Annotated in this window: 48 protein-coding genes, 1 tRNA gene and 2 pseudogenes (2 of these 51 only partly in view); 17 read left to right on the top strand and 34 right to left on the bottom strand. The window is 60.6% G+C overall.

What is annotated here, in order from left to right; all coding sequences use genetic code 11:
- The 5 genes from rarD to ACWHXD_RS28650 all read right to left on the bottom strand — a co-directional run.
- Positions 1-865: the 5' portion of an EamA family transporter RarD gene (gene rarD / locus ACWHXD_RS28670; RefSeq protein WP_098950177.1), read on the bottom strand. 20 nt of this gene lie to the left of the window's left edge; 865 of the gene's 885 nt are visible here — the first part of the coding sequence; the start codon lies at positions 863-865; its stop codon lies beyond the left edge, outside the window.
- A 183-nt stretch (positions 866-1,048) separates the two neighbouring features.
- Positions 1,049-2,023, bottom strand: a complete 975-nt coding sequence (locus tag ACWHXD_RS28665) for a serine/threonine protein kinase (RefSeq protein WP_098950178.1) — start codon at positions 2,021-2,023, stop codon at positions 1,049-1,051.
- Positions 2,024-2,188: 165 nt separating this feature from the next.
- Positions 2,189-4,087 (bottom strand): PhoX family protein, encoded by a 1,899-nt coding sequence (locus ACWHXD_RS28660; RefSeq protein WP_138762857.1) that lies wholly within the window; start codon positions 4,085-4,087, stop codon positions 2,189-2,191.
- A gap of 80 nt (positions 4,088-4,167) precedes the next feature.
- Positions 4,168-4,932 carry a TOBE domain-containing protein gene (locus ACWHXD_RS28655; RefSeq protein WP_138762856.1) on the bottom strand — a complete coding sequence of 255 codons (765 nt, stop codon included), beginning with the start codon at positions 4,930-4,932 and terminating at the stop codon, positions 4,168-4,170.
- Between the two features lie 58 nt (positions 4,933-4,990).
- Positions 4,991-5,728 (bottom strand): ComFC family protein, encoded by a 738-nt coding sequence (locus ACWHXD_RS28650; RefSeq protein ID WP_138762855.1) that lies wholly within the window; start codon positions 5,726-5,728, stop codon positions 4,991-4,993.
- Between the two features lie 92 nt (positions 5,729-5,820).
- Here ACWHXD_RS28650 and bioB point away from each other — a divergent pair, with 92 nt between their 5' ends.
- The 10 genes from bioB to ACWHXD_RS28600 all read left to right on the top strand — a co-directional run bounded on the left by bioB (position 5,821) and on the right by ACWHXD_RS28600 (position 18,307).
- The gene (gene bioB, locus ACWHXD_RS28645) at positions 5,821-6,876 is read left to right on the top strand and encodes a biotin synthase BioB (RefSeq protein WP_032894995.1); all 1,056 of its coding nucleotides are present in this window, start codon (positions 5,821-5,823) and stop codon (positions 6,874-6,876) included.
- A gap of 65 nt (positions 6,877-6,941) precedes the next feature.
- Entirely contained in the window at positions 6,942-8,123 is a 1,182-nt protein-coding gene (gene bioF, locus ACWHXD_RS28640; RefSeq protein ID WP_138762854.1) for an 8-amino-7-oxononanoate synthase, read from the top strand.
- Positions 8,116-8,847, top strand: a complete 732-nt coding sequence (locus ACWHXD_RS28635; protein ID WP_138762853.1) for an alpha/beta fold hydrolase — start codon at positions 8,116-8,118, stop codon at positions 8,845-8,847. Before bioF ends, ACWHXD_RS28635 begins: the two co-directional genes overlap by 8 nt.
- Positions 8,840-9,652 (top strand): malonyl-ACP O-methyltransferase BioC, encoded by an 813-nt coding sequence (gene bioC / locus ACWHXD_RS28630; RefSeq protein WP_138762852.1) that lies wholly within the window; start codon positions 8,840-8,842, stop codon positions 9,650-9,652. Before ACWHXD_RS28635 ends, bioC begins: the two co-directional genes overlap by 8 nt.
- Positions 9,649-10,329, top strand: a complete 681-nt coding sequence (gene bioD / locus ACWHXD_RS28625; protein WP_032895002.1) for a dethiobiotin synthase — start codon at positions 9,649-9,651, stop codon at positions 10,327-10,329. The genes bioC and bioD overlap by 4 nt, the downstream gene beginning before the upstream one ends.
- A gap of 107 nt (positions 10,330-10,436) precedes the next feature.
- The gene (locus ACWHXD_RS28620) at positions 10,437-10,718 is read left to right on the top strand and encodes a hypothetical protein (RefSeq protein WP_020302162.1); all 282 of its coding nucleotides are present in this window, start codon (positions 10,437-10,439) and stop codon (positions 10,716-10,718) included.
- Positions 10,719-11,036: 318 nt separating this feature from the next.
- Positions 11,037-12,842 (top strand): phenylacyl-CoA dehydrogenase, encoded by a 1,806-nt coding sequence (locus ACWHXD_RS28615; protein ID WP_138762851.1) that lies wholly within the window; start codon positions 11,037-11,039, stop codon positions 12,840-12,842.
- A 318-nt stretch (positions 12,843-13,160) separates the two neighbouring features.
- Positions 13,161-14,450, top strand: coding sequence for a GGDEF domain-containing protein (locus ACWHXD_RS28610; RefSeq protein ID WP_003194787.1), 1,290 nt, complete (start codon positions 13,161-13,163; stop codon positions 14,448-14,450).
- A 90-nt stretch (positions 14,451-14,540) separates the two neighbouring features.
- Positions 14,541-16,310, top strand: coding sequence for an acyl-CoA dehydrogenase C-terminal domain-containing protein (locus ACWHXD_RS28605; RefSeq protein WP_138762850.1), 1,770 nt, complete (start codon positions 14,541-14,543; stop codon positions 16,308-16,310).
- Between the two features lie 218 nt (positions 16,311-16,528).
- Positions 16,529-18,307, top strand: a complete 1,779-nt coding sequence (locus tag ACWHXD_RS28600; RefSeq protein ID WP_138762849.1) for an acyl-CoA dehydrogenase C-terminal domain-containing protein — start codon at positions 16,529-16,531, stop codon at positions 18,305-18,307.
- A 226-nt stretch (positions 18,308-18,533) separates the two neighbouring features.
- Here the strand turns inward: ACWHXD_RS28600 and ACWHXD_RS28595 are convergent, their stop codons facing one another.
- On the bottom strand, positions 18,534-19,433 hold the full coding sequence (locus tag ACWHXD_RS28595; RefSeq protein ID WP_098950187.1) for a LysR family transcriptional regulator: 900 nt from the start codon (positions 19,431-19,433) through the stop codon (positions 18,534-18,536).
- Between the two features lie 209 nt (positions 19,434-19,642).
- Here ACWHXD_RS28595 and ACWHXD_RS28590 point away from each other — a divergent pair, with 209 nt between their 5' ends.
- Entirely contained in the window at positions 19,643-20,905 is a 1,263-nt protein-coding gene (locus tag ACWHXD_RS28590; protein ID WP_138762848.1) for an aspartate aminotransferase family protein, read from the top strand.
- Between the two features lie 242 nt (positions 20,906-21,147).
- Positions 21,148-21,345 (top strand): annotated as a pseudogene (locus tag ACWHXD_RS28585) (helix-turn-helix domain-containing protein); the annotation flags it as partial.
- A gap of 61 nt (positions 21,346-21,406) precedes the next feature.
- Here the strand turns inward: ACWHXD_RS28585 and istB are convergent.
- On the bottom strand, positions 21,407-22,147 hold the full coding sequence (gene istB / locus ACWHXD_RS28580; RefSeq protein WP_064491510.1) for an IS21-like element helper ATPase IstB: 741 nt from the start codon (positions 22,145-22,147) through the stop codon (positions 21,407-21,409).
- Positions 22,144-23,664: an IS21 family transposase gene (istA, locus tag ACWHXD_RS28575; protein WP_081273177.1), complete on the bottom strand. Its 1,521-nt coding sequence runs from the start codon at positions 23,662-23,664 to the stop codon at positions 22,144-22,146. Before istA ends, istB begins: the two co-directional genes overlap by 4 nt.
- Before the next feature lie 134 nt (positions 23,665-23,798).
- Here istA and ACWHXD_RS28570 point away from each other — a divergent pair.
- Both ACWHXD_RS28570 and ACWHXD_RS28565 read left to right on the top strand, forming a co-directional pair.
- Positions 23,799-23,921 (top strand): annotated as a pseudogene (locus ACWHXD_RS28570) (helix-turn-helix domain-containing protein); the annotation flags it as partial.
- 93 nt (positions 23,922-24,014) lie between these two features.
- On the top strand, positions 24,015-24,173 hold the full coding sequence (locus ACWHXD_RS28565) for a YqaE/Pmp3 family membrane protein (RefSeq protein ID WP_003194776.1): 159 nt from the start codon (positions 24,015-24,017) through the stop codon (positions 24,171-24,173).
- A gap of 5 nt (positions 24,174-24,178) precedes the next feature.
- Here the strand turns inward: ACWHXD_RS28565 and pqqE are convergent, their stop codons facing one another.
- From pqqE to rpsU, 14 genes are all read right to left on the bottom strand, one after another.
- On the bottom strand, positions 24,179-25,309 hold the full coding sequence (gene pqqE, locus ACWHXD_RS28560) for a pyrroloquinoline quinone biosynthesis protein PqqE (RefSeq protein WP_019817403.1): 1,131 nt from the start codon (positions 25,307-25,309) through the stop codon (positions 24,179-24,181).
- Positions 25,302-25,577: a pyrroloquinoline quinone biosynthesis peptide chaperone PqqD gene (gene pqqD / locus ACWHXD_RS28555; RefSeq protein ID WP_003194772.1), complete on the bottom strand. Its 276-nt coding sequence runs from the start codon at positions 25,575-25,577 to the stop codon at positions 25,302-25,304. The genes pqqE and pqqD overlap by 8 nt, the downstream gene beginning before the upstream one ends.
- The gene (gene pqqC, locus ACWHXD_RS28550) at positions 25,574-26,326 is read right to left on the bottom strand and encodes a pyrroloquinoline-quinone synthase PqqC (RefSeq protein ID WP_003194770.1); all 753 of its coding nucleotides are present in this window, start codon (positions 26,324-26,326) and stop codon (positions 25,574-25,576) included. The genes pqqD and pqqC overlap by 4 nt, the downstream gene beginning before the upstream one ends.
- 11 nt (positions 26,327-26,337) lie before the next feature.
- Positions 26,338-27,249 carry a pyrroloquinoline quinone biosynthesis protein PqqB gene (gene pqqB, locus ACWHXD_RS28545; protein ID WP_138762846.1) on the bottom strand — a complete coding sequence of 304 codons (912 nt, stop codon included), beginning with the start codon at positions 27,247-27,249 and terminating at the stop codon, positions 26,338-26,340.
- Positions 27,250-27,320: 71 nt separating this feature from the next.
- Complete coding sequence (gene pqqA / locus ACWHXD_RS28540; RefSeq protein ID WP_003194766.1) at positions 27,321-27,395, bottom strand: pyrroloquinoline quinone precursor peptide PqqA; 75 nt, start codon at positions 27,393-27,395, stop codon at positions 27,321-27,323.
- Between the two features lie 158 nt (positions 27,396-27,553).
- Positions 27,554-29,923, bottom strand: coding sequence for a pyrroloquinoline quinone biosynthesis protein PqqF (gene pqqF, locus ACWHXD_RS28535; RefSeq protein WP_138762845.1), 2,370 nt, complete (start codon positions 29,921-29,923; stop codon positions 27,554-27,556).
- A 48-nt stretch (positions 29,924-29,971) separates the two neighbouring features.
- Positions 29,972-30,766 (bottom strand): carbon-nitrogen hydrolase family protein, encoded by a 795-nt coding sequence (locus tag ACWHXD_RS28530; RefSeq protein WP_138762844.1) that lies wholly within the window; start codon positions 30,764-30,766, stop codon positions 29,972-29,974.
- A gap of 10 nt (positions 30,767-30,776) precedes the next feature.
- Positions 30,777-32,480, bottom strand: coding sequence for a flavin monoamine oxidase family protein (locus ACWHXD_RS28525; protein ID WP_138762843.1), 1,704 nt, complete (start codon positions 32,478-32,480; stop codon positions 30,777-30,779).
- A 147-nt stretch (positions 32,481-32,627) separates the two neighbouring features.
- The gene (locus tag ACWHXD_RS28520; protein ID WP_003194755.1) at positions 32,628-33,074 is read right to left on the bottom strand and encodes an Lrp/AsnC family transcriptional regulator; all 447 of its coding nucleotides are present in this window, start codon (positions 33,072-33,074) and stop codon (positions 32,628-32,630) included.
- Between the two features lie 113 nt (positions 33,075-33,187).
- Positions 33,188-33,264, bottom strand: a tRNA-Ile gene (locus ACWHXD_RS28515).
- 15 nt (positions 33,265-33,279) lie between these two features.
- On the bottom strand, positions 33,280-37,023 hold the full coding sequence (locus tag ACWHXD_RS28510) for a bifunctional diguanylate cyclase/phosphodiesterase (protein ID WP_138762842.1): 3,744 nt from the start codon (positions 37,021-37,023) through the stop codon (positions 33,280-33,282).
- Between the two features lie 135 nt (positions 37,024-37,158).
- Positions 37,159-39,006 carry an RNA polymerase sigma factor RpoD gene (gene rpoD, locus ACWHXD_RS28505; protein ID WP_003194751.1) on the bottom strand — a complete coding sequence of 616 codons (1,848 nt, stop codon included), beginning with the start codon at positions 39,004-39,006 and terminating at the stop codon, positions 37,159-37,161.
- A 67-nt stretch (positions 39,007-39,073) separates the two neighbouring features.
- Positions 39,074-41,044, bottom strand: a complete 1,971-nt coding sequence (gene dnaG, locus ACWHXD_RS28500) for a DNA primase (RefSeq protein ID WP_138762841.1) — start codon at positions 41,042-41,044, stop codon at positions 39,074-39,076.
- A gap of 442 nt (positions 41,045-41,486) precedes the next feature.
- Positions 41,487-41,702, bottom strand: coding sequence for a 30S ribosomal protein S21 (gene rpsU, locus ACWHXD_RS28495; RefSeq protein ID WP_002551877.1), 216 nt, complete (start codon positions 41,700-41,702; stop codon positions 41,487-41,489).
- Positions 41,703-41,905: 203 nt separating this feature from the next.
- Here rpsU and tsaD point away from each other — a divergent pair, with 203 nt between their 5' ends.
- Complete coding sequence (gene tsaD, locus ACWHXD_RS28490; protein ID WP_138762840.1) at positions 41,906-42,931, top strand: tRNA (adenosine(37)-N6)-threonylcarbamoyltransferase complex transferase subunit TsaD; 1,026 nt, start codon at positions 41,906-41,908, stop codon at positions 42,929-42,931.
- A 30-nt stretch (positions 42,932-42,961) separates the two neighbouring features.
- On the opposite strand, the gene plsY is transcribed toward tsaD, so the two are convergent.
- A complete protein-coding gene (gene plsY, locus ACWHXD_RS28485; RefSeq protein WP_032895027.1) occupies positions 42,962-43,531 on the bottom strand; it encodes a glycerol-3-phosphate 1-O-acyltransferase PlsY in 570 nt (189 codons plus the stop codon).
- A 74-nt stretch (positions 43,532-43,605) separates the two neighbouring features.
- Between plsY and folB the strand changes: the two genes are divergently transcribed.
- Together folB and folK are read left to right on the top strand one after the other, a co-directional pair.
- Positions 43,606-43,959, top strand: coding sequence for a dihydroneopterin aldolase (gene folB, locus ACWHXD_RS28480; protein WP_138762839.1), 354 nt, complete (start codon positions 43,606-43,608; stop codon positions 43,957-43,959).
- Positions 43,950-44,468, top strand: coding sequence for a 2-amino-4-hydroxy-6-hydroxymethyldihydropteridine diphosphokinase (folK, locus tag ACWHXD_RS28475; RefSeq protein ID WP_138762838.1), 519 nt, complete (start codon positions 43,950-43,952; stop codon positions 44,466-44,468). The genes folB and folK overlap by 10 nt, the downstream gene beginning before the upstream one ends.
- Before the next feature lie 72 nt (positions 44,469-44,540).
- Here the strand turns inward: folK and ACWHXD_RS28470 are convergent, their stop codons facing one another.
- The 11 genes from ACWHXD_RS28470 to ACWHXD_RS28420 all read right to left on the bottom strand — a co-directional run.
- On the bottom strand, positions 44,541-45,773 hold the full coding sequence (locus ACWHXD_RS28470) for a multifunctional CCA addition/repair protein (protein ID WP_138762837.1): 1,233 nt from the start codon (positions 45,771-45,773) through the stop codon (positions 44,541-44,543).
- Positions 45,774-45,836: 63 nt separating this feature from the next.
- Complete coding sequence (locus ACWHXD_RS28465) at positions 45,837-47,402, bottom strand: SpoVR family protein (RefSeq protein ID WP_003194736.1); 1,566 nt, start codon at positions 47,400-47,402, stop codon at positions 45,837-45,839.
- A complete protein-coding gene (locus tag ACWHXD_RS28460) occupies positions 47,399-48,670 on the bottom strand; it encodes a YeaH/YhbH family protein (RefSeq protein ID WP_098950197.1) in 1,272 nt (423 codons plus the stop codon). Before ACWHXD_RS28460 ends, ACWHXD_RS28465 begins: the two co-directional genes overlap by 4 nt.
- 113 nt (positions 48,671-48,783) lie before the next feature.
- Positions 48,784-50,706, bottom strand: a complete 1,923-nt coding sequence (locus tag ACWHXD_RS28455; protein WP_003194732.1) for a PrkA family serine protein kinase — start codon at positions 50,704-50,706, stop codon at positions 48,784-48,786.
- Positions 50,707-50,991: 285 nt separating this feature from the next.
- Complete coding sequence (glpE, locus tag ACWHXD_RS28450; RefSeq protein ID WP_032895035.1) at positions 50,992-51,321, bottom strand: thiosulfate sulfurtransferase GlpE; 330 nt, start codon at positions 51,319-51,321, stop codon at positions 50,992-50,994.
- 9 nt (positions 51,322-51,330) lie between these two features.
- Complete coding sequence (locus ACWHXD_RS28445; protein ID WP_032895036.1) at positions 51,331-52,182, bottom strand: symmetrical bis(5'-nucleosyl)-tetraphosphatase; 852 nt, start codon at positions 52,180-52,182, stop codon at positions 51,331-51,333.
- Positions 52,182-52,562, bottom strand: coding sequence for a Co2+/Mg2+ efflux facilitator ApaG/CorD (gene apaG / locus ACWHXD_RS28440; RefSeq protein ID WP_003194726.1), 381 nt, complete (start codon positions 52,560-52,562; stop codon positions 52,182-52,184). Before apaG ends, ACWHXD_RS28445 begins: the two co-directional genes overlap by 1 nt.
- A gap of 212 nt (positions 52,563-52,774) precedes the next feature.
- Entirely contained in the window at positions 52,775-53,587 is an 813-nt protein-coding gene (gene rsmA, locus ACWHXD_RS28435; protein WP_032895038.1) for a 16S rRNA (adenine(1518)-N(6)/adenine(1519)-N(6))-dimethyltransferase RsmA, read from the bottom strand.
- Positions 53,584-54,573 carry a 4-hydroxythreonine-4-phosphate dehydrogenase PdxA gene (pdxA, locus tag ACWHXD_RS28430; protein ID WP_003194722.1) on the bottom strand — a complete coding sequence of 330 codons (990 nt, stop codon included), beginning with the start codon at positions 54,571-54,573 and terminating at the stop codon, positions 53,584-53,586. The genes rsmA and pdxA overlap by 4 nt, the downstream gene beginning before the upstream one ends.
- Positions 54,570-55,904, bottom strand: a complete 1,335-nt coding sequence (locus ACWHXD_RS28425) for a peptidylprolyl isomerase (protein WP_138762894.1) — start codon at positions 55,902-55,904, stop codon at positions 54,570-54,572. The genes pdxA and ACWHXD_RS28425 overlap by 4 nt, the downstream gene beginning before the upstream one ends.
- On the bottom strand, positions 55,885-57,671 hold the 3' portion of the coding sequence (locus ACWHXD_RS28420) for an LPS-assembly protein LptD (RefSeq protein WP_032895043.1). It continues 991 nt past the right edge of the window; only the last 1,787 of its 2,778 coding nucleotides appear in the window; the start codon falls outside the window, past its right edge; the stop codon is at positions 55,885-55,887. Before ACWHXD_RS28420 ends, ACWHXD_RS28425 begins: the two co-directional genes overlap by 20 nt.

Genomic DNA, 57,671 nt, shown 5'->3' with positions numbered 1-57,671 from the left:
GCCAGGCATCCAGGCTGTACACCACCAGCCCGGCCCAGATAAAGGCGAAGGCAATCAGCGTGCTCGGTGCCAGGTGTTCACCGAACAACAGCACGGCTTCGAGCAACACCAGCGTCGGCGCCACATACTGCAAAAAGCCCAGGGCGGTGTAGGGCAAATGCCGTGCAGCGGCGTTGAAGCACACCAGGGGGATCAGCGTGACCGGGCCTGCGGCCACCAGCCACCAGGCCTCGGAGGTGCTCCAGAACGCCAGTTGCGCGCTGTGGGCGGTGGGGTTGAACAGCAACCAGGCGATGGCAATGGGTACCAGCATCCAGGTTTCCACCACCAGCCCTGGCAGCGCCTTGACCGGCGCCTGCTTGCGGATCAAACCGTAGAAGCCGAACGTCAGCGCCAGCGCCAGCGACACCCACGGCAGGCTACCGACCTGCCACACCTGCTGCGCCACACCCGCCGCTGCCAACCCCACAGCCACCCACTGCAAACGGCGCAGGCGCTCGCCGAGGATCAGCATGCCCAGCAGCACATTTACCAGCGGGTTGATGTAGTAACCCAGGCTCGCTTCGAGCATGCGCCCGGTGTTCACCGACCACACATAGGTCAGCCAGTTAGCGGCGATCAACGAACCACTGAGGGCCAGGATCGCCAGACGCTTGGGGTTGTCGCGCAGCTCGCGGAACCAGCCAGGGTGTTTCCACACCAGCAGCAACAGCCCACCGAACAGCGCCGACCACAACACGCGGTGCACGATGATCTCGGCGGCGGGCACGCTGGCGATGGCTTTGAAGTAGAGCGGGAACAGACCCCAGATGACATAGGCGCTCAGGCCCAGGATGTACCCCTTGCGAGGGTTGGCGGCTTGCATTGCAGAATCCTTGCTTAGGCAGCTAACAAAGCGCAATTGTAAGGATATTTGTCAGACAACGCTCGTTCCCACGCTCTGCGTGGTAACGCCGCCTTGGACGCTCTGTGTCTGCTCTTAAATCGTGACGCGGAGCGTCACAGGATGCGCGCCCACGCAGAGCGTGGGCGCGATCATGGAACGCGTTCAGAAGAGCTTCAGCGGTTCTTCATTGAGCGCCGACAGTTGCTCGCGCAATGCCAGCACCTGGTCGCCCCAATATCGCTCGCTGCCAAACCACGGAAAGCTATGGGGGAATGCGGGGTCGTCCCAGCGTCGCGCCAGCCAGGCACTGTAGTGCATCAGGCGCAGGGCGCGCAGCGGTTCGATCAGCGCCAGTTCGCGGGGGTCGAAGTCGTGGAATTCCTGGTAGCCATCCATCAGCTCCGAGAGCTGGCCCAGGCATTCCTGGCGGTCGCCCGCCAGCATCATCCACAGGTCTTGCACCGCCGGGCCCATGCGGCAGTCGTCCAGGTCGACGATATGGAACATCTCGTCGCGGCACATCATGTTGCCGGGGTGGCAGTCGCCGTGCATGCGGATGTTCTTGTGCGGGGTGGCCTTGTAAACCTCTTCCACACGCTTGAGCAGGTCGCGGGCCACGGACTCGTAGGCCGGCAACAGGCTTTTGGGAATGAAGTTGCCTTCAAGCAGGGTGGTGAGGGAGTCGTGACCGAAATTCTTCACCCCCAGGGCTTCGCGGTGTTCGAACGGGCGGGTGGAGCCCACCGCGTGCAAACGCCCGAGCAGTTGCCCAAGCCGATAAAGCTGATCGAGGTTGCCAGGCTCCGGCGCGCGGCCGCCACGGCGGGGGAACAGGGTGAAGCGGAAACCTGCATGTTCGAACAGGCTCTCGCCGTTGTGGACCATGGGGGCGACCACCGGTACGTCGCATTCGGCCAGTTCGAAGGTGAAGCGGTGTTCTTCCAGGATCGCCTCGTTGGTCCAGCGCTGGGGGCGATAGAACTTGGCAATCAGCGGTTCGGCGTCTTCGATGCCCACTTGGTACACGCGGTTTTCGTAGCTGTTGAGCGCCAGAACCCGCGCGTCGCTGAGGAAACCGATGCTTTCGACGGCGTCGAGCACCAGGTCTGGGGTGAGTGTTTCAAACGGGTGGGCCATGCGAACTCCTGCGCGCAGCAGGGCGCCGCGTCCGGCCGGGTATGGTAACGCTGTAGGAGCGAGCTTGCTCGCGAAAAACCAGAGAGCGGCGCGGGGAGTCAGGTTCCCCGCGTTATCGTTGACGGTCTTCGCGGGCAAGCCCGCTCCTACAGGGATAGCGGTGTGTCAGGCGCCTACGATCCCGCCGTCATCCCGCCGAATCGCCATCACCGAGGAGCGCGGCTTGCCGTTGGGCAGGTGTTCCGGCCAGGTCGAACCACCGGTTTCCCCTGGGTGTTGAATGCCCACGAACAGCGTCTTCTGGTCCGGCGAAAAACTGATCCCCGTCACCTCACACGCCACCGGCCCCACCATGAAGCGACGGATTTCACCGGTGCTCGGGTCGGCACACAGCATCTGGTTATTGCCCATGCCCGCAAAGTCGCCGGCGTTGCTGTAGTCGCCATCGGTGAGGATCCACAGGCGCCCGGCTTTGTCGAAGCCCAGGCCGTCGGGGCTGTTGAACATGTTTTGCGGGTTGATGTTGGACGAACCACCCTTGGGGTTGCCGGCATGTACGCCGGGGTTGCCGGCCACCACGAACAGATCCCAGGTGAAGTCCGTGGCACCGTGGTTATCGGCGTCGGCTTTCCAGCGCAGGATCTGGCCGTAGACGTTTTTCTCCCGTGGGTTGGGGCCGCCCACCGGCTGGCCCTCTTCGCCGCGCTTGGCGTTGTTGGTCAGGGTGCAATAGACCTGGCCGTCGGTGGGGCTGACCACGATCCATTCCGGGCGGTCCATGCGTGTGGCTTTCACCACACTGGCGGCCAGGCGCGCATGAATCAGTACCTCGGCCTGGTTGGCGAACCCGCTGCTGGCGTCGATGCCGTTTTTGCCATGGGTGAGTTCAACCCACTGGCCTTTGCCCTTGGGGTGGTCGGCGTTGCCGTCGCCCGCGTCGAAGATCGCCACGTACAAGGTGCCGTGGTCGAGCAGGTCTTTGTTGGCCTTCGGATTGTTGTGGTTGATCTGATCGCGGCTGACGAACTTGTAGATGAACTCACCGCGTTCATCGTCGCCCATGTACACCACGGCGCGGCCGTCACGGGTTTCGGCGAGGGCTGCGTTCTCGTGCTTGAAGCGCCCCAAGGCCGTGCGTTTGACCGGGGTGGATTGCGGATCGAACGGGTCGATTTCCACCACCCAGCCATGGCGATTGAGTTCGTTGGGGTTCTTGGCCATGTCAAAGCGCGGGTCGTGCGGATGCCAGTTGATGTCCTTGCTGGCGGCCACCACGCCGTAGCGCTTCTGCCCGGCGTCGAAGGTTTGCTGCGGGTTGCTGCTGCCAAAGCAATCGGTGAAGTTTTCTTCGCAGGTCAAGTAGGTGCCCCACGGAGTCTTGCCGTTAGCGCAGTTCTGGAACGTGCCGAGAACTTTTTTGCCGGTCTTGTCGGCGCTGGTTTTCAGCCAATCATGGCCGGCAGCAGGGCCGCTCAAGCGGAGCGGTGAATTGCCGTGGATGCGCCGGTTGTAGCGCGAGTCCTGGACGAACTGCCAGGTGTCACCCTGGCGCCGTACTTCGATCACCGACACGCCTTCGCTGGCCAGGGCCTTGCGCACGTCTTCGGCGGATTGCGGCGCGCCGCCGTGAGCGAAGAGGTAACGGTAGTTGGTGTATTCGTTGTTGATCGCCATCAGCGCGCGGTTGTCGTCGCCAGGGAATGGGAACAGGCTCATGCCGTCATTGTTGTCGCCGAACTGTTGTTCCTGGGCCTTGGCGGTGCCATGGCCGGTCGGGTCGAAGGCTGGGGCGTTCTTGTGCAGGGGCTGGCCCCAGCTGATCAGCACCGAAGCGCTGTAGCCCGGTGGCAGGGTGATGGTGTCACTGGTGGCGGCGGCAATGCTGGTGAATCCCAGCAGCGGGCTGGCGGAAGCAGCATTCACCGCCAGCGCGCTGCGGCTCAGCAGGTTACCGCCGAGGAACATCGCAGCGCCGCACAAGGCGCCTGCGCCGATAAAGCGACGGCGGGTCAGGCCCACCATCTGTTCAAGGTCGGTGGCTTGGTGTTCTTCTAATAGGCTCATCACAGGCTCCTTTAAGGTTTTTGCAGACACCTTAAGCAGCGCTTGTGACCGAATTGTTGCAGCTTGAAGACGCGGGCCCGTTACACCGGGGTGCCGAGCAACACATGGCTGGGTGCAAACTGCACGCGGATCGGCTGGCCCTGCGCTGCGTCGATGGCCTTGAGTGCGACGGGCTGCGCCAGTGCGCACAACACTTGGCCGTTGGGCAGGGCGATACGCACCTCGCTGGGGCCGTCTTCGGCGGCGAGAATGGTCTCGATCACTCCGCTCATGCAATTGTGTCCAAGTGTTTCAGCTTGCCCGTCCGCCAGTAATTCCAGCCATCCGGCCTTGATCAGCGCGACCACTTCCACGCCGGCCTGCAGTTCCAGGCGCAGGGTGCTGTCGTGGGTAATCTGTGCGTCGAGGTGCAGGCCGCCGGCCAGTTGCAGGCGGATCATGTCGTTGTGGCCATGGCTCTCTATGGCGCTGACCTGGCCGTGCAATTGGTTGCGCGCGCTGGTGCGCAGCATCAAGCGGCCCAGCAGGTTGAAGTCGCTGGCCGCTTCGTCCGAGCCAAGGATCTCGGCCTGTAGCAGTTGCAGGCGCTGATAAAGGCGCAGCACCCGCTCACCTTCTTGCGTCAGTTTGGCGCCGCCACCGCCCTTGCCGCCGACGCTGCGTTGCACCAGCGGTTTTTGCGCCAGGTTGTTCAGTTCATCAATGGCGTCCCAGGCGGCCTTGTAACTCAACCCGGCACTCTTGGCCGCACGGGTGATGGAACCTTGTTCAGCGATATGCCCCAGCAAGGCAATACGCTGGGGGCGGCGGATGATGTGTTGGTTGAGAGGGCTGGGCACAGACATGGCAGATACGCTTGGGTGAGATGCGCCGACGTTGCCGCGCTGGCGCGGGGGAGTCAAGTCAGCTGCCGGGTTTGGGCGTACGGGCCAGGCAATACACGTCCACCTGGCGGGCGCCGGCATTTATCAACAAGCGCGCCAGGCTGTGGGCCGTGGCGCCGGTGGTGAGGACGTCGTCTACCAGCGCCAGATGTTGCCCGGCAACCTGGATGCCGGGAGCCAGGGCGAAGGCGTTGAGCAGGTTGCGTTTGCGGGTCTTGGCATCGAGGTCTTGCTGCGCCACGGTTTCGTGGGGGCGCAGCAGCGCATGTTCATCAACGGGAATGTCGAGGGCGTGACTGAGCCAGCGGGCCAGCATCAACGCTTGATTAAAGCCGCGTTCGCGCAGGCGTTTACGCGCCATGGGCACGGGCAGCAGGCAGTCGGGGCGCTCCAGTTCGGCGTTATCGAGGCGATGTTGCAAGTGCTGCCCCAGCAGGCGCGCCAACAGGTGCCCCAGCGGCCAACGCGCCTGATGCTTGAAGCGGCTGATCAGGGTGTCTACAGGAAAGCTGTAGGTCCATGGCGCGACCACTTGGTGAAAGGCCGTAGGCTGTTTTTGGCACTGGCCGCAGATCAACCCATCCATGGGCAAGGGCAGGGCGCAGCGCTCGCATTGCTCCATCAGCCATGGCAGTTGCGTTTCGCAGGCGCTGCACACGGCCTCGGCCGATTCGGTGCACTCATCGCAAATCAAACAGGTTTGTATGTTTTTTAACCAGATGTAAACCTGGTGTTTGTACTTGGGTTGACAGTGCATGGATCTTCCTTAAATATGCCGAGCATCCGTGTCGTGCCTGTGGGTATTGCCCTTCCCACAGCGCTTGCCAAAGCATAATCAAGGAATCGCCCATGAGCGCCAGCACCTCTGCCACCCTGCGTCACGATTGGTCTTTAGCTGAAGTCAAAGCCCTGTTCGTGCAGCCCTTCAACGACCTGTTGTTCCAGGCGCAGACCGTGCACCGCGCGCATTTCGACGCCAACCGCGTGCAGGTGTCGACCCTGTTGTCGATCAAGACCGGCGCCTGCCCGGAAGATTGCAAATATTGTCCGCAGTCAGGCCACTACAACACTGGCCTGGAAAAAGAGAAGCTGATGGAGGTGCAGAAGGTCCTCGAGGAGGCCGCTCGCGCCAAGGCCATCGGTTCGACGCGTTTCTGCATGGGCGCGGCGTGGAAACATCCATCGGCCAAAGACATGCCCTATGTGCTGGAAATGGTCAAAGGCGTGAAGGCCATGGGCCTGGAAACCTGCATGACCCTTGGTCGCCTCGACCAGGACCAGACCGAAGCCCTGGCCCAGGCCGGCCTGGACTACTACAACCACAACCTCGATACGTCGCCTGAGTTCTACGGCTCGATCATCACCACCCGCACCTACAGCGAGCGCCTGCAAACCCTGGCGTACGTGCGTGAGTCGGGGATGAAGATCTGCTCGGGCGGCATCCTCGGCATGGGCGAGTCTCTCGACGACCGCGCCAACTTGCTGATCCAACTGGCCAACCTGCCGGAGCATCCGGAATCGGTGCCGATCAATATGCTGGTGAAGGTAGCGGGTACGCCGTTGGAAAACGCCGATGACATCGACCCCTTCGATTTCATCCGCATGCTGGCGGTGGCGCGCATCCTGATGCCGCAGTCCCACGTGCGCCTGTCGGCCGGCCGCGAAGCCATGAACGAGCAGATGCAGGCCCTGGCGTTTTTTGCCGGCGCCAACTCGATCTTCTACGGCGACAAGCTGCTGACCACCGCCAACCCCCAGGCTGACAAAGACATGCAACTGTTCGCACGCCTGGGCATCCTGCCCGAAGCCCGTGAAGAGCATGCCGACGAAGTGCACCAGGCGGCGATCGAGCAGGCGTTGGTGGAGCAAAAGAGTAGCGAGCAGTTCTACAACGCTGTGGTGTAACCACCTTTGGAATGCATTCCAGCTCCCCCATTGGACCCAGTTGAACCTGTTAAATCGAGGCCAGCATGTCTTTCGATCTCGCCGCGCGCCTCGCTGCCCGCCGTGCCGACCATCTTTACCGCCAGCGCCCCTTGCTGCAGAGCCCCCAAGGCCCGCAGGTGGTGGTGGACGGGCAACCGTTGTTGGCCTTCTGCAATAACGATTACCTGGGCCTTGCCAATCACCCGCAAGTGATCGAAGCCTGGCGCGCCGGTGCGTCCCGTTGGGGCGTTGGGGGCGGTGCTTCGCATTTGGTGGTGGGCCACGCCACGCCGCACCATGAGCTGGAAGAAGCCCTGGCTGACTTGACCGGTCGCCCGCGTGCCTTGCTGTTCACCACCGGTTACATGGCCAACCTCGGCGCGGTCACGGCGCTGGTGGGGCAGGGCGATACGGTATTGGAAGACCGGCTTAACCACGCGTCTTTGCTGGATGCCGGTTTGCTGTCCGGTGCGCGTTTCAACCGCTACCTGCATAACGACGCGGGCAGCCTGGCCAAGCGCTTGGAGAAAGCCACCGGCAATACCTTGGTGGTCACCGACGGTGTGTTCAGCATGGACGGCGACCTTGCCGACCTGCCCGCGCTGGCCCGTGAAACCCGGGCCAAAGGGGCCTGGCTGATGGTGGATGACGCCCATGGCTTCGGCCCGCTGGGCGCCAACGGCGGCGGTATCGTCGAACATTTCGGCTTGAGCAAGGAGGACGTGCCGGTACTGGTTGGCACCTTGGGCAAAGCGTTCGGCACCGCCGGGGCTTTTGTGGCTGGCAGTGAAGACTTGATCGAGAGCCTGATCCAATTCGCCCGCCCCTATATCTACACCACCAGCCAGCCACCGGCCCTGGCCTGCGCCACCCTCAAAAGCCTGGAACTGCTGCGCAGCGAACATTGGCGACGCGAGCACCTCAACGCGTTGATTCGCCAGTTCCGCCATGGCGCCGAGCAGATAGGCCTGGCGTTGATGGACAGCTTTACGCCGATCCAGCCGATCCTGATTGGCGACAGCGCCCGGGCACTGCGCCTGTCGCAGATGCTGCGCGAGCGCGGCCTGATGGTGACCGCCATTCGCCCACCGACCGTGCCCGCCGGCAGTGCCCGTCTGCGGGTGACATTGACGGCAGCCCACAGCGAGGCGCAGGTGCAGCTACTGTTAGAGGGGTTGCAAGCGTGTTTTCGCTTATTAGGCGACTCGGAGCCTGGCCATGCGTAATCGACTGATATTGCTACCGGGCTGGGGCCTGGGTGTGTCACCGCTGGAGCCGTTGGCCGCTGCGTTGCACGGCCTGAACGAGCATTTGCAGGTACAGATCGAACCCTTGCCGGCGCTTGACGCCAGCGAGCTCGGTGAATGGCTCGACGAACTCGATGCGACGCTGCCGGACAACGCCTGGCTCGGGGGCTGGTCGCTGGGCGGCATGCTCGCGTCCGAGTTGGCGGCGCGCCGTGGCGAGCGGTGCTGCGGTTTGCTGACCCTGGCGAGCAACCCGTGTTTCGTCGCCCATGACGGCTGGCCCCACGCAATGCCTGCCGAAACCTTCGATGCATTTCTGGCCGGCTGCCATGCCGATTCCCAGGTCACGCTCAAGCGTTTTGGCCTGTTGTGCGCCAAGGGTGCCGAAGACCCACGCGGCTTGTCGCGCTTATTGGTCAGCGGCGCGCCGAATACCTCCCCCAGCGTCTTGATGCCCGCCCTGGAGTTGCTGGCCCAACTGGATACGCGGGCGGCCTTGCAGGCTTTTCGCGGCCCACAGTTGCACCTGTTTGCCGGCCTGGATGAGCTGGTGCCTGCCGAAGCCGCCAGCGACCTGCTGGCCTTGCTCCCCGATGTAGAAATCGGCCTGATTGAACAGGCCGGTCACGCGTTTCTTCTGGAAGACCCTCACGGAGTCGCCGGGGCTATCCAGGCTTTTTTGCATGAGTGTGTTGATGACTGACCTATCCCACCCGCCCTTGCCTGGGGGCTTGCCGGACAAGCGCCAGGTCGCGGCCTCGTTCTCCCGTGCGGCGGCCAGTTACGACAGCGTGGCCGAGTTGCAGCGTGCTGTCGGGCATGAACTGCTCAGCCGCTTGCCGCACGGGCTGGTGCCCCAGCGTTGGCTGGACATGGGCTGTGGCACGGGTTACTTCAGCCGGGTATTGGGCGAGCGTTTGCCCGGCAGCCAGGGTGTGGCGTTGGATATTGCCGAGGGCATGCTCAACCACGCGAGGCCACTGGGCGGCGCCGCGCATTTCGTGGCTGGCGATGCAGAACGCTTGCCGCTTGCAGCGGACAGCTTCGAGCTGCTCTTCTCCAGCCTCGCGGTGCAGTGGTGTGCCCATTTTGATGCGGTGCTCAGCGAAGCCCAGCGTGTGCTGCGACCAGGTGGCGTGCTGGCCTTTGCCAGCCTGTGCGTAGGCACCCTGGATGAGTTGCGCGAAAGTTGGCGGGCGGCGGACGGCCTGGTCCACGTCAATCGCTTCCGCACCTTCGAGGCTTATCAGCAACTGTGTGCGGCCAGTGGTCTGCGCGTGATCAGCCTGGAGCGACAGCCCCATGTGTTGCATTACCCGGATGTGCGCAGCCTGACCCATGAGCTCAAAGCATTGGGCGCCCATAACCTCAACCCAGGCCGCCCGGGAGGGTTGACGGGCCGTGCGCGGATTGTCGCGCTGGTAGAGGCCTACGAGCAGTTCCGCCAGGCCCAGGGCCTGCCCGCCACGTACCAAGTGGTGTATGCCGTACTGGAGAAACCGCTATGAGCGCCGCGTACTTCATCACCGGAACAGACACGGACGTCGGCAAGACCACTATCGCCGCCGGCCTGTTGCATGCCGCCAGGCTCGCCGGCAAAAGCACGGCCGCCGGCAAGCCGGTGGCGTCGGGTTGCCAACTGACGGCCCAGGGCCTGCGCAATGCCGATGCCTTGGCGTTGCTGGCCGAGTGTTCCGTACCGCTCAGTTATGCCGAGGTCAACCCGGTGGCCTTCGAGCCGGCTATCGCGCCGCATCTGGCGGCGCGCGAGGCGGGCGTCGGGCTTACGGTGCAATCGCTGCTCAAACCGATGCAGCAGATCCTGGCACGGGGCGCGGACTTCACCTTGATCGAAGGGGCGGGCGGTTGGCGCGTGCCCTTGGCCGACCAGGCCAATCTGTCGGACCTGGCCATGGCGCTCAAGCTGCCGGTGATCCTGGTGGTGGGCGTGCGCCTGGGGTGCATCAGCCACGCGTTGCTCACCGCCGAAGCCATTGCGCGGGACGGCTTGCCGCTGGCGGGTTGGGTGGCAAACATCATCGACCCCAAGACCTCTCGTCTGGAAGAAAACCTCGCCACCCTGGCTGAGCGCCTGCCCGCGCCTTGCCTGGGGCGAGTGCCGAAACTCAAGCATGCCGGGGCCGCCGCAGTGGCCGAGTACCTGGAGCTGGACCTGCTTGACTGATTTTGGCTATCGCTAAGGCAATATGCCATTAGTGTTTTTGACGGGCCTTTTGCCAGGATGTCTGGTTCAATCGGGCTTCACGATTTTCTCAAAGGCAGGCTTACGCCATGGACATCTCTGGAAGCAGCGCGTTTTATTCGGGCCTGAGCACCATTCAGACCGGGCAGAACCGCGTCGACCAGGCGGCCGGCAAGATTGCCAGCGCCGCGACCACCCAGCCATCGGCCGCGCAAAGCGACCGCCTGCAAGCCAATGACCGTGCCCAAGCGTCCAACTCGGCGAGCAACATGGTGGAAATGGCCCAGGGCAAGTTTCAAGTCGAACTGGGGGCGAAAGTCGCCAAGGCTTCGGATGAAATGCTCGGTACCTTGATCGATACCTACGCCTGATCCCGTCCCACCCTGTAGGAGCGAGCTTGCTCGCGAAAAACGCCAACGATAACGCGTACCGCCTGGACTAGCACGGTGTGCTGATGTCCTTCGCGAGCAAGCTCGCTCCTACAAAAAGCTTCATCTTTCCTGAAAATTCTGTGTGGCATCCCGCCTCAGGCCTTAGCGTGCCTGACGCTGACCCGCGTCAAGACAAACGGCATCTGGCCGACGCTTGACAACCCTGGGTCGTAAACGTATGTTTCAAACACCTGTTTGACCGCCATAACAAATCCACGCGGTTGTTCATCCCAGTTACATCAGCAGAGGTTTATCGCTATGCCTGACTACAAGGCCCCCTTGCGTGATATTCGCTTCGTTCGTGACGAACTGCTCGGTTATGAAGCGCACTATCAGAGCCTGCCGGCTTGCCAGGACGCTACCCCGGACATGGTCGACGCCATCCTCGAAGAAGGCGCCAAGTTCTGTGAGCAAGTACTGGCACCGTTGAACCGCGTGGGCGACATCGAAGGGTGTACCTGGAGTGAGTCAGGCGTTAAGACCCCAGAGGGCTTCAAAGAAGCCTACAAACAATTCGTCGAAGGCGGCTGGCCAAGCCTGGCCCACGACGTGGAGCACGGTGGCCAAGGCCTGCCGGAATCCCTGGGCCTGGCTGTGAGCGAAATGGTCGGCGAAGCCAACTGGTCGTGGGGCATGTACCCTGGCCTGTCCCATGGCGCGATGAACACCATTTCCGAGCACGGCACCCCCGAGCAGCAAGACGCTTACCTGACCAAGCTGGTGTCGGGCGAATGGACCGGCACCATGTGCCTGACCGAGCCACACTGCGGCACCGACCTGGGCATGCTGCGCACCAAGGCCGAGCCTCAGGCTGACGGTTCCTACAAAGTCTCCGGTACCAAGATCTTCATCTCGGCCGGCGAACACGACATGGCCGACAACATCGTCCACATCGTACTGGCCCGCCTGCCGGACGCACCGGCCGGTACCAAAGGCATCTCGCTGTTTATCGTGCCCAAGTTCCTGCCCAACGCCGATGGTTCGGTGGGCGAGCGCAACGCGGTCACCTGTGGTTCCCTGGAACACAAAATGGGCATCCACGGCAACGCCACTTGCGTGATGAACTTCGACGCGGCCACCGGTTTCCTGATCGGCCCGGCGAACAAAGGCCTGAACTGCATGTTCACCTTTATGAACACCGCTCGCCTGGGCACCGCGCTGCAAGGCCTGGCCCACGCCGAGATCGGCTTCCAGGGCGGCTTGAAATATGCGCGTGATCGCCTGCAAATGCGCTCCCTGACCGGCCCGAAAGCACCGGACAAAGCCGCTGACCCGATCATCGTGCACCCTGACGTACGCCGCATGCTGCTGACCATGAAAGCCTTCGCCGAAGGTAACCGTGCGATGGTGTACTTCACCGCCAAGCAAGTGGACATCGTCAAGTACGGCACCGACGACGAAGCCAAGAAGCAGGCCGATGCCCTGTTGGCCTTCATGACCCCGATCGCCAAGGCGTTCATGACCGAAGTCGGTTTTGAATCGGCCAACCACGGCGTGCAGATCTACGGTGGCCACGGCTTTATCGCTGAGTGGGGCATGGAGCAGAACGTTCGCGACAGCCGCATTTCGATGCTGTACGAAGGCACCACCGGCATCCAGGCGCTGGACCTGCTCGGCCGTAAAGTGCTGATGACCCAAGGCGAAGCGCTCAAGGGCTTCACCAAGATCGTGCACAAGTTCTGCCAGGCCAACGAAGGTAACGAAGCGGTCAAAGAGTTCGTTGCACCGCTGGCGGCACTGAACAAAGAGTGGGGCGAGTTGACCATGAAGGTCGGCATGGCCGCGATGAAAGACCGTGAAGAAGTCGGCGCCGCTTCGGTGGACTACCTGATGTACTCCGGCTACGCGTGCCTGGCTTATTTCTGGGCCGACATGGCACGCCTGGCTGCCGAGAAACTGGCCGCCGGCACCAGCGAAGAGGCGTTCTACACTGCCAAGTTGCAGACTGCGCGCTTCTACTTCCAACGCATCCTGCCGCGTACCCGCACCCACGTGGCAACCATGCTGTCGGGCGCCAACAACCTGATGGACATGAAAGAAGAAGACTTCGGCCTGGCTTACTAAGCCTTACCGGGCTCTTTAAAAAACCGCCGCCTCCTTCGGGACGCGGCGGTTTTTTTTCCACTCCTGTAGGAGCGAGCTTGCTCGCGAAGGTCGCTAACGATAACGCGGGCATTCTGGATAAGCGCGGTGCCTATGGGATCTTCGCGAGCAAGCTCGCTCCTACAGAAGGCGCGCATAAAAAACCGCAGTAAGGCACTCAGGGATTGCAACCCGCTGCCGTTACAGTGATGGCAATGTGATACATGCCCGGTCGGTTGTGCTTAACTGACCGCTTAGAGGCACAGTGCCATTATTTGTTTGCGGGTCGGAGTTTTACCCTTGTCACGCGTGTCCGCTGTACGTTTCAGCCATTTCCTCCCTTCGCTGCTGCTGTTGCTGGCCGGGCTTTCGGCTGCGTACGTCAAGGACCTCAGCGTCTTCTTCACCTCTCTGTTCAACGTGCTGCCCACCCTGGTCCTGCTGCTCGGCGGTGCCTACTGCGCGGTGTATCGACGCCAGCGTGAACTGTTCCTGATGGTCACGGTGTACGTCGCCTATTTCCTGCTGGATACCCAGACCGACTTCTACCGCGACAATGGCCGCGTGCGTGAAGACGCTGCGGTGGTGTTCCACCTGTGTTGCCTGCTGTTGCCCCTGCTGTTCAGCATTTATGCACTGTGGCAGGAAAAAACCCATCTGTTCCGTGACTTCGTCGCCCGCTGCGCGGTGCTGCTGGCGGTGGGCAGTGTGGCGCTGGCCTTGGAGCAGAGTTTTCCCCAGGCCTTGCTGGGCTGGTTGGCGGAGATTCGCTGGCCGATGCTGCACGGCGCGTGGATGAGCCTGATCCAACTCTCGTACCCGATGTTCCTGATTGGTTTCCTCACCCTGGCCGCCCAGTACTGGTACCAGCCGCGCCCGCTGCACGCCGCACAACTGGTGGGGTTGCTGGGGATGTTCTGGATGTTGCCGCAAACGTTCATCTTGCCGTTCACCCTCAACATCATGTGCAGCCAGGTGATGTTGATGATCGCTGCGGGGGTGGCGCACGAGGCGTATCAAATGGCGTTTCGTGATGAGCTCACCGGCTTGCCGGGGCGCCGTGCCCTCAACGAGCGCATGCAGCGGCTGGGGCGTAACTATGTGCTGGCGATGAGCGACGTCGATCACTTCAAGCGTTTCAATGACACCCACGGCCACGACGTGGGTGACCAGGTACTGCGCCTGGTGGCGAGCAAGTTGTCCAAGGTCAACGGCGGCGGGCGGGCCTACCGTTACGGCGGTGAAGAGTTTGCCGTGGTGTTTGCCGGCAAGACTCTGGATGAGTGCATGCCGCACCTGGAGGAGATCCGCGAGATCATCGCCAGCTACGACATCAAGTTGCGCAACCCGGACCGTCCCCAGGACGACCATCAAGGCCGCCAACGCCGTGCGGGCAGCGGTGCATCCAGTGTGTCGGTGACGGTAAGCATCGGCGTGGCCGAGCGCCAGGCCGAGCAACGCAGCCCCGACGAGGTGCTCAAGTCCGCCGACCAGGCGTTGTACGCCGCCAAGGGGGCGGGGCGTAATTGTGTGGTCGCGGCCGGGCAAACCCGCCGTGGCGCGGTGCGCATGCAAAGCGCTGCCGGTTGAGTAATGGCGCTGTATTCAGCAGCGCTACAGTGATTGTCCACGGCCATGGCCGGCAGTAGGTTAACCCTATCTGCTGCCGGAGACATTGCCATGCCTGAGTACAAAGCTCCCCTGCGCGACATGCGCTTTCTGATCGACACCGTATTCGATTTCCACGGCCACTACGCGGCCCTGGGTGCCACGGATGCCAGCCCGGACATGGTCAGTGCGATCCTCGAAGAAGGCGCCAAATTCTGCGAAAACGTACTCGCGCCGCTCAATCGCAGCGGCGATGAAGAGGGCTGCCATTTCGATAATGGCGTGGTAACCACGCCTAAAGGCTTCAAGCAAGCCTTCGCCCAGTATGTGGAAGGCGGCTGGCATGGCGTGGCGGCAGACCCGGCCTACGGTGGCCAGGGCTTGCCCCATTCCCTGGGCCTGGTGCTGAGCGAGATGATCGGCTCCAGCAACACCTCCTGGGGCATGTACCCGGGCCTGACCCACGGCGCGATGTCGGCGATCCACGCCCACGGCACCGACGAACAGAAAGCCACTTACCTGAGCAAACTTACCGCCGGCGAATGGACCGGCACCATGTGCCTGACCGAAGCCCACTGCGGCACCGACCTGGGATTGATCAAGACCCGCGCCGTGCCGCAGGCAGACGGCAGTTATGCGCTCACCGGCAGCAAGATCTTCATCTCGGCCGGCGAGCATGACATGAGCGCCAATATCATCCACTTGGTGCTGGCCAAGCTGCCGGACGCACCGACGGGCACCAAGGGCATCTCATTGTTTATCGTGCCCAAGTTCCATGCCGACTCCGGCGAGCGCAATGCGGTGCACTGCGGCTCCATCGAACACAAGATGGGCATCAAGGCCTCGGCCACCTGCGTGCTGAACTTCGATGGCGCCAAAGGCTATTTGATTGGCGAGGCGAACAAGGGCCTCAACTGCATGTTCACCATGATGAACCACGCACGCCTGGGTACCGGCATGCAGGGTCTGTGCAACGGCGAGGCGAGCTTCCAGGGCGCGATCAAGTACGCCAACGACCGCCTGCAAATGCGTTCGCTCACCGGCGCCAAGTCCCCGGAGAAAGCCGCCGACCCGATCATCGTGCACGCCGATGTCCGTCGCATGTTGCTGACCATGAAAGCCTTCAACGAAGGCAACCGCGCTTTGACCTATTTCACCGCGCAACTGCTCGATACCGCGCATCTGGGCAGCGACGCCGGCCAACGCCAGGAAGCCGAGGACCTGTTGGCCTTCCTCACCCCGATCTGCAAAGCCTTCATGACCGAAACCGGGCTGGAGGTGACCAACCACGGCATGCAGGTATTCGGTGGCCATGGCTATATTCGTGAGTGGGGCATGGAGCAACTGGCCCGTGACGCACGTATCGCCCCGATCTATGAAGGCACCAACGGCATTCAGGCTCTGGACCTGCTCGGACGCAAGGTGCTGGGCAGCCAGGGCAAGTTGCTGCGTGGGTTTACCAAAATTGTGCATAAGTTCTGCGCGGCCAATGCCGAGCATGCGCAGCTCAAGGCCCAGGTGGCGCAACTCAATGAGCTGAACCAGCAATGGGGCGAACTGACCCTGAAGGTCGGCACGGCGGCGATGAAAAACCCTGACGAAGTGGGCGCGGCGGCGATGGATTACCTGATGTACAGCGGTTACATCATCCTCGCCTACCTGTGGTTGCGCATGGCGATCGCGGCGCACGCCCAGGATGACGAAGGGTTTGCCCAGGCGAAGCTTGCGACCTGCGACTTTTATTTCAAGCGCCTGTTGCCGCGTACGGCCATGCACCGCGCTGCGGTGGAGGCAGGGAGCGAATGCCTGATGAGTCTCCCAGCCGACGCTTTCTCCTTGTAGGAGCGAGCTTGCTCGCGAAGAACTTCAACGATTCGCGCACGCCTGGTTTAGCGGGGTGGTCTTGAGTTTTTCGCGAGCAAGCTCGCTCCTACAGTGTGACTTATAAATACTTAATGGTCACGAATGGACCCTATGTGTCTGAAAAGTTGTTCGGGTACACTCGGCGTCTATAAAACCGATCCTATCGAATCACTTTTCACGTTCTCACGAGGTTTGCCATGGCTGATTACAAAGCGCCGTTGCGTGATATGCGCTTCGTCCTCAACGAAGTTTTTGAGGTCGCTAATACTTGGGCCCAGTTACCGGCATTGGCAGACAGCGTTGACGCCGAAACCGTCGAGGCGATCCTGGAGGAGGCCGGCAAAGTCACCGCCAAGTCCATCGCCCCGCTTAGCCGCGGCGGCGATGAGCAAGGCTGCCACTGGGCAGACGGCGCCGTCACGACCCCCGACGGTTTCCCCCAGGCCTACAGCACCTACGCCGAAGGCGGCTGGGTAGGCGTGGGCGGCGACCCGACCTACGGCGGCATGGGCATGCCCAAGGCCGTGTCGGCGCAGGTTGAAGAGATGATCAACTCGTCGAGCCTGGCTTTCGGCCTGTACCCGATGTTGACCTCCGGCGCCTGTGTATCGATCAACACCCACGCCAGCGAAGAGCTCAAGGCCACCTACCTGCCGAAGATGTATTCCGGTGAGTGGGCCGGTTCCATGTGCCTGACGGAGGCCCATGCCGGTACCGACCTGGGGATGATCCGCACCAAGGCCGAGCCTCAGGCGGACGGCTCCTACAAGGTCAGCGGCACCAAGATCTTCATTACCGGTGGCGAGCACGACCTGACCGACAACATCATCCACCTGGTGCTGGCCAAACTCCCGGACGCACCGGCCGGGCCCAAGGGCATCTCGCTGTTCCTGGTACCGAAGTTTTTGGTGAATGCCGATGGCAGCCTGGGCGCGCGTAACCCGGTGAACTGCGGTTCCATTGAACACAAGATGGGCATCCAGGCCTCCGCCACCTGCGTGATGAACTTCGACGAAGCCGTGGGCTACCTGGTTGGTGAGCCCAACCGTGGCTTGGCGGCGATGTTCACCATGATGAACTATGAGCGACTGGGTGTTGGCATTCAGGGCTTGGCATCGGGCGAGCGCTCCTATCAGAACGCGATTGAATATGCCCGCGACCGCCTGCAAAGCCGCTCCCCGCTAGGCGCGCAGGCCAAGGACAAGCCGGCAGACCCGATCATCGTGCATCCGGATGTGCGTCGCATGTTGCTGACCATGAAGGCGGCGAACGAAGGCGGCCGGGCGTTCTCCACCTACGTGGCGACGCAGTTGGACATCGCCAAGTTCAGCGACGATGCGCAGGCCCGCGAGCGTGCCGATAACCTGGTGGCGTTGTTGACCCCGGTTGCCAAGGCGTTCCTCACTGACCTGGGCCTGGAAACCACCGTGCTCGGCCAGCAGGTATTTGGCGGCCACGGTTACATCCGCGAGTGGGGCCAGGAGCAGTTGGTGCGTGATGTGCGCATCACCCAGATCTACGAAGGCACCAACGGCATTCAGGCCTTGGACCTGATGGGCCGCAAGATCGTCGGCAGCGGCGGTGCGTTCTATACCTTGTTCGCCGATGAGATCCGCCAGTTCATCGCCGCATCGGGCCCTGAGTTGGCCGAATTCACTAAGCCGCTAAGTGCGGCTGTGGATAACCTGGATGAGCTGACGGCCTGGGTGCTGGACCGCGCCAAGAGCAACGCCAATGAAATCGGCGCGGCCTCGGTGGAATACCTGCATGCGTTCGGCTACATGGCCTATGCCTATATGTGGGCGCGCATGGCCAAGGCGGCGTTGGGCAAAGAGGGCGAAGAGGATTTCTACGCCAGCAAACTGGGAACTGCACGGTTCTACTTTGCCCGTCTGTTGCCGCGTATCCACTCGTTGAGTGCGTCGGTAAAAGCCGGTAGCGAATCACTGTTCCTGATGGATGAAGCCCTGTTTTAAGGGCGGGGAGGGCGTGTAAGCATTCTCTTACATGACGTGCTGCTAATCGTCCTCTATCGCCACATTGGATCCACGGCTAATCTACTTCACATGGACGTCGCGCAGGAAGCGCAAAGCAACAACACGGACACGTAGGATTCTGCCAGGACGGCGGAGTGAAATGGATGTCAGGGAAACAGTCTGCAAAGCCCCGCTTCGGCGGGGTTTTCTTTTTCCCGCGAAAAAGTCAGGCGCTTGCCGGCGGGGCATTCATCACGTCTTCCAGTAGGGTGCGCAGCAACGCCACCGTCGCCTGCTGGCGTTGCACATCGCGACACACCAACCCGACTTTCAGCGCTACCCTGGGCTCGCTCAAGGGTTTCCACAGCAGCGCCTTGCTGTTGTGTTCGTCCTGGGAGCGCCCGGGCAGCACCGTCGCCAAGCGGGTGTGAGGCAGGCTGTCGAGAATGCCCAGCATGGTATTGAGCTCCGCCTGCACTTGCGGACGCCGCCCGAGGTTAGACAGTTGGCCTTGCCAGATCTGCCGAACCTGAAACTCCTCCCCTAGCAGCAACATCGGTAATTCGGCGGCTTGTTTGAGCGAGACTTTCTTGAACTCGCGCAAGGGATGGTCTTCGGGAATCACCACCTTCAATTCGTCTTCATACAGCAACACGCCGTGCAGGCCCGGTTGGCGGGGTGGCAGGTAGCTGATGCCGATATCGAGTGAGCCGTTGAGCAACCGCCGTTCAATCTCAAGCCCGGTCAGCTCGTAGATTTGCACCACCAAATGGGGCTGGGCTTTGCGCACGCGCTCAAGCATCTGCGGTACCAGGCTGGTGTGCACGGTTTGCAGCACGCCGATGGCCAGGGTGCGCATGGCCTGGCCCTTGAAGTTGCGCAGCGCCTCGACGGCTTGCTGCATGCCATCAATCAGCGGCAATGCATGGTTGTATAGGGTGTGGGCCGCCAGGGTCGGCAACAGGCGCTTGCTGCTGCGTTCGAACAGGCTGACGTCGAGGTTCTGCTCCAGTTGGCGAATCTGTTGCGACAGCGCTGGCTGGGAGATCGACAGACGCTCCGCGGCACGGCCTACGTGGCCTTCCTCATACACCGCGACGAAATAACGCAGTTGCTTGAAATCCATAAGGTTTGCTTATCGAAAAAGCTGGAAAATCGAAATGGCCGCTGGCCCCCGAGGCGCCTAGTCTAGCGCCTATTCGCAGGGCTTACAGGGCTGGATCGGACAATGAACAGCGCTTTTGTTGATGGCGTTTACATAGGCAAGGCAAAAAATCGGAAGGCCTCATTGGCAGGTGGCATCGACCAAGGTCAGGTTGCCAGCGGAGGTGAAGTGTGAACTTGTTCCGTCGCTTCGCGCCGAGTCTGGATGACCTGGTTGTGCATGCCCCGCGTGCAGAGGTTTCCAGCCAGTGCCTGATGCCCACTGTGGCGCGCCCGCCCCAAGTATTTGTGCAGGGGCAGGGCTCCTGGCTTTCGGACGCTGACGACCGCGCCTATCTGGATTTCAGTCAAGGCGGTGGTGCCAACAGCCTGGGCCACAGTCCCCAGGCCGTGCGCGACGCCATTGCCGAACAGATGCACACCGTGATCAACCCCGGCCTGGGCTTGCACAATCGCGCGCAACTGGACCTCGTCGACCGTCTGTGCCACCACACCGGCAGCGATCAGGCCTACTTGCTCAACACGGGTGCCGAAGCCTGTGAAGCGGCGATCAAGCTGGCACGTAAGTGGGGCCAACGGCATCGCGGTGGCGCTTACCACATCATCACCGTGAGCAATGGCTGTCATGGCCGTAGCTTGGGGGCGATGTCGGCGTCGGCTGTGGCCTGCGAAAACCGTTTCGAACCGCAGTTGCCAGGTTTCAGCCAGGTGCCGTTCAACGATCTGCCGGCCCTGCACGCAGCGGTGGATGCGCAGACCGTCGCTATCATGCTGGAGCCGATCCAAAGCGGCGGCGCTGTCATCCCCGCGACAGAGCATTACCTCAAGGGCGTCGAACGCCTGTGTCGTGAGTTGGGGATCCTGCTGATCTTCGACGAAGTGCAAACCGGCGTGGGCCGCTGCGGCAGCTTGCTGGCCGAACAGCAATACGGCGTGCGCGCCGACATCATTGCCCTGGGCAAAGGCCTCGGCGGGGGCGTGCCCCTGGCGGCGCTGCTGGCGCGTGGCACTGCCTGTTGCTTCGAGCCGGGCGAGCTGGACGGTACGCATCATGGCAATGCGCTAATGGCATCTGCGGGTATCGCGGTACTCGACGCTGTATTGGCGAACGGCTTTCTCGAGCATCTGCGCGAATCCGGCTTGTACCTGGCAGAAGGCCTTGCCCGTCTGGCCTACCGTTACGGCCATGGGTCCTTGCGCGGCAACGGGCTGCTTTGGGGCCTGACACTGTCGGACGAATGCGCCGCAGCAGTGGTCAAGGCCGCGCTGCACGAAGGCCTGGTTCTCACCGCCTCACAACCTGACTGCCTGCGCTTTACCCCTGCGCTGAACATCAGCAAAACCCACATCGACGAAATGCTGCTGCGGCTTGCCCGCGCCTTTTCTCGGGTGCGCACCGCTCAAGTGCAATGCCGCAAGGGCATCGCCGTTTGACCCCAGTTTCCTGAACCGTCTCGCGGCATACGCGGCGCCTCCAGCCTGATTCTTTTGGTTGGGGGCGTTTTTTTGTGTGGGTAATTTCTGGTGTGAAAACGTTGATTGAGTCTCTCTGGAAACAGTGGTTTTTTAGCGGGCGTCGGCAAGGACTGCCGATGGGGTACGACGTGCTCGACTTTCAATCTATACCACTGGGTGGTACGTTTTTATGAGACTCAAGGAGTTTGTGGAGATACATCATGACCAAAAAGTATAAAAGCGAGGCGTTTGAGTCCATTCAGGAGTCAGCCAAAGCGCTTCATGCTATCGGAGCCATCAGCAAAACCACTCTACGAGAATATGATGAGGCATGTTTATCCATGCCAGACCAAATCCCTGCCGAACAGATCAAGCAACTACGTGAAAGCAGCCATGTCAGCCAACCTGTATTCGCCCGCTGTCAATGGCCATTAATTTTGACCCACTTTTGGCCAATAGAATTGACCCACTTGCTCACCGCTAACCGCCGGTTTTCTGCTTCAAACGATAGCTCTCACCTCCCAGCATAAAGATGTGTGAATGGTGGATCACGCGGTCGATGATGGGCACGGCCACGTTGTCGTCATGGAAGAACTCGCCCCAGCTGGTGAAGTCCTTGTTGGTGGTCAGGATGACCGAGCGGTACTCGTACAGGTTGTTGATTAACTGGAACAGGTTGTACCGGGCTTGGCGCGTCATCGGCAGGTAGCCCAGCTCATCGATGATCAGCACGTCGTATTTGCTCAGCTGATTAAGGCGCTTCTTCAGCTCGCCCTTCATTTCCGCCAGCTCCAGATCCTCGACCAACGCCAGAGCCGTGCGGAACAGCACCTTGTAGCCCGCCTGAACCGCCTTGTGGCCAATCCCAATGGCCAAGTGGGTCTTGCCCACACCCGGTGGTCCGATGAACACCAGGTTGTCGCGGTTGTCGATAAAGCTGAAGTCCAGCAAGGTGCTGACCTGGCGCTTGGTGATGGTGGTCTGGTGCCGGTAATCGAAGGCCTCCAGATGCTTCTCCGAGGGGAACTGCGCCTGCTTGAGGTTGCGGCTTACGCGGCTACTGGAGCGGGCGTTAAGCTCATGCTCGACCAGTGACTGGGCGAAGCTCAGGTAGGACAGTTCATTGGCTTCGGCTCTGGCCAGCAGGGTGGCCAGCTCACCCGCGGTCGCGCTGAGGCGCAGGCTTCGGTACTGCGCGATAGTGCTGTCGAGCAGGCTCATTGGGTCACCCCGTGGCCAGTCGACTGGCCAATGCGGGCATAAGCGTTCAGGTCGGCGTGACTAACCTGGCTACCGGCCTCTGGCGCATAGTCATGGTCGCCGATGATCCGGCCCCGCGCCTTGGCTTGCTGCCATGCTTCGAGGTAGCGCTTGAGCCCGGTGGCGGTCAGTTCACTGCGCTCGCACAACTCGCCGAGCAACGCCGTATCAACCGGCGCATGGGCCATGAGCAGGTCGCGTGCAGCAACCAGCTGATCCTTGTAGATACGCGGCGAAGTACGCTTGAGCAGTTGGCACAGGGTTGCCCCAAGGGCATCGGGCAGGATCGAGTCGATGCCGCGCTCCAGGTCGGTAATGCGCTGGGCATGGTCTCGGTAATGGTTGTTGTTCTTGATCATCCGGCCCTTGGCCTTGCACAGGTCATGGGTGGCTATGAGTTCACCGCTCTCCAGGTCATGGATCAGCAACTGGTTGTCCTGTGCGCTGACACCGACACGGGCTTGCTGCCAGGCCATGGGTACCGAGTACTTGTTGGCCTGCCATGAGATCAAGCCGGTCTTGTCGACCTTGCGGGTCTCCCTTGTCGGCGCCACGTGCAGCAGGTTCTGCGGGACGAGATAGGGCTTGAGCTGACTACGCTCCAGTGCCTCGAAATGCGCTCTTGGATGCTGCCCCGTCGTGCCGTGCACGCGTGCGTTGGCGACAGTCTCGAGCCAATCATTCAGGTGCTGTCGGACGGCGGCCTCGTCCTGGAAGTGCTCGCCGTAGAAGCAGTCACGCTTGACGTACTTGACCCCGGCCTCCACCTTGCCCTTGCTCTCCGGGTCATAGCCCTCGCAGGCATGGATGCGGTACCCGACGGTAGTCGCATACTGGTGGAAGCGCTGGTTCAGCGTCAGCTCACGGTACTGCTCGTTGATCACCACCATCTTGGTCTGATCGTAGATGCACTCCTCGGTGACGCCGCCGAAGTAGCGGAAGGCCTCGTCGTGCATCTGGATAAACCGTTCGGTATCCAGCGGCCGGAAGTTCAGACCGACATACATCAGCCGTGAACAGGACAGCACAAACACCACAAAATGAACGACACGCTCCAGGCCGCCAATCATGACGCCTCGCAGCTCACCGGGGTCGACCTGACACTGCACGCCAGGCACTGACTCAACGACCGGCTCGTAATAGCGCAACTGGCCACTGGCAACCTGCTGCTTGAGCGCTTGCACATAGCGGCGAATGCTCCGGTCTGACACCGCCAGCTCGGTGGTGCGCTCCCTCAGGCGACGGGCCAGCTTGACTGCGCTCAGGGCTGGAAACTGACCCAACTGATTAATCAGATAATCGCGGTGCTCGTCGAGCACCTTGGTGCGTGAAGGGTCAGCAATGGTAGCGCTGATCTGCATCTCATCCAGGTGGAGATACTTGCGTACGGTGTTCCGGGAAATCCCCAGCTCACGACTGATGGCACGGACCGACAGGCCTCGGCCCTGGTCATACAACCCCTTGATCTTGTGAATCACAACCCACTCCTTCAATGATCTGTCCCCGGCCTGTGCATAAGGCGGGTGACGCTACATGGTCGGTGGCCAATGCCACTATGGGTGGGTCAAAATTGTTGGCCAGAGGTGGGTCAGTTTAATTGGCCATTAACACCCGCTACCTGAACACCAGCGCGTCCACGGTCAAAAAATGGGAGTCGGGAGAGAAACGGCCCAGTGGCATGGCGCTCAAGTTATTGAGCATCGTGCAAAAACATGGCCTGGAGATCCTGGCCTGAGATGGCCCAATGCCAGAATCCACTGAACCCTCACGAACCGCCAAGGTCGATTAGCTACACGGCTCACACGAGCCGATTTTCTGGAGCTGACCCATGGACATTATTCGTATCATCATCGCCATTCTGCTGCCGCCATTGGGTGTGTTCCTGCAAGTAGGCTTCGGCGGTGCCTTCTGGCTGAATATCCTGCTGACCCTGTGCGGTTACTTCCCGGGCATCATCCACGCGGTGTACATCATCGCCAAGCGTTGAGGCCCTCAGCCTTTTGCAATGAGCCTGGAGTTGCGCTCATTGCGAAAGGCAAGTTGCTCGATGGTCTGGGTGGCCTGTTCGGCCTCTTCCCGCGCCTGAAGGATGATGCCGTGCTGCTCGGATTTGCTGCATACCGGGTCGGCGTTGCTGGCGTCACCGGTGAGCATGAAGGCCTGGCAACGGCAGCCGCCGAAGTCTTTTTCTTTTTCGTCGCATGAACGGCACGGCTCGGGCATCCAGTCGTAGCCACGAAAGCGATTGAAGCCAAACGAGTCGTACCAGATGTGCTGCATGCTGTGGTCGCGCACATTGGGAAACTGCACGGGCATCTGCCTTGCGCCGTGACAAGGCAGGGCGGTGCCGTCGGGCGTGACTGTCAGGAAGATGCTGCCCCAGCCATTCATGCAGGCTTTGGGGCGCTCCTCGTAATAATCCGGTGTCACGAAGATCAGCTTGCACGGGTGGCCTTCGGCTTCCAGCTTGGCGCGGTACTCATTAGTGATGCGTTCGGCGCGCACCAACTGCTCGCGGGTGGGCAGCAAGCCCACGCGATTGAGCTGCGCCCAACCGTAGAACTGGCAGGTGGCGAGCTCGACGAAATCCGCTTCCAGCGCAATGCACAGCTCGATGATGCGGTCGATCTTGTCGATATTGTGCCGATGGGTGACGAAGTTCAGCACCATCGGGTAGCCGTGGGCTTTCACCGCTCGGGCCATTTCGAGTTTTTGCGCGAAGGCTTTTTTCGAGCCGGCCAGCAGGTTGTTTACCTGCTCGTCACTGGCCTGGAAGCTGATCTGGATATGGTCCAGGCCGGCTTTCTTGAAGTCGCTGATTTTTTGCTCGGTGAGGCCAATGCCCGAGGTGATCAGGTTGGTGTAGAAACCCAGCTTGCGCGCCTCGCCGATCAGTTCGGCCAGGTCCTGGCGCACCAGCGGCTCACCGCCGGAAAACCCCAGCTGCGCCGCGCCCATTTCACGGGCTTCGCGAAAAACCTTGATCCATTGTTCGGTGCTCAACTCCTTGCCCTGCTCGGCGAAATCCAGCGGGTTGGAGCAATACGGGCACTGCAACGGGCAGCGATAGGTCAGCTCGGCCAGCAGCCACAGCGGCAGGCCGATGGCGGGTTTCTCAGGCAAGAGTGATCCAGTGCTCAGCACGGGCGACCTCCATGAATTGCTCGATGTCGTCACCCAGCTCCGGTACGCCGGGGAACTGCTTGTCCAGCTCGGCAATGATGGCCGCCACGTCGCGCTCGCCGTCGATCAGGCCACCGATCAATGCGGCGCTGTCGTTGAGCTTGATCATGCCTTCGGGGTAGAGCAACACATGGCCTTTTTGCGCTGGCTCGTACTGGTAGCGATAGCCCTGGCGCCAGGTCGGTTTTTTGCTGCGATCAAAGCTCATAGGGTGATCCCTTTATGCCATACCCGCTGCTCGGTCACGCTGTGATAGGGCGGGCGTTTGAGTTCGTAGGCCATGCTCATGGCGTCCAGCATGCTCCACAGGATGTCCAGTTTGAACTGGAGAATTTCCAGCATGCGCTCCTGCCCCTCGCGGGTGGTGTAGTGCTGCAGGGTGATCGCCAAGCCGTGTTCCACATCGCGACGGGCCTGGCCCAGGCGTGTGCGGAAGTACTCGTAACCGGCCGGGTCGATCCACGGGTAATGCTGGGGCCAACTGTCGAGGCGCGACTGGTGGATTTGCGGCGCGAACAGCTCGGTCAGCGAGCTGCTGGCGGCTTCTTGCCAGCTGGCGCGGCGGGCGAAGTTGACATAGGCGTCCACGGCGAAGCGTACGCCGGGCAGCACTAACTCTTGGGAACGCAGTTGGTCGGGGTCCAGGCCCACAGCCTGGCCCAGGCGCAGCCAGGCTTCGATACCACCGTCTTCACCGGGCGCGCCGTCATGGTCGAGCAGGCGCTGGATCCATTCGCGTCGGATTTCACGGTCTGGGCAGTTGGCCAGGATCGCCGCGTCTTTCAGCGGGATATTCACTTGATAGTAAAAGCGATTGGCGACCCAGCCCTGGATCTGCTCACGGCTGGCGCGGCCTTCGTACATCGCCACATGGTAGGGGTGATGGATATGGTAGAAGGCGCCCTTGGCGCGCAGGGCCGCTTCGAACTCAGCCTTGCTCAACGGTGTGTCGGTCATTTCGATCGCTCCTACAATTCAATGCTCATGCCGTCGTAAGCCACTTCGACATTGCGCCGCACCAGCTCCGCTCGCTCGGGAGAGTCTTCATCGAGGATCGGGTTAGTGTTGTTGATGTGGATAAGCACTTTGCGCTGCTTGGGCAGTTGCTCGAGCACTTCAAGCATGCCGCCGGGGCCGTTCTGGGCCAGGTGGCCCATCTCACGCCCGGTGCGGGTGCCGACGCCACGGCGCTGCATCTCATCGTCGTCCCACATCGTGCCGTCGACCAGCAGGCAGTCACTGCCGGCCATGATATCCAACAGCGGCGCGTCGACCTTGCCCAGCCCAGGGGCGTAGAACAATTTGCCGCCGGTGCGCAGGTCTTCGACGATCAGGCCGATGTTGTCACCGGGGTGCGGGTCGAAGCGGTGCGGCGAATAGGGCGGTGCGGCGCTGCGCAACGGCAGCGGGGTGAAGCGCAGGTTGGGGCAGGCCGGGATGGTGAAGCTGGCGTCCAGCTCGATGCGGTTCCAGGCCAGGCCACCGTTCCAGTGGGTCAGCATGGTGAACAACGGGAAACCGGTGCTCAGGTCTTCGTGGACCATGTCGGTGCACCACACCTGATGCGGGCAGCCTTCGCGCAGGCTCAGCAGGCCGGTGGTGTGGTCGATTTGGCTGTCCATCAGGATGATTGCGCTGATGCCGGTATCGCGCCGGGCGCGGCCCGGTTGCATGGGCGCAAAGCCCTGGAGTTGCGCGCGGATATCCGGTGAGGCATTGCAGAGCACCCAGTTCACGCCATCATCGGAGATCGCGATGGACGACTGGGTACGCGCGTGGGCCCGCAGGCTGCCATCGCGAAAACCTGCGCAGTTCACGCAGTTGCAGTTCCACTGCGGGAAGCCACCGCCGGCGGCGGAACCTAGAATCTGGACAAACATGATCGCTCCATCAAGCACAGCTCAAAACAAAAACGCCCCGGGCGAACCGAGGCGTTGTATTACTCAGCCAATCAACGGCTGGCGAAGTACATGGTGACTTCGAAACCAATACGCAGATCAGTGTAAGCAGGTTTGGACCAGGTCATATTCTTACTCCTATCAAGGGATGGGACGTTCACTACCAAGTAATACATATAGTCCACCTCCCATTGGAGATGTTCAGATATTGCTGCGCAATGTTACGCAATTTTATTCGAGTTAGCGCTGTCTCGGTGGAGAAAGCCTGTTGCAGGGTTGGCAATGATCACGGCGCTGCTTGCCAGTCGTCGTTGATACGCGGCCCGTTGGCCACGCAACGCCAGCCGCCTGCAGCGTCATTGAGTTGCTGCGCGGCGTGCTGCACATCTTCGCGCGTGCATTGTTGAATCAACGCTTGAAGCTGATCCAGATAACCCGACGAATGACCTGCCAGATGCGCATGCCAGAGCAACTCGGCAGCTTCGTTGATGGGCAGCGTCTGGGCCGAGAACTGCTGCGCGAGGGCCTGGTTACCCAAGTCGGGGCAGCGCGCGATCAACGACGGCAGTTGCCCGAGGAAGGCCTGCAACTGTTCGACGATGCCGTCCAGGGAAGTGCTGGGCGATTGCACCCCAAACAGCAGGCCGGTTTGGCCGTTGATCTGTCGGATGCCGCTGAACACGGCGTAGCCGATTTGCAGTTCGACTCTCAGGCGCTGGTAGAACGGCCCCTGGAGCACATGCGCGAGCAAGCGCCAGTTGGCTTCATCGGCGAGAGATTGCGTCGGTGCTGGGCAAAATAGCAGTAGCGCCGCCTCGCTGGATTCGGTGTGGACTGCGTGCCAGCGCTTTTGTCCGTCAAGGGGCTGAGGTGTGAAAGGCATAGTTGCCGGTTGCCCCGGCAGCCGGGCCGCTGCGGCTTTGATTGCGGCTTCACAGGCGGCGGGCAGACCTGCGCCCATCCCCTGCCAACGCGCAGTGGCCCAGGACGCTGTCGTCCCCTGAGGCACGGGTTGAACACCGGCACAGCAAGCAGGCAACGCCTTGAGCAGTTCCCGGATGGCCATCGTCGGCGCGGGCGCAGGCGACGGTTCATCCGAGCCAATCAGGCACCGCGCCAACACTTCGAGCACCGCCGGCATGGGCTCATGAAGGCCGTGCATCTTCACCTGCCAGTCAGTGGCGATCGTTTCGCAAGACAACTCGACGCCCGCCTGCCGTGCCTGTTCGCACAGCGGCCGCAACAGGCTTTCCAGCCCTGTGGGTACCGCCGAGTCAAACCGCCAGTGCAGGTACAGCGCGCCTTCGCCAGTGTCCTCCGCCAACGCCTGGCTGAAGGTCAGCGCTGACAGCTCCCGTCGGCCCCGTGAGCGATCCTGGGCAAAGGTACGCAAGCCACGATGGGCGCTGGTTTGGCCGCGAATCAGGCCGGCGCGTTCGTCCTTGGCGGGTGCACGGAGAAAGGGATTGTTAGGCGGCAGTTGCCAAGGGTGGAGGGAGGCAGGCAGATGCAGTGATTCGAGCATGGCCTTGAGGGCTGCGGCGCCTTGTTCCGAGAGGTCTTGGGCATCGTTGCGCGCCAAGGCCAGGGCGCCTTGGACCTGTTGCTGGCGAGCATTGAGCAAGGCGAATTCTTCGCGTAACGCTGTCCAGTCGCTGTGTGCGAAGAAACTCAGCCAGTCGTGCAGCAACGCTTCGATCTGTGTGGCCGGTTCGCATTCGCTGCCGAGGGTGAAGTCGATATCCAGCACGGCTTGATCGGCGAATTGGTACAGCACGCACGCCTGCAGCGCGGTGGCCAGTCGTCGAGCTTGCAGTTCGGCGAGCAACCCACCGGGCGTCGAGGCGTTGAGCCAGGTGCAGAGAAACGCCAGCGCTTCCCGTGGTGTATCACAGGTAATGACTTGATGCAGGTGGCGATCGGCAGCGTGTTGAAAGCAGCGTGCCGAGCCTTGCATCAAGGCCGGTGGAGCGGCCTGCGGGTGCAATGGCCCGGGCGTCAGTTGGTCACTGAACTGCTGGGCCAAGGCTTGCAGGTCGGTCAGCGATTGTGGGCCGGCGAGGCTCAAGGTCATCTGCCCGCTTTGATAAAAGTGTGCGTGGAACCCGCGCAAGGCTTGCTGAAAGGCCTCGCTTTCCACCGGCAGGCTGTCGCGGTTGCCGGCATGAAAACCGCGCAACGGATGATCCGCCGCCAAGCCTTGCAGCAGCGCCACTTGTTGTTGGGCCTTGGCATCCTGGGACCAGGCTACAAACTCCGCGTCGAGCACTTCGCGCTCACGCTGTTGATCATCGAGGGCCAGGCGTGGGTGAGTCAGCATATCCGCCAACCGCATCAGCCCGTCTGCAAACACCGGCACCGGCAGTTCAAAGAAGAACTCGGTGGTGCGCTCGCGGGTGCTGGCGTTGATCTGCCCACCGTGGCGTTGCACGTAGGTCATCAGCCCTTCGCCGGCTGGAAAACGCTCGGTACCGAGAAACAATAAGTGCTCAAGAAAATGCGCCAGCCCAGGCCAGGCCAGTGGCACGTCATGGCTGCCGGCAGCCACTTGTAAAACGGCGGCGCAGCGCTTCAAGCGTGGCGCATGGCGCAGGCAAACCCGCAGGCCATTGGCGAGGGTCAGGTGAACGGGATGAGGGTGAACCGGCGCAGGCATGGGCACTTCCGAGGCGTGGGAAGTGCCTATGCTAGCAAACCCAATGGGTCAGGGCTTGTGCAGTGCGCCGTAGAGTTCGGCGCGACGGTCTTGCAGGTAGTGGTTGGCGGCTCGGGCGTCGAAGATCGATTGGCGCTCCAGAGTGCCGACGATCAAGGCTTCATCCAGGCCGGCCTGGGCAACTCGCTGGCCGTCCGGCGCGGCAATGCTGCTTTGCCCGCAGTAGTGAATCTCGTCTTCGTGCCCGCAGTAGTTGGCATAGGCCACGAAACATTGGTTTTCAAAGGCTCGTGCCCGCACGGTGACGTCGGCAACAAAGTCGAACGGCACCATATTGGCGGTGGGCACCAGGATCAGTTCGGCACCGGCCAGGGCCAGGCGGCGGGTGTTTTCCGGAAACTCCAGGTCGTAGCAAATCAGCATGCCCACCTTCCACCCGTTCAATTCCACCACCGGGAAATCATCGGGGCCGGCGCTGAACATCGAGTGATCAAGATCGCCAAACAGGTGGGTCTTACGGTAGTTGCACAGGCGCTTGCCCTGGGCGTCGATCAGCTGCACGGCGTTGTAGATCTGGCCGTCGTCGGCCCGCTCCGGGTAGCCATACAGGATCGCCAGCCCGGCGCCTTGTGCCAGTTCGGCAATCGCCTGCGCCGAAGGCCCGTCCTGTGCCTCGGCCAGTGCGCCAACGGCTTCGGCGCCAATGTTATAGCCGCTGAGGAACATCTCTGGCAGCACCAGCACATCGGCGCCGTGTGCCTCATGGGCCAGCCGGTGCAGGCGCTGCAGGTTAGCGGCCACATCCAGCGGCAGCGGCGGGCATTGGTACAAGGCGACACGCATGCTCAACTCCTTATTCTGCCAGGGCGATGGGCCCTATTTCATCGAACACGTCGCCCGGGCCTGGGTTTTGCGGGTGGGTGCTGCCACCGAAGTGGTTCATGATGCCCCACACCGCGTTGAGCGAGGTTTGTACCGCGCCTTCGACCCAGGCAGGTGTCCACGATACATCATCACCCGCGATGAAGATCCCGCGTTGTTCGGCGGGCATATCCTTTTGCATGAAGTGCGCATACATCCGCTGGTTGTAGCGATAGTGACCGGGCAAGGCGCCTTTGAAGGCCCCGAGGAAATGCGGGTCGGCCTCCCAGGACACGGTGATCGGGTCGCCGATGATGCGCGCCTTGATGTCGACCTTGGGGTAGATCTTCTTCAGTGCATCCAGGGCCAGTTTTACCCGCTTGTCGATAGGCTGGGGCAGCATCTTCAGCGCGTCGCTCATCCACGAGTAGGACAAGCAGATTACCCCTGGCTTGTCGTCGCCGTTATCGAACAGGTAGGTGCCACGGGTCAGGCGGTCGGTGAGGGTCATGCTCATCAGGTCGCGACCGGTTTGCGGGTCCTTGTCTTTCCAGAAAGGGCGATCAACCATCACGAAGGTCTTCGATGACTGCATATAGCGGGTGCGGTCCAGGGCCATCCACATTTTTTGCGAGAACAGGGTTTCGTCGCATTCGATCTGGGTGGTCAGCAGCCAGCTTTGGCAGGTGGTCAGCACCGCCGCGTATTCGCGGGTGTCGCCGTAGTTGTCGGTAACGGCGAAACGGCCATCGGCGGCGTGGGCAATGCGCTTCACGCCGGCCCGTGGCGCACCTCTATGCAGCGAGCTCAGGCTGGTACCGGCCGGCCAGTGGGCGCAGCGTTCCGGCACATGGCGCCAGATGCCCATGGGCACTTGGGCCACGCCACCGACGATCAGGTGTTGATGATCATCGCAGTTGGTCATCACCACGCGGAAGATTTCCAGCATGGAGTTGGGGAAGTCCGAGTCCCAGCCGCCGGTGCCGAAACCGACCTGGCCAAACACCTCGCGGTGGTGGAACGACAACTTGGCGAAGGCCTTGGAGGTGGCGACGAAGTCGTAGAAGGTACGGTCATCCCACAGCGGCACGAGCTTGTTCCACAACTCTTTGAGGCGCGGCACGTCGCGGTCGCGGATTGCCTGCTGGATATCGCCGAACTGCGAACCGGCCTCCAGGGCGTCGGCCCAGGCATCGGCTACTTCCTGGAACAGTGCAGGTAAATCGGAGAGTTTTTGCGCGTAGTGAGTCTGGCCTTCCAGATCGATCACGGTGCTGCCGGACGCCGGTGTCAGCGGGTTGGGAAAGGGCTTGGTTTCCAGCCCCAGCTTGTCCACGTAATGGTAGAACGCCGTGGACGACACCGGGAACCGCATGCCGCCCAGCTCGGCGATGATGCCTTCGGCGCCTTCAAAGGCCTGCGAGCGCAAACGACCGCCCATCTTCGAGGCTTCGTACACAACGGGCTTGAGCCCCAGCTTCATCAACTCGTAGGCCGCAACCAGGCCCGCGATCCCGGCGCCGACGATCGCCACTTCGGCGCCGTGATTAGCCGCAGGAATACTGCCCAGCCCGGCGGGGTGTTCGATCCAGTCATCAAAGGCAAACGGGAAATCCGGGCCGAAGATGGTGACGGGTTTCTTGCCATCGCCCGGGTGGCGATTGGGCTTGCTGAGGGTGCTGGATGGAATGCTCATGGCTGACCTTACTGACGGCTCGGCGGGAGGAGGGCCCGTTGAGTATAGGAAAAGATGGCAGCCAGTTTAGGGAGCGTTGCGCTCGTTAATAAGACGCAATGTGTCGTCGTATTGCGCTAGTTTTAGTCAATATGACGAATATAGTGATCAGATTGGTTGTCCGCGATCCAGTTTGTTACTGAGGATGATCGAGGTGGTGGTTTTCTCCACGCCGTCGACACTGCCGATCTGGTCCAGCAATTGGTCCAGTTGCTCCGGCGAATCGGTGCGCAGCCAAGCTACGTAATCGAACTCCCCACTCACCGCGCACAACTGCTGCACCTGGGCCATGGCGCTCAGCCTGCGCAACACCTCTTTGCCCGAACGGGGTTGCACGGTAATGCCCACATAAGCCTGCAACCCACCATCCGCAACGCGCTGGCCCAGGCGCACGCCGTAACCAGTGATGACCTGGGTTTTCTCCAGGCGGGCCAGACGCGACGTGACAGTGGTACGCGCGATGCCTAATTGCCGGGCGAGCATGGCCACGCTTTCACGGGCGTTGAGCTGCAGGGCGGCGATCAGTTGGCGGTCGATTTCGTCTAGGGCGGGCAAGGGGAGAGCTCCAGTGCGGGAGGGCAGTGAGCAGGCATGTTACAGGCTTGGCCCTGCGGGCAAAATGATTCAGCCAGATACGCAAAAGCCGCGCAATGCGCGGCTTTCTTGTGTGGTGGGCCCAGTAGGACTCGAACCTACGACCAAGGGATTATGAGTCCCCTGCTCTAACCAACTGAGCTATAGGCCCTCAGTAGGTCGCGGATTATAACGATGGTTTGTTCACTGTGCCATCCGAAAAATCCTCCAGCTTCGTACGAAGGAAGCTGGCGGCAAAAAGCTCCGGCGGCAGGGGCAGGCTGACGATGTAGCCTTGCATCTGTTCACACCCCTCGCTTGCGAGGAATGCCTGTTGCGCCGGGGTTTCCACGCCTTCGGCGATGATGGTGAATTGCATGCTGTGGCCGAGGGCGATGATGGCGCGCACGATGGCTGCATCGTGAGGGTCGTCGGGCAAGCCGCGCACGAAGGATTGGTCGATTTTGAGGAAGTCCAGGGGCAGGCGTTTGAGGTAGCTGAGGGACGAGTAGCCGGTGCCGAAATCATCGATCGCCAGCTGTACGCCCAGGCGCTTGAGTTGGTGCAACACCGCCAGTGCCTCTTCGGCTTGGCTCATGATGAAGTTTTCGGTGATTTCCAGTTGCAGGCAGCCGGGTTCGAGGCGGTAATCGTGCAGCAGTTGTTCGATGCGTGAAAGCAGGTTGGGGTGACGCAGTTGCGCGCCTGCGAGGTTGACCGACAGGGGGCCGAAATCCTCGAAAGCCGCTTGCCAGGCGTGCAACTGCCGGCAGGCCTGTTCCAGTACCCAGTCGCCGATTTGCAGGATCGTGCCGTTCTCTTCGGCCAGGGCAATAAAGTGCTCGGGCGGGACCTCGCCCAGCGTCGGGTGATGCCAGCGGATCAAGGCTTCGGCGCCGATCAGTTGTTGGGTGACCAGGCTGCGTTTGGGTTGGTAATACAGGCTCAACTCTTCACGTTCGATGGCGCGGCGCAGTTCGTGCTCCAGCGCTACGCGTTCATTGGCCTGGGCCGTCAGGTCGCGGGTATAGCGCTCGACCCGGTTACGCCCCTTGGCTTTGGAGCGATACATCGCGGCGTCGGCATTTTTGACCAGGGTGGCCACATCGGTACCGTCTTGCGGATACAGGCTGGTGCCGATACTGGCGCTGATAAAGAACTCATGCTCGCCGGCCTGGAAGGGCGGGGTAAAGCAGTCGAGCAGTTTATTCGCCAAGTGTTGGGCGTCGCTGGCCTGTTGCAAGCCGGGCAGCAGGATGATGAATTCGTCGCCGCCCAGGCGAGCAACGGTGTCCACGTCCCGCAATTGCTCCTTGAGGCGTACCGCGATGTCTTTGAGCAGCAGGTCGCCGACCGGGTGACCGAGGCTGTCGTTGATGTGTTTGAAGCGGTCGAGGTCGAGAAACAGCACCGCGCCCTGCTTGCCACTTTCCTGCTGGCCGTTGAGGGCGGCTTGCAGCCGGTTTTCGAACAGCGTGCGATTGGGCAGGCCGGTCAATGGGTCGTGGTGGGCCTGATAGTCGAGGCGTGCCTGGGCCAGTTTGAGGCTGGAGATGTCGGCGAACACGGCAACGAAATGCGTAACCAAGTGCTCGCGGTTACGCACGGCACTGATGGTCAACCAACTCGGGTACACCTCGCCGTTCTTGCGGCGGTTGGAGATCTCGCCTTGCCAGTGGCCGTGGGTCGTCAACTGGTGCCACATCGCCGCATAGAACGCGCTGTCATGCAGGCCGGAGGCAAGCAGGCGCGGGGTATGGCCAAGGGCTTCAACCTCGCTGTAGCCGGTTATTTCAGTGAAGGCGCGGTTGACGGCGCTGATGTTCTGCCGTGTGTCGGTGATCAAGACGCCTTCGGCGGTGCTTTCGAACACCGTGGCGGCCTGCTGCAGTTTTTCCTGCATCAACTGGCGTTCGGTGATGTCCCGGGCGATGGTCAGCATGCAATCTTCGTCGCCAATCGGCAGCGGGCGGCTGGACACTTCGCACAGGCGAATCTGGCCGTCGGCACGACGGATATGGCAGATGAAATCGCGGACAAAACCGTCGCGCTGCATCAATTCCAGCATGTGCTTGCGTTCGTTGAGGTCGACCCAGATGCCCAGGTCCAGGGCTGATTGGTCGAGTGAAGAGGCGCTGGTGAAGCCGGTCAGGTGGCTGAAACCCTCGTTTACTTCGATCAGCAGGCCGTCGCTCTGGCGACTCAGCAGCAAGCCATCGGGGGAGGCATGGAAGGCTTTGGCAAACTTTTCTTCGGAGGTTTGCAGTCGCTGTTGGGTTTCCTTGAGCTGGGTGATATCCCGCACCACCACCACCAAGGCTTCGGTGGTGTCGAGTTGGAACGGCTCGGCTGAGATCAGACCGGTAAAGGCCTGGCCATTGCTGCGCAGAAAGGGCATTTCCAGGTTGCGGATGCTGGTGGTCTGTACTCGTTGCAGCAAATCCGGGCCGCCCCCTTGAATACCCCATATATTCAGGTCGGGGGCGGTTTTGCCCACCACCTCGTCGGCGCGCAGGCCAATCTGGTCCTCGAATGCCTTGTTGACCTCCAGCAGGCAGCCATCAGACAACCGGGCAATCACCAGAATGTCGGGGCACTGCTGAAACACCGAGGCAAATTTCTGCTCGGACAGTTGCAGGGCTTCTTCGGTGCGCTTGGCTTCGCTGATGTCGATCATCAGGCCGCGCAGCACCGGCTCATGGCCGTGTTCGATCAGGCTGACAATGTCACGTACCCACAGGCAGCGGCCATCAGCGGTTATGACCCGGTAATCAATGCTGTGATCACGATTGGCACGGGTTTCCCGATAGCAATAGGCCTCGGCACGGGTCAGGTCGGCGGGGTGGATGATGTTGCGCCAGAAACCTGGAATCAGCCAATGGGCGCGGGGATAGCCGAGCAGCTCTTCAGCATGGGGCGACACGTAGCTGTAGGTGAAGTCGCTGATGCTTGCTTCCCAGGCGATGGCGGACAAGCTCTCCACCAGGCCGCGATAGTGGTACTCGCTGCTACGCAATTCTTGCTCAAGGGCGACCCGGCGGGAAATTTCCGAGCTGAGCCGGCGATTGATCCGAATGACGATTGCCAGCACCGTGCTCAATAGCAGCACCGCTGGCAGGCCGTACGTGAGCAGGTCAGCCCAGAAGGTGCGGTGATCGGTGAAACTACCGACCCAGTGTTGCTGGATCGCATCAGTTTCGGCTGAACTGAGGTCGGCGAGGACTTTGTCCAAGATGCCCACCAGGATTTTCTCATCCCGCGGCACGCCCATTGCCAGTTGGTAGCGGTAGGGCGTTTCGCCGCTGACGTACAGGCCGTCGAGCTTGAGTTGGCGCAGGCTCCAGACGCTGGAGGCCAGGTCGCCGACTACGGCATCCACTTCATCGGTGGCCAGGGCTTGCAGCGTCGAACTGACGTTGGGCATCGCCACCAGATTCAGGTCCGGATGGTGGGTACGCAGCAGTTCATGGGGCGCGTAGTTTTCCACCACGGCAATTTTCAGCCCGTACAAATCCTTGAGGCTGCGGGGTTTCGCGCCGCCTTCATGGGCCAGGATGACGATGGGAAAGTCGAGATAGGGGCGTGTGAAGGCCAGGAAATTCTGGCGTTCGGGGGTGGACATGATGCCAGGCAGCAGGTCGAGCTGGTTATTGCGGGCTTGTTCAAGCACCGCGGTCCAGTTAACTGGTTCGATCAGTTTGATTCGAACGCCCAGACGGTCTTGGAGTAGGCGTACGTAATCGGCCGCCAGGCCCTGATATCGGCCATTTTCATCGCGATATTCAAACGGTGGCCAGGACGCGTCCACGCCGAGGCGCAGCTCCTGATGGTCCGCCAACCAGCTACGCTCATCATCCGTAAGAGTCAACGCGCCAGCCGTTGCGGTCCAGGTCAGCAGCGACAGCAGTATCACGGTCGGCAATCTGGGCATAACGGTCTCGTTATGGCACGGGGAATGTCTCGAGTGTAGACGGGCATTGCGGGGGCGGGGTGATGCGGGGCAGTTAATCTGTGGAAAGCGGTCGGTAGAAAGCAAAACCCCCGGCCTGGGCCGGGGGTTCTGGTATCACTCGTCGAGGAAGGAGCGCAGATGCTCGCTTCGCGTCGGGTGGCGCAACTTGCGCAGCGCCTTGGCTTCGATCTGACGGATCCGCTCACGGGTCACGTCAAACTGCTTACCGACTTCCTCAAGGGTGTGGTCGGTATTCATGTCGATGCCGAAACGCATGCGCAGTACCTTGGCTTCACGGGCAGTGAGGCCGGACAGTACGTCGCGAGTCGCTTCTTTCAAGCTCTCAACAGTGGCGACATCGATTGGCGACTGCATGGTCGAGTCTTCGATGAAGTCACCCAGATGGGAGTCTTCGTCATCACCAATCGGCGTTTCCATGGAGATCGGCTCTTTAGCGATCTTCAATACCTTGCGGATTTTATCCTCAGGCATCTCCATGCGTTCACCCAGCTCTTCCGGGGTCGGTTCGCGACCCATTTCCTGCAACATCTGCCGGGAAATACGGTTGAGCTTGTTGATGGTCTCGATCATGTGCACCGGAATACGGATGGTGCGGGCCTGGTCGGCGATCGAGCGAGTGATCGCCTGACGGATCCACCAGGTGGCATAAGTCGAGAACTTGTAGCCGCGACGGTATTCGAACTTGTCCACCGCCTTCATCAAGCCGATGTTGCCTTCCTGGATCAGATCAAGGAATTGCAGGCCACGGTTGGTGTACTTCTTGGCGATGGAGATCACCAGACGCAAGTTCGCTTCAACCATCTCTTTCTTCGCGCGGCGGGCCTTGGCCTCACCGATCGACATGCGACGGTTGATGTCTTTGATTTCTGCAATCGTCAGGCCGGTTTCGGTCTCAAGCGCGGTCAGCTTCTGCTGGCAACGGATGATATCGGGCTGCAGGCGACCAATGGCTTCGGCGTATTTCGCCTTGCCCTTGGCCAGTGCGTCGCTCCAGCTTTCGTCAACTTCGTTGCCCGGGAACTGGCGCAGGAAATCGGTACGCGGCATGCGCGCATCACGCACACAGAGCTGCATGATTGCACGCTCTTGGGCACGCAGACGCTCAAGGGCGCTGCGAACACGCTCAACCAGGCCTTCGAACTGCTTGGGCACCAGCTTGATCGGCATGAACAGCTCAGCCAGGGCCACCAGCTCGGCAATCGCCTGCTTGTTGCCACGACCGTGCTTTTTCAGGGCCTTGCGGGTGATTTCCATTTGATCGGAAACCGCACCGAAGCGCTGGGCAGCGATAACCGGGTCTGGACCGCTTTCGGCTTCTTCTTCGTCGTCGCTGCTTTCAGCTTCGTCGTCGTCGGTGTCGTCGTCCGCTTTTGCGGCTTTCGCATCAACAGGCGGCGGCACTTCGGCGGCAGGCGGCGCAATGCCGTCGTCCGGGTCGATATAACCGCTCAGGACGTCGGACAGGCGACCACCTTCGGTGGTGACGCGGGTGTACTCGGAGAGAATGTGGTCAACCGTGCCAGGGAAGTGCGCAATTGCGCCCATCACTTCACGGATGCCCTCTTCGATACGCTTGGCGATTTCGATTTCGCCTTCGCGTGTCAGCAGCTCGACGGTACCCATTTCGCGCATGTACATGCGCACCGGGTCTGTCGTGCGGCCGATATCGGTCTCTACTGCAGCCAGCGCGGCAGCAGCTTCCTCAGCGGCGGCCTCGTCGGTATCAGCGTCGGCCAGCATAAGGGAATCCTTATCTGGCGCGACTTCGAATACGTTGATCCCCATGTCGTTAATCATGCGGATGATGTCTTCCACCTGCTCAGGATCTGAAATATCCTCAGGCAGGTGGTCGTTGACCTCCGCGTAAGTCAGGTAACCCTGCTCACGACCAAGAAGTATCAACTCTTTGATACGAGACTGCTGTTGCGCTTTTCCGGACATAACACCCTATCCACTGAAGGTCTTGGCGGGCAAAAAACAAGCCGAGGATTATACCCGAGCTATGACCTCACACGCCAGCTGAGGTCGGGTTTGATGCGTAAACATTCTGTTTTAAGAGGTCGCGCATCTGTTTTGCTATCTGAATTTGCTCTTCAGCCGATAATCCCGGCTGCCTCGCTCTCTTGATAAGTTCGTCGAGGGTCTGAGTGTGTTGACCCGCGGATAACCTATTAATGGTGTCTAAAAACTGTTGTTCAAGGTTGTCGCCGTCAATTAGCCACTCCTTTTCCGCCAGTGCCCGCAATAAACGGCCCTGTTCCGTGCCATGCCAGCGAGCCATCAACTGAATTGAGTTTAGCTTAGGGTTTTTCTGCACGGCTTCGATCAGTGCGATAAGCACCTGAGCGTAGGTGTTGCTCTCGTTGGCAAAGTGGTCGGCACTTTCAACCTTGCCGGCCAATTGCGGGTGGTGAATCAGTGTGCGCAGTGCAATCAGTGTGGGGGCTTCCACCGCTACGGGTGTGCGTGGCGCGTAGGCTTCATCGCGATCACCGCGTTTGCCGTTTTTGCTCCAAGGCTTTTTGTCCCACTTCTTGCCGCCGGCGCCCGGCTTCTTCGGCGTCCATTCCTGCTGGGGCGCGAAGGCCTCCTGAGGTTGGTGGAAGTCAGCGTAGTCCGGCATGGCGTCGTAATCCATGCCGGGGTCGTAGGCGGGCGGTGCATCCTGTGGTGCGCTGTGCACCAGCTGGCTCACGGCTTCGCCGCTCAAACCGGTGATCTCCAGCAGGCGCTGACGCATCAGCGTGCGCAAGTTGGCGCCCGGGACTTTATCGATCAGCGGCGCCGCAAGGGTGGCCATATGGGCCTTGCCTTCGAGGGAGCGCGGGTCGGCCTCTTCGGTCAGTTGCTGGAAAAAATAATCCGCCAGCGGCTGTGCATGTTGATTGATGCGTGCGCGGAACGCGTCGGTACCTTCCGAACGCACCAGGGTGTCCGGGTCTTCGCCTTCGGGCAGGAACAGGAAGCGTGCGCGGCGGCCATCCTGCAGGCTCGACAGCGTGGCTTCGAGCGCGCGCCAGGCGGCGTTGCGGCCAGCCTGGTCGCCGTCGAAGCAAAACAGCACGCTGGGCACGACGCGAAACAGGCGCTTCAAATGTTCTTCGCTGGTGGCGGTGCCGAGGGTGGCGACCGCATTGCGCAAGCCTTGTTGGGCCAGGGCAATGACGTCCATATAGCCTTCAACCACGATGATTTCGTCGAGGTTGCGGTTGTTCTTGCGCGCTTCGAACAGGCCGTAGAGTTCCTGGCCCTTGTGGAACACCGGGGTCTCCGGAGAGTTCAGGTACTTGGGCTTGTCGTCCCCGAGTACGCGGCCGCCAAAGGCGATGATACGGCCACGGCTGTCGCGTATCGGGAACATCACGCGGTCGCGGAAGCGGTCATAGCGCTTGCCGGTCTCGGCGTTTTCTACCAGCAGGCCGGCATCGATCATGGCCTTTTGCTGGAGGGTGTCGCTGCTCAGGTGTTTATACAGGTTGTCCCAGCCCGGCGGGGCGAAGCCGAGACCAAAATCCCGAGCGATTTCGCCGGTGAGGCCGCGCCCTTTAAGGTAGTCGACAGCGGCCTTGCGCTGCGGATGGCTCTTGAGTGCCTGGCGGTAAAAGTCGGCAGCGGCGGTCAGTAGCGGGTACAGCGGCGAATCGGTGGGTTGCCGGGGTTTGTGCGGGCGACCACTGTCCTCGCGGGGCACCTCCATGCCGGCGGCTTTCGCCAGGTCCTCGACGGCCTGGGGGAAGTCCAGGTTGTCGTGGTCCATCAGGAAGCCCAGGGCGTTCCCGCCCGCGCCGCAACCGAAGCAGTAATAAAACTGTTTGTCGGGGCTGACGCTGAACGATGGGGTTTTTTCTTTATGGAAAGGGCAGCAGGCGGTGTAGTTTTTGCCGGCTTTTTTCAGCTGTACGCGTGAGCTGACAACATCGACGATGTCGGTGCGGTTCAGAAGGTCGTCAATAAAGCTCTGGGGAATCAGCCCGGCCATGGCGTTCTCGTCATCACTGCGTATAAATGAGGGCCCGTGACGTGTTCAAGCGCACGTATGGAGTGCTTGAGCATCATCGTCTGCATGGGTCATCAGGAAGTGTATCTGCCGAATATTCACTGAGGGTAGTTTCTGATCAGTCTTCGGCATGGAAATGTTGCCCGGGCGTCCGGTCTTGGCCAATGGCGGCCTCGGAAACGCATCGATGGGCACAGCCGACACGGTTGATCGTCTGTTTGAAGAATAGGTGTGCTCGTCAGTAGCCTTGTTAGGCTCGTCAGAAGAGACGTGCACCGCTGGCAAAAGAGCCAGCCCTGACGTGTGAAGCAGTGTCTCGGTCGCATGTGCGGCGTCGACGGTGAAGCATCAAGCGATATCCGCAAATGCCAACAGCCCGGCTGAGGGCCGGGCTTGGCAGAAGCTTGCTACGAACGTCTGTGTATTAGTACAGACGAACGGCGCGGCGCTGTTCGCGCTGAACTTTCTTAGCGTGACGCTTAACAGCGGCTGCTGCTTTGCGCTTACGCTCAGAAGTTGGCTTCTCATAAAATTCGCGGCTACGAACTTCAGCCAGAACACCGGCTTTTTCGCAGGAGCGCTTGAAACGACGCAGAGCTACGTCGAAGGGTTCGTTCTCTTTTACTTTGACGGCTGGCATCCAGAGCTACCTTCTTTCATTACCGGGAATCAACGTTCTCGTCGCAAAAAATTCGCGGCTGAGGTCGTCGGTTTTTAAGGGTTGCGGATGTTAACCCCTCATTGCCCGGAATGCAAAGCCTCTGATCGAAAACCGCTAGTCGGGAGGGGGAGTGGCGACTATTATGCGCGCCTTCGAATTCAGCCTCTACAAGGCGCAAACCCATGCTAGTACTGGGACTTGAAACCTCCTGCGACGAAACCGGAGTCGCACTATACGACAGTGAACGCGGGCTTTTGGCCGATGCACTGTTCAGTCAGATCGACCTGCATCGCGCCTATGGCGGCGTGGTGCCGGAGCTTGCCAGCCGCGATCACGTCAAGCGCATGCTGCCGCTGATCCGCCAGGTGCTGGATGAGGCCGGCTGTGTGGCAACCGAGATCGATGCCATCGCCTACACGGCAGGGCCAGGATTGGTCGGAGCCCTGCTGGTTGGGGCCTCTTGTGCCCAAGCGCTGGCCTTTGCCTGGGGTATTCCTGCCCTTGGCGTGCACCATATGGAAGGCCATTTATTGGCGCCCATGCTGGAAAAAACACCGCCAGAGTTTCCGTTCGTCGCTTTGTTGGTTTCGGGGGGGCATACGCAGCTGGTTCAGGTGGATGGGATCGGCCAATACACGCTGTTGGGCGAGTCGCTGGACGATGCTGCCGGCGAAGCGTTCGACAAAACCGCGAAGATGATGGGGCTTAATTATCCGGGCGGTCCGGAAATCGCCCGCCTGGCTGAGAGCGGCGTTGCCGGTCGCTACACCTTCCCGCGGCCGATGTGTGATCGTCCTGGCTTGATGTTCAGTTTCAGCGGCTTGAAAACCTCTGCCTTGAACACCTGGCAGCAGAGCGTCAGCGCCGGGGACGACGGCCAACAAGCCCGTTGCGACATCGCGCTGGCGTTCCAGCAGGCGGTGGTGGAAACTTTGACCATCAAGTGCAAGCGCGCCCTGAAACAGGCGGGCATGAAGCGGCTGGTGATCGCAGGCGGCGTCAGCGCCAACAAGGCGTTGCGCAGTTCCCTGGAAAAAATGCTCGGCGACATGAATGGCAATGTGTTTTACGCACGCCCTGAGTTCTGCACTGACAACGGCGCGATGATCGCCTACGCCGGTTGCCAGCGCTTGCAGGCCGGGCAGCACGAAAGCCTGGCGATCAGCGTGCAGGCGCGCTGGCCGATGGAGCAATTGCCGCCGTTGTAAGGTTCAGGGGCGCCGGGTTCAGGCGGGTATTTAAAAATGCCGTTCGCGCCCGGCAAACAGGTCGCGTAGATTGCCGCGATGGCGCCAGACGATCAGCAGTGTCAGTACGCTCATCGGCACCAGTGCTTGCGGTTCCTGCCACGCCAGCAGCGGTAGGGTCAGTGGCGTAGCGATCAGCGCGGCCAGCGAGCTGGTGCGGGTCAGGTAGAACGTCAGCAGCCAGGCGAGCATGGCCAGTAACGCCGCAGGGGGGTAAATGCCCAGCAGCATGCCGGCCGCTGTGGCGACGCCCTTGCCGCCGCGAAAGCGGAAGTACAACGGGAACAGGTGGCCCAGGACGGCACATAGGCCCACCCAGGCTTGCTGTTGCAAGCTAAGGCCGACGAGGCTGGCGATCAGCACAGGCAGCAGGCCCTTGCACAGGTCGCCCAGCAAAGTCAGGACGGCGAGTTTCTTGCCGGCCAGGCGCAACATATTGGTGGCGCCGGCATTGCCTGAGCCGCTCATTCGCGGGTCGGGATTTCCCGTCAAGCGGCTGAGCAAAATGGCGAAGGACAGCGAGCCGAGCAGGTAGGCGAAAATCGCCAGTGACCAAAACATGCTAACTATTCCGGGCGAGGACGCCCTGATTCTAACGGGGCATCGCGCCCTTGTCGTGCTGCGGAGAAAAGTGCTTGGACAGAGTGTTTATCGAAGGCCTGGAAGTCGACACCGTGATCGGGGCTTACGACTGGGAGCGCGGAATCCGGCAATGCCTGTGCCTGGACCTGAGCTTCGCCTGGGATAATCGCCCAGCTGCGGCCGGTGATGACCTGACGCTGGCACTGGATTACGCCAGGGTGTCTGCGCGTATCCAGGCCTTTGCCGAGCAGTCCCAGTACCAGTTGGTGGAAACCTTTGCCGAGCGCCTGGCCGAAGTGCTGATGAGTGAATTCCAGATTCCCTGGCTGCACCTCAAGTTGACCAAGCCCGGCGCGGTACCGGCTGCCAAGGGCGTGGGCGTGGAGATCGAGCGCGGATGTCGTTGACTCAGGTTTATCTCGGGCTTGGCAGCAATATCGAGCGCGAGGTTCGTTTATGCGCCGGCTTGGATGCGTTGGCGGGCTTTTTGACGGATATGCGCTGTTCAGCGGTGTTCGAAAGCCAGCCGGTGGGTATCAAGAGCGGGCCGTTTTTCAATCTGGTGGTGTCGGCTTATACCGACCTGCCATTGATGGAGTTGGATCGCCGCTTGAAATCCATCGAGGCCGACAATGGCCGCTACGCGCCCGACCGCAAAGGCCTGCCGCTGGATATCGATGTGTTGTTGTATGGCGATCTGGTGGGCGATTTTGATGGCTTGGTCCTGCCGCGAGCCGAAATTCTGAAAAACGCCTTTGTGTTGTGGCCGCTGTCGATGATGGCGCCGCAGCGTCTGCACCCGGAGGCGGGCAAGACAATGGCCGAGTTGTGGCGAGACGCGCAAATTGATCAGGTATTGGCACCTGTGGCGTTCGAGTGGCAGGGTCAGCCACTCACGCCGCTAGCTCTTTTGTAGGCGCCGAGCTTGCTCGCGAAAAACCTGAGGGCGCTGCGTCGTCGTTGAGGTTCTTCGCGAGCAAGCTCGCTCCTACAGGGGCTTTTGCTGTTCCTTGTAGGCTTTCAATGCGTTTAGTCGTTCGCGCTTGAGCGCCTCGCCCAGTTCGGGGCCTTTGAAGCCTTTTTCCAGCAATGGCGCGACCGGCACTTCGCGTGCAGCCTTCGCCGCTGCCCGCAAATAATCGGCCTGTGGATAACTGCGTTGCTCAAAACCCTGTCGGCCCCGAGCGTCCATTTCGCAGGCCGCCACGAATTCTTCAAAGCGTTGCGGCCGACGGTAAACGTCGAAACTTTGCAGCAACTCCAGCAATGTCGAGGCCTTGAGCTCCAGCGCACGATGCCCATGGGTATGATATTGCCCCACCAGCAAGGCCAATTCCTGGCAATCCCTCGGCACCTTGAAACGCTCGTTCACCGCTTTGATCAGCTTCAGGCCGCGTTGCTCGTGGGCAATATGCTGCGGCAACTTATCCACAGGCGTCAGGCCTTTGCCCAAATCATGCAGCAGGCAGGCCCAGCGCACGCTCAGCGGTTGCTTGTGCAGGGCGGCCTGCTCCAGCACGCTCAAGGTGTGCACGCCGGTGTCTATTTCTGGGTGATGCGCTGCGGGCTGCGGCACGCCGAACAGCGCGTCCACCTCCGGCATCAAGGTTTTCAGCGCGTCGCAGTCACGCAGCAATTGGATAAATACCTGGGGTTGAGCTTCCATCAGCGCCCGTGAGATTTCCTTCCAACTGCGCTCGGGGGTAAGGGCCTCCAGCTCGCCGGACTCACTGAGTTGGCGCATTAACGCCAGGGTCTCGGGGGCGACTGTGAAGCCCAGAGGCGCATAGCGCGCGGCGAAGCGTGCAACGCGTAAGACGCGGAGGGGATCTTCGGCGAACGCGGGAGAAACATGCCGCAAAACACGCGCTTCAAGATCGCGTTGGCCATGGTAAGGATCAGTCAGATTACCTTCGTCGTCCTCCGCCATGGCATTGATGGTCAGGTCACGCCGGATCAGGTCTTCTTCCAGCGTAACGTCGGGGCTCGCATGGAATATAAAGCCGCCGTAACCCCGGCCATTCTTGCGTTCGGTGCGAGCGAGGGCGTATTCGTCACCGTTCTTCGGGTCGAGAAATACCGGGAAATCAGCGCCCACCGGTTTATAACCTTTGGCGAGCATCTCTTCGGCCGTCGCGCCAACGACGACGCGGTCGATATCGGTGACCTCGATGCCCAGAAGACGATCACGCACGGCGCCGCCGACCTTGTAGATTTTCATGAAAAAGCCTCCATTAGCGGCACAGGATAACGCCTGAGCCTGGCCAATGGAGGCTTTGCTGTTTCAGAGATGCACGACGGCCATGTCCAGGCGGCCGTAGTCGTTGTCGTTATGATCGCTGCGCGGTGGCACATGGTGGGTTTTCATCACCTGGTCGCCCTGCAGGGTTTCCAGATGAATATCAAAACCCCAGAGCCGATGCAGGTGCTTGAGCACTTCCTCAGTGGATTCGCCCAAGGGTTTGCGGTCGTGCTGCTGGTGACGCAAGGTCAGCGAACGGTCGCCACGCACATCGATGCTGTAGATCTGCACGTTAGGCTCGCGGTTACCGAGGTTGTATTGGGCGGCCAGGGTTTCGCGAATGATGCGGTAGCCGGGTTCGTCGTGGATGGCAGGCACCACCAGGTCATCCTTGAGGTCGTCGTCCAGGATGCTGAACAGCTTGAGGTCGCGAATCACCTGGGGCGACAGGTACTGCAGGATAAAACTCTCATCCTTGAAGCTGCTCATGGCGAACTTGATGGTCGATAGCCAGTCGCTGCCGGCGATTTCCGGGAACCAGCGGCGGTCTTCCTCGGTGGGGTGCTCGCACATACGGCGGATATCGCGGTACATGGCAAAACCCAGTGCATAGGGGTTGATGCCGTTGTAATACGGGCTGTCGAAGCCTGGTTGGAAGACCACGCTGGTATGGGACGTGAGGAACTCCATCATAAAGCCGTCAGTGACCAGGCCTTCGTCGTACAGGTCGTTCATCAGGGTGTAATGCCAGAAGGTGGCCCAGCCTTCGTTCATCACCTGGGTTTGGCGCTGTGGGTAAAAATACTGCGCGATCTTGCGCACGATGCGCACGATTTCACGCTGCCAGGGTTCCAGCAGCGGTGCGTGTTTTTCCAGGAAGTACAGGATGTTTTCCTGCGGTTCGGCGGGGAAGCGTGCATTGTCCTTGTCGCTGTTCTTGTCGGCGCGCTTGGGGATGGTGCGCCACAGGTCGTTGATCTGTTTCTGCAGGTGCTCCTCGCGTTCCTTCTGGCGCAGGCGCTCCTCTTCGGCGGAAATAGGATAGGGACGCTTATAGCGATCGACCCCGTAATTCATCAGCGCATGGCAGGAGTCCAACAGGTCTTCCACCGCATCGATACCGTGGCGTTCTTCGCACTGCATGATGTATTGCTTGGCGAACACCAGGTAATCAATGATCGAACTGGCATCGGTCCAGGTGCGAAACAGGTAATTGCCCTTGAAGAAACTGTTATGCCCATAGCAGGCATGGGCCACTACCAGCGCCTGCATGCAGATGGTGTTTTCTTCCATCAGGTACGCGATGCACGGGTCGGAGTTGATCACGATCTCGTAGGCCAGGCCCATCTGGCCACGGGTGTAGGACTTCTCGGTACTGAGGAAGTGTTTCCCGTAGGACCAATGGTGATAGCCCAGCGGCATGCCCACCGAGGCATAGGCATCCATCATCTGTTCAGCGGTGATGACTTCTATCTGGTTGGGGTAGGTGTCCAGGGCATAACCCGCCGCGATACGGCTGATTTCCCGGTCATAGGCCTGGATCAGTTCGAAGGTCCACTCGGAGCCGGTGGAAATGGGTTGGCGCTTGTTCTCTTTTTTGGCGGTCATGTCACTAACCTGCGCTGGAAGAGTTCACGGAAGACCGGGTAGATATCGCCGGCCGAGACCAGTTGCTGCTGGGCGAACGTGTCGGCAAAGGCTTCGCCGATGCGCTCGTATTCGAACCACAGGGCCTGGTGCTCACGGGGGGTGATTTCGACGTAAGTGTAGTACTGCACGAACGGCATGATCTGGTTGATCAAAATGTCCCGGCAGATCGGTGAGTCGTCATTCCAATTGTCGCCGTCGGAGGCCTGGGCAGCGTAGATGTTCCATTCGTTGGCGGGATAGCGCTCGGCCATGATCTCCTGCATCAGCTTCAGTGCACTGGAAACGATGGTGCCGCCGGTCTCCCGCGAGTAGAAAAACTCCTCTTCGTCCACTTCCCGGGCGCTGGTGTGATGGCGGATGAACACGACGTCAATCTTGTCGTAGTTCCGTTTCAGAAACAGGTACAGCAGGATAAAGAAGCGTTTGGCGATGTCCTTGGTGGCCTGGGTCATGGAGCCGGAAACGTCCATCAGGCAGAACATCACCGCCTTGGAGCTGGGGTTGGGTTGTTTGACCAGCAGGTTGTATTTCAAATCAAAGGTATCGAGGAACGGCACGCGGTGAATGCGCGCGCTGAGTTTTTCAATTTCTACCTCGATTTCCTGGATATCGCCGAAGTTGTCCGGTTCTTCGCGCTTCAAGCGTGCCAACTCTTCCTTGGCCTGCTTGAGTTTGGCGCGGCTGCTGCCCGACAGGGCGATGCGCCGGGCATGGGCTGAGCGCAGGGTGCGGATGATGTTGATGCGCGAAGGGTTGCCCTCGTTGCTGATGCCTGCGCGTACGGTCTTGAAGGTGTCGGTGCCGGTAAGGTTGCGCTTGACCAGGTTGGGCAGTTCCAGGTCTTCGAACATGAATTCGAGGAATTCTTCCTGGGTGATCTGGAACACGAATTCGTCCATGCCTTCGCCAGAGTTGCCGGCCTTGCCCGGGCCTTTGCCACCGCCGCCGCCTTGCGGGCGCTGGATATGTTCGCCGGTGGTGAATTCCTTGTTGCCAGGGTGCACCACGGTCTGTTTGCCGCCGCGACCATGGTGAAGCACCGGTTCGTCGATGTCCCGGCCGGGAATACTGATTTGTTCGCCATGCTCCATGTCGGTGATGGAACGGCGGCTGACGGCCTCTTCTACCGCCTTTTTGATGTGGTCACGGTAACGCCGTAGGAAACGCTGGCGGTTTACCGTGCTCTTGTTCTTGCCATTGAGGCGTCGGTCGATCACATAGCTCATGGGGAGCCCTCCGGGCAGCTTCACGTTACAAGCTTCAAGCCGCGAGCTGGAAGCTTAGGGACAAGCGGTCAACTGCCAGGCCGGATGCCTGGCAGTGTGCGCTTGCCGCTGCCTTACTGTGATTTGCGAACCCGCAGGTACCACTCGGAGAGCAGCCGTACCTGTTTGTCGGTGTAGCCTCGCTCGACCATGCGTGTGACGAAGTCGTTGTGTTTTTGCTGATCCTCCTTGCTGGCTTTGGCGTTGAAGCTGATGACGGGCAGCAGGTCCTCGGTGTTGGAGAACATTTTCTTCTCGATGACCACCCGCAGCTTCTCGTAGCTGAGCCAAGTGGGGTTCTTGCCGTTGTTGTTGGCACGGGCGCGCAGTACGAAGTTGACGATTTCGTTGCGGAAATCCTTCGGATTGCTGATGCCGGCGGGTTTCTCGATCTTTTCCAGCTCTTCGTTGAGGGCCACGCGATTGAGGATTTCGCCGGTTTCCGGGTCGCGGTATTCCTGGTCCTGGATCCAGAAGTCGGCGTACAGCACGTAGCGGTCGAAGATGTTCTGGCCGTACTCGCTGTAAGACTCCAGGTAAGCGGTCTGGATTTCCTTGCCGATAAACTCGATGTAGCGCGGCGCCAGATACTCCTTGAGGAAGCGCAGGTAGCGCTCGCGGGTTTCGGCCTGGAACTGCTCCTGTTCAATCTGCTGCTCAAGCACATAGAGCAAGTGCACCGGGTTGGCGGCAATCTCGTGGGGGTCGAAGTTGAAGACTTTAGACAGGATCTTGAACGCAAAGCGCGTCGACAGACCGTTCATGCCCTCGTCCACACCGGCTGTGTCACGGTACTCCTGGATCGACTTGGCCTTGGGATCGGTGTCCTTGAGGTTTTCGCCGTCGTAGACGCGCATCTTCGAATAGATATTGGAGTTCTCCGGCTCCTTGAGGCGCGACAGCACTGTGAACTGGGCAAGCATCTTCAGGGTGTCGGGCGCGCAATGGGCCTTGGCCAGGGAACTGTTGAACAGCAGTTTGTCGTAAATCTTGATTTCATCGCTGACCCGCAGGCAGTACGGCACCTTGACGATATAGATCCGGTCGATGAAGGCTTCGTTGTTCTTGTTGTTGCGGAAGGTATGCCATTCCGATTCGTTGGAGTGGGCCAGCAGGATCCCGGTAAACGGAATCGCCCCCAGGCCTTCAGTACTGTTGTAGTTACCTTCCTGGGTAGCGGTAAGCAGTGGGTGCAGCACCTTGATCGGTGCCTTGAACATCTCCACGAATTCCATCAGGCCCTGGTTGGCCCGGCACAGTGCGCCCGAATAGCTGTAGGCATCGGCATCGTTCTGCGGGAATTCTTCCAGTTTGCGGATATCGACCTTGCCCACCAACGCCGAAATGTCCTGGTTGTTTTCATCGCCCGGTTCGGTCTTGGCCACGCCGATCTGGTTGAGGATCGACGGGTAGAGTTTCACCACGCGGAACTGGCTGATATCACCACCGAACTCGGCCAGGCGCTTGGTGGCCCAGGGCGACATGATGGTGTTGAGGTAGCGCCGCGGGATGCCGAAGTCTTCCTCAAGGATCGCGCCATCTTCCGTGGCGTTGAACAGGCCCAGGGGCGACTCGAAGACGGGCGAGCCCTTGATCGCATAGAAGGGCACCTTCTCGATCAATTGCTTGAGCTTTTCGGCCAGGGACGACTTGCCGCCGCCGACCGGGCCGAGCAGATAGAGGATCTGCTTCTTCTCTTCCAGGCCTTGGGCGGCATGGCGGAAGTAGGAAACGATCTGGTCGATGCATTCTTCCATCCCATGGAAGTCTTCAAAGGCCGGATAGCGGCGGATCACCTTGTTGGAAAATATCCGCGACAGGCGCGAATTATTGGCGGTTTCCACCAGTTCTGGCTCGCCAATCGCCAGTAGCAGGCGTTCGGCGGCAGAGGCGTAGGTGCTGCGGTCCTGTTTGCACAGCTCGAGATACTCCTGAAGCGTGAGTTCTTCCTGCTGTGTGGACGCAAAGCGTTGTTGGAAGTGGCTAAAGATACTCATGACGTCGTCACCTCGCTCGATACGTGGAGCCGACGCCGGATCAATCAGTCGATGCTGGCAGCCATTGACGCATGCCAATGGCTGTTTTCCCCCCAGAACACCCTGAAACGCTACCGATGACCCGAACGCCGGTGTACCGGCTCTCCCCTGATTCGGATGGCCTGCGCTTAAGGATAGTTCGGAATCCGGGAGGTCAAGGCGCGATGCGCAATTAGTTTGGCTGCGCCGTTCGTCAGAAACGGCGCAAGCCCAAGCGTCACGCGGGGTGGCGGGGTGTGAAAAAAATTATTGCGAATCGCCTGAAGAAATTTCCGCAGGAAAGGTCGCACGCCACAGCTCAAACCCGCCGTCCAGGCTATAGACGTCGGAGAAACCCTGGCTGATCAGATACGCGGCTGCGCTCTGGCTGGAATTGCCGTGGTAGCAGGCCACGATCAGCGGCGCATCGAGGTCAGCGGCGCGGATGAAGTCGGCGATGTTGACGTTGTCCAAGTGCTGGGCGCCGGTGATGTGAGCGGCGGCATAAGTGGGTTGGTCGCGGATGTCGACGACTACCGCACCTTGCTCGCGCAGGGCCTGGGCTTCTTGGGGAGGGATACGTTTGAATTCGGTCATGGCGGGCTCCTATTGCTTGGCGGTGGCCGGCTGGGTAATGGAAAGGGGCGATTCGCACTGGCAGTCGAGGCGCTTGCCCGTGTCGATGTTCATCAGGGTCATGGCACCGCCCCACACGCAGCCGGTGTCGAGGGCGAACACGCCGGGCTCATCGCACTTGCCTTCCAGCGCGGCCCAGTGGCCAAAGATGATCTTTGTGTCTCGGGTCTTGCGTTCCTTGTAGGCGAACCAGGGCTTGTAGCCGGGAAGGGCGGTGTCGGCGCCTTCCTTGCTCTTGAGGTCCAGTTTGCCTTCGGCCGTGCAGAAGCGCATCCGCGTAAAGTAGTTGGTGATCACTCGCAGGCGGGCCACGCCCGTGAGGTCGTTGTCCCACTTCACTGGGTCGTTGCCGTACATGCCGTCGAGGTACGCGGTGTACAGGTTGTCATCGGCCAACGCAGTTTCAACTTCGGCAGCGCATTTGAGGGCTTTTTTCAACGTCCACTGGGGCGGGATGCCGGCATGCACCAAGGCCATGTTGCGGCCTTCATCGTAGTGCATGAGTTTTTGCCGGCGCAGCCAGTCGAGCAGTTGAGCGCGGTCTGGGGCTTCGAGGATTTCCCGCAGGGTGTCGCCTTTTTTGAGGCGCTCGATATTGTTGCCGGCCGCAAGCAAGTGCAGGTCATGGTTGCCCAGCACGCATACCAGAGAGTCGCGCAGGCTATAGAGGTAGCGCAGGGTTTCCAGGGACTGTGGGCCGCGGTTGACCAAGTCGCCCACCAACCACAAGCGATCATTTGCCGGGTCGAAGGCTACGCGCTCCAGCAGGCGCTTGAGAGGGTCCAGGCAGCCTTGCAGGTCGCCGACCGCGTACGTTGCCATCAGTGCAGGGCTCCGGGAACAGCCAGGCGGAAAGGCTTGATGATTGCATCGAACAGTTGGCCGTCGGTGGCCTTCATTTGATACGAGCCTTGCATGGTGCCGACCTTGGAGGTCATCACCGTGCCGCTGCTATAAGTGTGGCTGGCGCCGCTGTCGATCAACGGCTGCTGGCCGACAACGCCTGCCCCGCGCACTTCCTCGACCTGGCCGTCGCCATCGGTGATGACCCAGTGGCGCGACAGCAGCTTGGCCGGCACCAGCCCGTTGTTCTTCACTGTAATGGTGTAGGCGAAGGCGAAGCGGTTATGTTCGGGTTGTGATTGGTCCGCCAGGAAGCGGGTGACGACGCTGACGTCGATCTGATAACGAGGATCGGACATGCAAGAGGCCTTAAAAGCGAAGGACAGCAGATGCGGGTCAGTCTAGGCCAAGAGGAGGGCACTAGGCCAGACATGCTGTCTGGGCTCTTGAAGCGCGGTTAAACCTGTGGGAGCGGGCTTGCTCGCGAATACGGTGTATCAGTTGACGAAAATGTTGACTGACACGCCGCATTCGCGAGCAAGCCCGCTCCCACATTGGAGGGTGTTGGGCCTTATTCCTCGGTCGCTGCGGGCTGGATGGCAAGCTGGTCAGCCAGGCGCACGAACGCGGCCAGGTCCAGTTGCTCGGGGCGCAGGCCGCCGTCGACGCCGGCGGCTTCGATTTCAGCGTTGCTCAGCAGGGCCTTGAGGGTGTTACGCAAGGTCTTGCGGCGTTGGTTGAACGCTTCGCGTACCACACGCTCCAGCAGTTTGTGATCTTTGGCCGGGTGCGGCAGCACGGCATGCGGCACCAGGCGCACGATGGCCGAATCAACCTTCGGCGGCGGGTTGAACGCGCCCGGGCCGACGTTGAACAGGTGCTCCACGCGGCAGTGATACTGGACCATGATCGACAAGCGGCCCCAGTCACCACCGCCAGGGCCTGCGGCCAGGCGCTCCACCACTTCCTTTTGCAGCATGAAGTGCATGTCGCGGATGATCCCTGCGTTGTTCAGCAGGTGGAAAATCAGCGGCGTGGAAATGTTGTATGGCAGGTTGCCCACCACCCGCAGGCTGCTGGGCGCAGCGTTAAGGCTGTTGAAGTCAAACTTCAGTGCATCGCCCTGGTGCAGGTTGAAGTTGGGCTTGCCGGCAAACTGCTGGTTGAGGATCGGGATCAGGTCCTTGTCGAGCTCAACGACGTCCAGTTGCCCGCCGCTGGCCAGCAGGCCTTGGGTCAGCGCGCCCTGGCCCGGGCCGATTTCCAGCAGGCGGTCTTCTGGCTTGGCGTGGATGGAGCGCAGGATACGGTCGATCACGCCAGCGTCGTGCAGGAAGTTTTGCCCGAAGCGCTTGCGCGCCCGGTGTTGGTAATGCTCAGTCATATACGGGTCTCGGCCATCTGATAGGCGGTTTCCAGGGCCACGTGCAGGCTGCCGGTATCGATCTTGCCGCTGCCAGCGAGGTCCAGGGCAGTGCCATGGTCGACGGAGGTGCGGATAATCGGCAGGCCCAGTGTCACGTTGACTGCGGCGCCGAAGCCTTTGTATTTCAGCACGGGCAGCCCCTGGTCGTGGTACATCGCCAGCACTGCGTCGCAGTGCTCCAGATATTTGGGGGTAAACAGAGTGTCTGCAGGCAATGGGCCGCGTAGGTCCATGCCTTCTTGGCGCAGGCGCTCTAGTGTTGGTTCAATGATGTCGATTTCTTCATGGCCCAAGTGGCCGCCTTCACCGGCGTGGGGGTTGAGCCCGCAGACCAGGATGCGCGGTTGGGCAATGCCGAATTTGTGTTGCAGGTCGCTGTGCAGGATGCGCGTGACACGCTCCACACGCTCGGCAGTGATGGCATCGGCGATTTCACGCAGCGGCAAGTGCGTGGTCACCAGCGCCACACGCAGGCCACGGGTGGCGAGCATCATCACCACTTGAGCGGTATGGGTCAGTTCCGCGAGGAATTCGGTATGGCCGGAAAAGGCGATGCCGGATTCGTTGATCACGCCTTTGTGCACCGGTGCGGTGATCATGCCGGCAAAGTCGCCGTCGATGCAGCCTTGGCCCGCACGGGTCAGCGTCTCTAGCACAAATGCCGCGTTGGCCGTGTTCAACTGCCCGGCCACCACCTTGGCCTGCAGCGGGGTGTCCCACACATACAGGCTACCGGCGGGGGCCGGCAGGTCGGGCCAGTTGCCCGGCGCCACGTCCAGCAGGTTGACGGCCACACCCAGCTGCGCGGCCCGCTCAAGGAGCAGGTCGCGGCTGGTAATAGCAATCAGGGGGTGTGGCTGGGGTTGCGAGGCGAGCAGCAGGCACAGGTCTGGACCAATGCCGGCTGGCTCGCCGGGTGTCACCGCGAAACGCTGGGGTTTCACTGGGGTGCCTGGTCGGTGCCTGTTTGCTCGGCGCCTGGCAGCTTGTTCTCTACATACGCTTCGTCACGGATCTGACGCAGCCAGGTTTGCAGCTCTTCGTCGTATTTGCGGTTACGCAACACGGTCAGGGCTTGTTGCTCGCGGGCCTGGGTGGTGTTGTCCGTGGCGCGACGGCCAAGCACTTCCAGCACATGCCAGCCGTACTGAGTCTTGAAGGGCTTGGACAATACGCCTTGTGGCGTCTCGGCCATAACCTGCTGGAACTCAGGCACCAGGGCTTTCGGGTCGATCCAGTTCAGGTCGCCACCGTTAAGGGCAGAACCTGGATCTTCCGAGAAGCTTTTGGCCAGGGTGGCGAAGTCTTCACCGCTTTCAATGCGGTCATAGATCTTCTGTGCCAGTTCCTTGGTTTGGGCCTCGGTGCGGATTTCGCTCGGTTTGACCAGGATGTGACGAACATGGACTTCGTCTTTCAACGAAGTTTCGCCGCCGCGGCGTTCCAGCAACTTCAGGATGATGAAACCACCCGGAGTGCGTGCTGGCTGGGTAATGCCGCCGACTTCCATAGCGCTCAATTCGCGATCAAACGGAGGTGGCAATTGAGCGGCTTTACGCCAGCCCATGTCACCGCCTTCAAGGGCGTTGTCGCTGCCGGACTGCGCAATAGCCATCTGGGCAAAGTCTGCACCCGCTTTCAGACGCTCGTAGATCGCCTGGGTTTTAGCGGCGGCAGCATTGAGCTGCTCAGAGTTGGCTGCGTCCGGGGTAGGAATCAGGATATTGGCCAAGTGCAGTTCTTCGGAGAGCTGCATCTTGCCCAGGTCCGAGGCCAGGAAGTTCTTCACTTCCTGCTCGGACACCTGAACCCGCTCGGCCACACGGCGCTGGCGCACACGGCTGATGATCATTTCGCGCTTGATCTGGTCACGGGCGTCCTCATAGGACAAACCATCGTGAGCCAGGGCGGCGCGGAACTGATCAATGCTCATATTGTTACGCTGAGCAATGGTGCCAACGGCCTGGTTCAGTTCTTCGTCCGAAATACGGATGCCGGAACGGTCGCCAATCTGCAATTGCAGGTTTTCGACGATCAGACGCTCCAGCACCTGGGGTTCCAGGACGCTGCTCGGTGGTACACCACCGCCACGCTTGGCGATGGTTTGCTGAACTTCCTTGACCCGTTGGTCCAGCTGGCTCTGCATGATCACGTCGTTGTCGACAATGGCCGCGACTTTATCCAGCTGTTGAACCGCGGCGTGTGCCGAAACAGTACCCAGGAACAGCGCGCCCAGCACTAGCGGGCGCAAACACTCAGAAAGCTTTGTCTTCACGTTCACGATAACCTTCAATGCCTTTGTCGAGGAAGCTCTCTACCTTGGCGCCGGTCAGGCCGCCGAGTCCTTTAAGGACGATCTGGAAGAAGAGCCCGTGGTCACCCTTTTCGTTCTGAGGGGCGATCTGCGTATATTCGTCGTTAGAAACCCAGTAACGGTTGATGACGCGCAGTTTCCAGCAGCAGTTGTCGTACTCGAAACCGCCGAAGGCTTCCAGGGTGCGGTTGCGGGCATAGTCGTACTGCCAGCGGGTGATCAGGTTCCACTGGGGAATGATCGGCCACATCATCGAGAAGTCGTGTTGTTGGATTTTGTAGTAATCCTTCACGTAGTTCTCTTGGCCCGGGCTGCCAAAGTCACCGCCGAACTGCCATTTGCCGGTCAGCTGGTTGTAGACAACCTGGTCGTTGCGATAGCGGTAGCCCAGGTTGACGACCTTGTTCGGGTTGTCTTCCGGCTGATAGTGGAACATCGCGCTGCCGGAGCGAGGGCTATGGCTTTCGGTATCCCAGTTGTAGTCGGCCGTGGCGCGCCAGTCGCGGTTGAAGCGGAACTCGTACTCCAGTGCGACAGGAGATACGTTCGAGTGAGCGTCATCACGTGTCTTGGCGTCGATGCCAGGCAATTGAACTTCACGATCCTTGAAGTACACCGCTTGGCCGATGGAAGCGCGTTGACGTTCGAAACCGTTCTCTTCAATCCAGCGGCTGGTGAGACCAAAGGACAGCTTGTTCTCGTCGCCGATACGGTCGGAGCCGCTGAAGCGGTTGTCCCGGAACAGCGAGGAGTAGCTGAACGAGTTCTCGCTGGTGTCGAAGACAGGAATCTCGGTCTGGTCTTTATTCGGTACGTAGAGGTAGAACGCACGAGGTTCAAGGGTCTGGTTGTAGTCTTTGCCGAACCAATTGGTTTTACGGTCGAAGTACAGGCCGCTGTCGATGCTGGCGATAGGTACTGCACGGTCCTGTGAGCTTTCGAAGGTTTGACCTCCGGCAGCCATTTGGCTCTTGCCCGTACCATCAAGGTCAAGATCGTACTTGGTATAAACGTACTTCAACTTCGGCGTCAAGAAGCCGTAGGACCAGTTCATCGGATAAGAAACAGCTGGCGCAAGGTTCAGACGAGTGCCGTTTGCACGGGTCAAGCCAGTAACGTTGGTATCGAGGCGACGCGAAACCAAGCCGTTTTCGTCGGTAAAGTTACCGTTCTCCAAGTCTCGATCAAAGCGTACGGCTTCGGTTTCATAACTGAAGTCCAGGCCGCCCGGATGAAATGGCAGTTGGCCATTCAGCGTGAGCTGCGGCAACCGGTCATACGGTGTGATTTGAGTGATTGTCGCCAGCTGATAAGCCTGGACATTCAAGCGGGCTTGATAAGAGTCGCCCCGATACGTCAAAGATCCCTGCTGGTTCAGAGCGTCCTGGCTCTCAACCCCTTCCTCAAACGACTTCAAATCCTGGAAGTAATAAGGATCGCTGATCCGGGTGTAATCCACCTGCGACGTCAGACGCGAATCCAACCCACCCTTATGCTGCCAATTGAGCATATAGCGGGTCTTTTCGTAGTCGGTCTGGTTCTTGCGCTCGTCGTTATCGTCGTTGAGGTAAGCCCCACCAAACTGCCCTTCACTCGACTTGGTCAGATAGCGGAATTCGCCCTCCATCAACAAGCCACGCTTGGTCATGTATTGCGGGTACAACGTGGCATCGTAGTTCGGTGCCAGGTTGAAGTAGTACGGCGTTACCAGCGTAAAGCCAGTCTCGC

This window comes from Pseudomonas fjordensis (genome assembly GCF_976987115.1).
Note: the sequence above shows the minus strand (reverse complement) of the source record. Positions and strands in the feature narration are given on the sequence as shown.

Coding starts and splice junctions, on each gene's coding strand:
- ACWHXD_RS28665 (WP_098950178.1), bottom strand. CDS start 2,023: ATGGCCCACCCGTTTGAAACACTCACCCCAGACCTGGTGCTCGACGCC.
- ACWHXD_RS28660 (WP_138762857.1), bottom strand. CDS start 4,087: ATGAGCCTATTAGAAGAACACCAAGCCACCGACCTTGAACAGATGGTG.
- ACWHXD_RS28655 (WP_138762856.1), bottom strand. CDS start 4,932: ATGTCTGTGCCCAGCCCTCTCAACCAACACATCATCCGCCGCCCCCAG.
- ACWHXD_RS28650 (WP_138762855.1), bottom strand. CDS start 5,728: ATGCACTGTCAACCCAAGTACAAACACCAGGTTTACATCTGGTTAAAA.
- bioB (WP_032894995.1), top strand. CDS start 5,821: ATGAGCGCCAGCACCTCTGCCACCCTGCGTCACGATTGGTCTTTAGCT.
- bioF (WP_138762854.1), top strand. CDS start 6,942: ATGTCTTTCGATCTCGCCGCGCGCCTCGCTGCCCGCCGTGCCGACCAT.
- ACWHXD_RS28635 (WP_138762853.1), top strand. CDS start 8,116: ATGCGTAATCGACTGATATTGCTACCGGGCTGGGGCCTGGGTGTGTCA.
- bioC (WP_138762852.1), top strand. CDS start 8,840: ATGACTGACCTATCCCACCCGCCCTTGCCTGGGGGCTTGCCGGACAAG.
- bioD (WP_032895002.1), top strand. CDS start 9,649: ATGAGCGCCGCGTACTTCATCACCGGAACAGACACGGACGTCGGCAAG.
- ACWHXD_RS28620 (WP_020302162.1), top strand. CDS start 10,437: ATGGACATCTCTGGAAGCAGCGCGTTTTATTCGGGCCTGAGCACCATT.
- ACWHXD_RS28615 (WP_138762851.1), top strand. CDS start 11,037: ATGCCTGACTACAAGGCCCCCTTGCGTGATATTCGCTTCGTTCGTGAC.
- ACWHXD_RS28605 (WP_138762850.1), top strand. CDS start 14,541: ATGCCTGAGTACAAAGCTCCCCTGCGCGACATGCGCTTTCTGATCGAC.
- ACWHXD_RS28600 (WP_138762849.1), top strand. CDS start 16,529: ATGGCTGATTACAAAGCGCCGTTGCGTGATATGCGCTTCGTCCTCAAC.
- ACWHXD_RS28595 (WP_098950187.1), bottom strand. CDS start 19,433: ATGGATTTCAAGCAACTGCGTTATTTCGTCGCGGTGTATGAGGAAGGC.
- istB (WP_064491510.1), bottom strand. CDS start 22,147: ATGAGCCTGCTCGACAGCACTATCGCGCAGTACCGAAGCCTGCGCCTC.
- ACWHXD_RS28565 (WP_003194776.1), top strand. CDS start 24,015: ATGGACATTATTCGTATCATCATCGCCATTCTGCTGCCGCCATTGGGT.
- pqqD (WP_003194772.1), bottom strand. CDS start 25,577: ATGAGCTTTGATCGCAGCAAAAAACCGACCTGGCGCCAGGGCTATCGC.
- pqqC (WP_003194770.1), bottom strand. CDS start 26,326: ATGACCGACACACCGTTGAGCAAGGCTGAGTTCGAAGCGGCCCTGCGC.
- pqqB (WP_138762846.1), bottom strand. CDS start 27,249: ATGTTTGTCCAGATTCTAGGTTCCGCCGCCGGCGGTGGCTTCCCGCAG.
- pqqF (WP_138762845.1), bottom strand. CDS start 29,923: ATGCCTGCGCCGGTTCACCCTCATCCCGTTCACCTGACCCTCGCCAAT.
- ACWHXD_RS28530 (WP_138762844.1), bottom strand. CDS start 30,766: ATGCGTGTCGCCTTGTACCAATGCCCGCCGCTGCCGCTGGATGTGGCC.
- ACWHXD_RS28525 (WP_138762843.1), bottom strand. CDS start 32,480: ATGAGCATTCCATCCAGCACCCTCAGCAAGCCCAATCGCCACCCGGGC.
- ACWHXD_RS28510 (WP_138762842.1), bottom strand. CDS start 37,023: ATGCCCAGATTGCCGACCGTGATACTGCTGTCGCTGCTGACCTGGACC.
- rpoD (WP_003194751.1), bottom strand. CDS start 39,006: ATGTCCGGAAAAGCGCAACAGCAGTCTCGTATCAAAGAGTTGATACTT.
- dnaG (WP_138762841.1), bottom strand. CDS start 41,044: ATGGCCGGGCTGATTCCCCAGAGCTTTATTGACGACCTTCTGAACCGC.
- rpsU (WP_002551877.1), bottom strand. CDS start 41,702: ATGCCAGCCGTCAAAGTAAAAGAGAACGAACCCTTCGACGTAGCTCTG.
- tsaD (WP_138762840.1), top strand. CDS start 41,906: ATGCTAGTACTGGGACTTGAAACCTCCTGCGACGAAACCGGAGTCGCA.
- plsY (WP_032895027.1), bottom strand. CDS start 43,531: ATGTTTTGGTCACTGGCGATTTTCGCCTACCTGCTCGGCTCGCTGTCC.
- folK (WP_138762838.1), top strand. CDS start 43,950: ATGTCGTTGACTCAGGTTTATCTCGGGCTTGGCAGCAATATCGAGCGC.
- ACWHXD_RS28470 (WP_138762837.1), bottom strand. CDS start 45,773: ATGAAAATCTACAAGGTCGGCGGCGCCGTGCGTGATCGTCTTCTGGGC.
- ACWHXD_RS28465 (WP_003194736.1), bottom strand. CDS start 47,402: ATGACCGCCAAAAAAGAGAACAAGCGCCAACCCATTTCCACCGGCTCC.
- ACWHXD_RS28460 (WP_098950197.1), bottom strand. CDS start 48,670: ATGAGCTATGTGATCGACCGACGCCTCAATGGCAAGAACAAGAGCACG.
- ACWHXD_RS28455 (WP_003194732.1), bottom strand. CDS start 50,706: ATGAGTATCTTTAGCCACTTCCAACAACGCTTTGCGTCCACACAGCAG.
- glpE (WP_032895035.1), bottom strand. CDS start 51,321: ATGACCGAATTCAAACGTATCCCTCCCCAAGAAGCCCAGGCCCTGCGC.
- ACWHXD_RS28445 (WP_032895036.1), bottom strand. CDS start 52,182: ATGGCAACGTACGCGGTCGGCGACCTGCAAGGCTGCCTGGACCCTCTC.
- apaG (WP_003194726.1), bottom strand. CDS start 52,562: ATGTCCGATCCTCGTTATCAGATCGACGTCAGCGTCGTCACCCGCTTC.
- rsmA (WP_032895038.1), bottom strand. CDS start 53,587: ATGACTGAGCATTACCAACACCGGGCGCGCAAGCGCTTCGGGCAAAAC.